The organism is Streptomyces sp. GLSS-08, from assembly GCF_056387915.1.
This window is the reverse complement of sequence record NZ_JBWJAQ010000025.1, coordinates 55,934-99,299: the sequence shown is the minus strand read 5'-3', so window position 1 is coordinate 99,299 and position 43,366 is coordinate 55,934. Positions and strand designations below refer to the sequence as shown.

Genomic DNA, 43,366 nt, shown 5'->3' with positions numbered 1-43,366 from the left:
CGGGCTTTCCTCCGGGCGCTTCCCTTCGGTCTTGCGTTTCCGACTCTATCAGACCGTTTCCGGCTCCGATTTCCTCGGTGCTTTCCAGGTTTCCGCTTTCGCGTTTCCCTTTCCGGCGGTTCCGACTTTATCAGAAGTTTTGGGCCGGACTTACCGGCGTCATTTCTGAATCATCGGGAGTGGCTTCCCGGAAATCGATTGTCTCCGGAAGCAGATAGAAACTAACCGCTGCCACCGGACGTGTCCAGTTCTAGGCAACTGTTCAAATCTACCTCCCCACAGGTCCCGTGTCAACAGGTCCCCTGGGGCGAAGAGGAGACTAGCAGCTCAGCGACGGCGAACGCACATCAGGCGGCGGTCGGGACAGTGGCGCTGCGTTCGGCGGCCTCGACGTCACCGGTCTCACCGGAGCGTGCCGCACGGCCGCCCAGGACGTAGACGTACGCGAGGAACGCCAGCTCAGCGACGACGCCGATGCTTATTCGGGCCCAGGTCGGCAGGCCGGAGGGGGTGACGAAGCCTTCGATGGCCCCGGAGACGAAGAGCACCAGGGCGAGGCCGATGGCCATGCCCAGGGCCGCCCGGCCCTCCTCGGCCAGGGCGATACGGCGGGACCGCGGGCCCGGGTCGATCAGGGTCCAGCCGAGGCGCAGACCCGTGCCGGCCGCGACGAAGACGGCGGTCAGCTCCAGCAGGCCGTGCGGAAGGATCAGGCCGAGGAACGTGTCGAAGCGCCCGGCCGACGACATCAGACCGATGCCGACCCCCAGGTTGAGCATGTTCTGGAAGAGGATCCACAGGACGGGAAGTCCCAGGAAGACGCCGAGGACCAGGCACATCGCGGCGGCCTGGGCGTTGTTCGTCCAGACCTGGGCTGCGAAGGATGCCGCCGGGTGACTGGAGTAGTAGGTCTCGTACTCTCCACCGGGACGGGTGAGTTCGCGCAGCTCGCCGGGGGCCGCGATCGAGGACTGGACCTCGGGGTGCGTACCGATCCACCACCCTAGGAGGGCTGCGACCACCGTGGAGAGCAGCGCCGTGGGGACCCACCAGTGCCGACAGCGGTAGACGGCGGCGGGAAAGCCGTGGGTCAGGAAGCGGGTGACGTCGCGCCAGGAGGCGCGGCGGGTGCCGGTCACCGCACTGCGCGCGCGTGCCACCAGCTGGCTCAGTCGTCCGGTCAGCTGAGGGTCCGGTGCGCTGGACTGGATCAGGGAGAGGTGGGTGGCGGTGCGTTGGTAGAGGGTGACCAGCTCGTCGGCCTCGGCGCCGTTCAGGCGGCGCTGACGGCCGAGCAGGGCTTCGAGGCGGTCCCACTCGGCGCGGTGGGCGGACACGAAGACGTCGAGGTCCATCGGTTCTGCTGCTCCTCGTCCTCTCGTACTGCGTGTCAGCTTGTCGTACCGCGGCGCGATGCGCCCTCAGCTTGGCAGACTGGCGGTTCTCGGGGCAGGTCAGGGAAGGGCGGCGCGTGTGAGTGAGCTGGTGACGGGCGAGGCGGTGGCGCTGGAGTTGCGCCCCGCGAAACTCCCGAGCCGAGGCCTGGCGGTGTTGCTCGACCTGATCGCGGCCATGGTCGTCTACGTCCTGGTGACCGTCGTCCTGGTGATCTCCACCGCGAGCCTGGACGAGGCGGCGCAGATGGCTGTCTCGATCGGCTCCTTCCTTCTTGTGCTGGTCGGCGGGCCCATCGCGGTGGAGACGCTCAGCCACGGGCGCTCGCTCGGGAAACTGGCGTGCGGGCTGCGGGTGGTGCGCGACGACGGGGGCCCGATCCGGTTCCGGCACGCGCTGGTGCGGGGTGCGGTAGGTGTCGTCGAGATCCTGCTGACGTTCGGGGTCGTCGCGTGCATCGCCTCGCTCGTCTCGGCGCGGGGGCGGCGGCTCGGTGACGTGTTCGCCGGGACGCTGGTCGTGCGGGAGCGGGTGCCTGCCGGGCGGGCGGCCTTCGTGCCCCCGCCGCCGCCCTGGCTGGTGGGCCGCTTCTCCGAGCTGGACCTCTCCGCCGTCCCCGACGGGTTGTGGCTCGCCGTCCGTCAGTACCTGACGCGGATGCGGCAGCTGGACCCGCAGGTCGGCTGGGTGATGGCGCAGCGGCTCGCCGGGGATCTCGCGTCGTGCACGGGTACCGCGGTGCCGCAGGGGGTTCCCCCGGCCGCCTATCTGGCGGCGGTGGTGCACGAGCGGCAGGCGCGGGAGGTCCGCCGGGTGTTCGGCGGGGGCGGCGCCATGGGCGGGAGGCCGGGTGTGAGCACCGGTGCGGCCGTGCCGGGGGCCTATCCGGCAGCGGCCGGTCCGGTGATGACGAGCGGGCCGGGCCCGGCCTTCCCCCCTGTCGAACAGCCGGGCCGGCCCGTGTGGCCCGCCGACCGGCCGGGACAGCCCGTACCGCCCGTCGAACAGCCGGGGCGGCCCGTACCGCACGCCGGCCGGCCGGGACAGCCCTGGGCCGGTGCCGAACAGCCGAACGGGCACCAAGGCCCCTCCGAGCGTCATGGCAGGGAATCCGGCCGGACCGGCACCGGATCCGAGCAACCCGCCACCGGCTTCGCTCCGCCCGCCTGACCGTCCCGTCGCAGCCCGGCGGCCTCGGGCCCTCCCCCGGGCCCGAGGCCCGTCCCGCACTCCGTCCCCGCCGCGTCAGGCGAACGACGACGGCGGTGTCTCCAGGTGTTCCAGCTCGATGCCGGGCGCGGCCAGGACCACGTCGCCGGCGAGGTGAACGGCGCTCTGCTCGCCGGTGTCCAGGGCTGTGACCTGGTAGTTGTCCACCGTCAGCGGGCCGTTGTCAGTGGCGTGTGCTTCTCTCGAAATCAAGGCCCAGGACTGGTCGAGGGTGCGGGGGGCCAGGACCGGGTCGGTGAAGGCGACGAGGCGTACGCGCGTCGCGGAGGCACCGGGGGTGAGGCGCAGCAGACGAGCGGTGGCGACGAGGAACGCCGGGGAGGTCCCGGCGAAGGCGTGGGCGGGGACATTGCCTTCGGTGGCCTCCGTGCCGGCGGGGTCGGTGCGGACCCAGGTGACGCCGTCGAGCGCGGCGCCGCGGACCTGCCAGCTCGCGGCGTGCAGTTCGAGCCGAATGGGGCGGCCGAGGTCGTCGAGGGTGAGGTCGACGGAGCCGGCGTGGTCGCCGGAGGGGGTGGTGAGCTGGGAGACGTAGCGCCAGCCGGAGGGGCCGGGCGCGCAGTGGAAGTGTTCTTCGGCGAGGGGGGTGTGATCGTGCGGGTCGTGGAGCGAATAGCGGCCGCGGGGCATGGGGGTCCTGGATCCTCCGGGATCGGTCCGGCAACGGACAGGCCCCCGGCACCGGGGTGCGGGGGCCTGCCTGGGACCTGTTGCTGGTCGGCGCGTCAGTGCGCGGGCGCGCTCACCAGGTACTGAGGCGTGGGCTCAGTAGCGGTAGTGGTCCGACTTGAACGGGCCGTCGACCTCGACACCGATGTACGCGGCCTGCTCGGGGCGGAGCTTGGTGAGCTTCACGCCGAGCGCGTCGAGGTGGAGACGGGCGACCTTCTCGTCGAGGTGCTTGGGGAGCACGTAGACGTCGGTCGGGTACTCGTCGGGCTTGGTGAACAGCTCGATCTGGGCCAGCGTCTGGTCCGCGAAGGAGTTGGACATGACGAACGACGGGTGACCGGTCGCGTTGCCCAGGTTCAGCAGGCGGCCCTCGGACAGGACGATGAGCACCTTGCCGTCGGGGAAGGTCCAGGTGTGGACCTGCGGCTTGACCTCGTCCTTGACGATGCCGGGGATGCGGGCGAGGCCGGCCATGTCGATCTCGTTGTCGAAGTGGCCGATGTTGCCCACGATCGCCTGGTGCTTCATCTTGGCCATGTCGGCGGCCATGATGATGTCCTTGTTGCCCGTCGTGGTGACGAAGATGTCGGCCTGCTCGACGACGTCGTCGAGGGTGGTGACCTGGTAGCCGTCCATCGCCGCCTGCAGGGCGCAGATCGGGTCGATCTCGGTGATGATCACGCGGGCGCCCTGGCCGCGCAGGGACTCCGCGCAGCCCTTGCCCACGTCGCCGTAGCCGCAGACGACGGCGGTCTTGCCGCCGATGAGGACGTCGGTGGCGCGGTTGATGCCGTCGATCAGGGAGTGCCGGCAGCCGTACTTGTTGTCGAACTTCGACTTGGTCACGGCGTCGTTCACGTTGATCGCCGGGAACAGCAGGGTGCCGTCGCGGTGCATCTCGTACAGGCGGTGGACGCCGGTCGTGGTCTCCTCGGTCACGCCGCGGATCTCCGAGGCGAGCTGGGTCCACTTCTGCGAGCCGTCGGTGATGGTGCGGTGCAGCAGCTCGAGGACGGCGTGGTGCTCCTCGGACTCGGCGGTGTCGAGCGAGGGGACCTTGCCGGCCTTCTCGTACTCGACGCCCTTGTGGACGAGGAGGGTGGCGTCACCGCCGTCGTCCAGGATCATGTTCGGGCCGCCGCTGGTGGTGTTCGGCCAGGTCAGGGCCTGCTCCGTGCACCACCAGTACTCCTCGAGGGTCTCGCCCTTCCAGGCGAAGACCGGGACGCCCTGCGGGTTCTCGGGCGTGCCGTTCGGGCCGACCGCGATGGCGGCGGCGGCGTGGTCCTGGGTGGAGAAGATGTTGCAGGAGGCCCAGCGGACCTCGGCGCCCAGGGCGACCAGCGTCTCGATGAGGACGGCGGTCTGCACCGTCATGTGCAGGGAGCCGGTGACACGGGCGCCCGCCAGGGGCTGCGTCTCGGCGTACTCCTTGCGGATCGACATCAGGCCGGGCATCTCGTGCTCGGCGAGGGTGATCTCCTTGCGGCCGAAAGCGGCCAGGGAGAGATCGGCGACCTTGAAGTCCTGTCGGTTGTCGACAGTGGTCATAAGGAGCTGCTCCTCGGAGGTTGGGGCGAGGTGGGTACGGCTGGTCTGCGCGGCGTCGGGCACACGCCTGCCCGAGGGGGTCACGGGCATGCCGCGGTGCGCGCAGCGCAGTCCGTCGGAGGCCCTCTCTCCCTCGGCCGGCCCTCGTGGGGCCGCCCGACCGCCATCAGCAGCGACGTCTGGCTCGGTCACCAAGCTACACCGGTGGGCCCGGCGGCCCCAGTCCGCCTCCGTCCGCGGCCGGTCCGCACCCGGCGGAGCGGCGGCGGGCAGCGCCCGTCCCGGCCGTGGTTCCGGCCGCCCGGCCACGGCGAACAGGAGCGGAGGGCGTCGGTCCCGGCGGGAAGCAAAACGGACGGCGCCCGCCCCGAATTATTCGGGGCGGGCGCCGTCCGTCGCGGTGTCAGTGCTCGGTGACCTGGGCCGGTCCGCCGGGCGTCGCCTCGCGGTCCGGGCCCTTGACGGCCTCGGCCTCGCTGTAGATGTCCGGCTCCAGGTAGATGACGCGGGCGATCGGGACCGCCTCGCGGATGCGGGCCTCGGCGGCGTTGATGGCGGAGGCCACCTCTCCGGCCGTCTCGTCGTGCTCGACGGCGATCTTCGCGGCGACCAGGAGTTCCTCGGGGCCCAGGTGGAGCGTGCGCATGTGGATGATGCCGGTGACCGTGCTGCTGTCGACGAGGGCCGTCTCGATCTTCTTGACCGTGTCCAGACCGGCGGCCTCGCCGAGCAGCAGGGACTTGGTCTCGGCCGCGAGCACGAGCGCGATCAGGATGAGCAGGATGCCGATGCAGAGGGTGCCGACGCCGTCCCAGACGCCGTTGCCGGTGGCGAGGGCGAGGCCGACACCGCCGAGCGCCAGGACCAGGCCGACCAGCGCGCCGAAGTCCTCCAGCAGGACGACCGGCAGCTCGGGCGCCTTGGCGTGGCGGATGAACTGCTTCCACGAGTCGTTTCCGCGGTGCGGGTTGGACTCCTTGATGGCGGTGCGGAAGGAGAAGCCCTCGGCGATGATCGCGAAGACCAGGACGCCCACGGGCCAGTACCAGTTCTCCAGCTCGTGCGGGTGCCTGATCTTCTCGTAGCCCTCGTAGAGCGCGAACATGCCGCCGACCGAGAAGAGGACGATGGAGACGAGGAAGGCGTAGATGTAGCGCTCGCGCCCGTAGCCGAAGGGGTGCTGGGGGGTCGCTTCGCGCTGGGCCTTCTTGCCGCCGACCAGGAGCAGGGCCTGGTTGCCGGAGTCGGCGAGCGAGTGCACGGACTCGGCGAGCATCGAGGACGACCCGCTGAAGAGGAACGCCACGAACTTCGATGCCGCGATCGCGAGGTTGGCGCCGAGTGCCGCCACGATCGCCTTGTTGCCGCCTGACGCGCTCATGTGTCCGGGGTGTCCCTTCGCCCTCTGCCAGTCACCGGGCCTTTGCCCGCCCTTTGCGATGGGCCATTGTTGCAGCCCGCTCCGACTAGTGCCCGTCAGACCGTCGCCCGAACGCGATCAGGCGACGACGGTCGCCCGGAAGACCGTGCCCGGCCCGGACACTTCGGCCGCTTCGCCGGCCGGTACGAACACGGACTCGCCCGGTGACAGCGTGAACCCGCCGGCCCGCACGGAACCGGCCGTGCACAGCAGGATCTGCGGGGTCGCGCGGGTGAGGTCGTGCGGGGCGGTGTTCTCGGGCAGCACGTACCGCGAGAGGCGGAACTCGTCGATGGGGGTCGCGTAGACCTCCTCGCCGTCCGGGGAGGCCTCCGGGCGCAGTACGCCGGGCTCGCTCGCCTCGAAGCGGACGATGCGCAGGAGTTCCGGGACGTCGACGTGCTTGGGGGTGAGGCCGCAGCGCAGCACGTTGTCCGAGTTGGCCATGATCTCGACGCCGAGTCCGTCGAGGTAGGCGTGCGGGACGCCGGCGCCGAGGAACAGGGCCTCGCCGGGCTGCAGCCGGACGTGGTTGAGAAGCATCGCGGCGATGACGCCGGGGTCGCCCGGGTAGTGGTGGGCGATGTCCGCGTACGGGGCGTGGTCGCCGCCGAGGCGGGCGCAGGCGGCCGCGGCCTCGGTGACGGTGTGGGCCATCTCCTCGCGGTCGGCGGTGAGGAGAGCCGTCAGCACCTCGCGCAGGGCGGCCTCCTCGGGGTGGGCGTGCAGGAGGTCGACGTACGGCTTGAGCGAGTCCACTTCCAGGGCGGCGAGCAGTCGGGCGGCCGCGCCGGGGGCACGGAAGCCGCACAGCCCGTCGAACTCCGTGAGGGCGCAGATCAGTTCGGGCTTGTGGTTGGCGTCCTTGTAGTTGCGGTGGCCCGCGTCGATCGGGATGCCGCGGGTCTGCTCGTCCTGGTAACCGGCCTTCGCCTGCGCGAGGTCGGGGTGCACCTGGAGGGACAGGGGGGCGCCGGCGGCGAGGATCTTCAGCAGGAACGGCAGACGGGGACCGAACTTGGCGACGGCCGCCGGGCCCAGTTCCTGCTCGGGAGCCGCCTCGACGACCTTGTCGAGGGGGCCGCGCGGAGTGCGGGAGGGAGCGCCCGGGTGGGCTCCCATCCACATCTCCGCCTGCGGTTCCCCGGTCGGCTCCGCGCCGAGCAGCCGCGGGATGGCGGTGGTCGAACCCCAGGCGTAGGGGCGGACGGTGTTGTCGAGGCGGTCCATCGCGTGTCTTCTCCGTACGTACGCTGCTCAGCGGGCGCCGGCCGTCAGGCGCGGGTCTTCATGTGCGGGCGGGTCGCCGGGGGCGGACGGCCGGACCCGTGCCGTCGGGGCACGCCCGGTCACCCGGGCACCGCGGCGTGGTCAAGATCAGGCCCTCGAAGCGAGCGCGAGGTAAACGGCGGCGAAATCCGTGATGGCGATCAGTTCGGCGAGGGTCTCCAGCTCGCTTCCCTCCTCCGGTTCGAGCTCGCTGATCGCGGTGTCGTGGCCGAGGGCCAGTTCGCGGGCGGCCGGGGCCGCGCTGAGGCCGCCGGTGGGCCGGTCGCGGAGCAGCACCACGCGGGCGTGCAGGGCCTGTTGCTCCTCGACCCGGTCACGGAAGAAGTCCTCGGGGTCGGCACCGGCGGCGAGCGCCCCGGCGAGCAGGACGCTGTGGGAGGCGAGAGCCTCGGGCAGTTCGGCGGTGAGCGCGGGGCGGCCCGCCAGTTCGGCGAGCGCGGCCGTGAACCGGCGGCCAGCGGGGCCCGCGGAGATGCCTTCCGTCCAGATCACCGGGAGCGCGTCGGACAGCTCGCTGGCGAGCGTCTTGGCGGGGTTGCTGTACGTCGCGGTGGCCGGGCCGCAGCGCTCGGCCACGCGGTCGAGCCGGTCGGCGACCTTGTGCAGCGCCTCGGGCGGGGCGGAGAGCAGGCCGGTGCGGTCCAGGAGGGCGAGAAGCGGAGTGAGCAGCGCCCACAGGACGCCGGGGGCGGAGGCCGTCAGCGGTTCGTTCGGTTCGTACGGGGCGGTCGCCATCGGTACGAACAGGCCGTGTGTGCCGTCCACCGACTCGGTCAGCGCCGATCTGGGCGGGGCGACGGCGGCGACGGTGCAGCCCCGGCGGTAGGCCTGTTCGGCCAGGAGCGACAGGCCGGGCTCCGAGCCGTCGGGCGTGGCGATCAGGAGCAGGTCGACGGAGCCTGCCCAGCCGGGGAGCTCCCAGCGCAGAGCGCCCGCGGCGGGGGCGACGCCGACGGGTGTGAGCCGGGTGACGGGGCAGCTCGCGCCGGCGAGGGTACCGAGCAGCTCGGCGACACCGGTGGCGGCCATGCCGGGGCCCGCGATCAGGACGCCCCGTGGGCGGCCCTCCGGTTTCAGGTCCGGGATCCCCGCCTCGGTGGCGTGCCGGACGGCGGTGCGGACGCGGGCACCGGCGTCGGCCGCGCCGCGGAGCAGTTCGCGCCGGTCGACGCGGGTCAGCGTTTCGGGGTCGTCGAGCAGCGATTCGTCGAACATGGGACGGCAGCTCCGATCACCGGTGTGTCACCGGTCCGTCGTTTACGCGGGGCGGCGGGCCTCGTCGACGAGGAGTACGGGGATGCCGTCCCGGACGGGGTAGGCGAGGCCGCAGTCCTGGCCGGTGCAGACCAGCTCGCTCTCCTGCTCCGTGAGCGGGGCGTGGCAGGCCGGGCAGGCGAGGATCTCCAGGAGGCCGGCTTCGAGCGGCATGGGGTGTCCTTCCGAACAGGTGGATGCGGCCTGGTCAGGGTACCGCCGCGGGCGACGGGGCGGGGGCGTGGATCCGAACCCCGTCGCGTGGCCGGAACGGTATCCGGCTGCCGACTGCCGGTGCCGGATACCGGTGCCGGATGCCGGCGCCGACTGCCAGTACCGGATGCCGGCGCCGACTGCCAGTACCGGATGCCGGTGCCGACTGCCAGTACCGGATGCCGTCAGCCGGGCGGTTGGACCCGGCGACGGAACCCGTCGGCCGCACCGGCCCCGGGGAGGACCGAGGGGCGCCGGGCCGGCGGGTCAGCCCCTGATGATCTCCAGGACCTCGTCCCGCACCTGCGCCATGGTCGGCTCGTCGCGTGCCTCCGCGTTCAGGCGCAGGAGCGGCTCCGTGTTGGACGGGCGGACGTTGAACCACCAGTCGGCGGCCGTGACCGTGAGGCCGTCGAGTTCGTCGAGGGTGACGCCCTCGCGGCCCTCGTACGCGGTCCTGATCGCGGTGAGCCGGGCCGTCTGGTCGTCGACGGTGGAGTTGATCTCGCCGGACCCGGCGTAGCGGTCGTACTGGGCGACGAGGCCGGAGAGCGGGCCGTCCTGGCCGCCGAGCGCGGCGAGGACGTGCAGCGCGGCCAGCATGCCGGTGTCCGCGTTCCAGAAGTCGCGGAAGTAGTAGTGCGCGGAGTGCTCGCCGCCGAAGATCGCGCCGGTCTTCGCCATCTGCTCCTTGATGAAGGAGTGGCCGACGCGGGTGCGGACCGGCTTGCCGCCGTTCTCCCGGACGACCTCGGGCACCGACCAGGAGGTGATCAGGTTGTGAATGACCGTGCCGCCTGGGTGCTTGGCCAGCTCGCGGGAGGCGACCAGGGCGGTGATCGCGGACGGCGGGACGGGGTCGCCGTGCTCGTCGACCACGAAGCAGCGGTCGGCGTCACCGTCGAAGGCGAGCCCGAGGTCGGCGCCCTCCTCGCGGACGCGCTTCTGGAGGTCGACGAGGTTCTTCGCGTCGAGCGGGTTGGCCTCGTGGTTCGGGAACGTGCCGTCCAGCTCGAAGTACATCGGGACGAGTTCCAGCGGGAGGCCTGCGAACACGGTGGGAACGGTGTGCCCGCCCATGCCGTTGCCCGCGTCGACGACGACCTTCAGCGGGCGGACGGTGGTCAGGTCGACGAGGCCGCGGAGGTGCGCCGCGTAGTCCTCCAGGGTGTCGCGCCGGGTGATCGTCCCCGGTGCGGCGTCCGAGGTGGGTGCGCCGGAGTCGGTCCAGGACTCGACGAGAGCGCGGATCTCGCCGAGGCCCGTGTCCTGGCCGACGGGGGCCGCGCCCGCCCGGCACATCTTGATGCCGTTGTACCGGGCGGGATTGTGCGAGGCCGTGAACATGGCGCCGGGCAGGTCGAGGGCGCCCGACGCGTAGTAGAGCTGGTCGGTCGAGCACAGGCCGATCTCGGTGACGTCGACGCCGAGCGCCGCGGCACCGCGCGCGAAGGCGCGCGAGAGACCGGGCGACGAGGGCCTCATGTCGTGACCGATCACGATCGCGTCCGCGCCGGTCACCCGGGCGAAGGCCGCCCCGAACAGCTCGGCCAGCGGCTCGTCCCACTGGTCGGGGACGACTCCGCGGATGTCGTACGCCTTCACGACCTGCGACAGATCAGCAGCCACGGGCAACCCTCCTGGAATTCGAGCAGTGCCCTCAAACTACCCGCCCGAACCGATCATCCGCTGGGAAGGGGCCGAGCGGGCGCATGCCCACTGACCTCAAGGCTCGGGGCAGTCGCCGTGCTCCGCCCCGCATGACCGGACGGATGGCCGGACGTGCCGGCGGAAGGGTCCCGGGACGGGTGCGCGGACCGTGAAGAGCGGGCGGCGCGGCCTCAGTTGTCGGGTGAGCGCAGCACCCGCAGGTGGCCGCGGCGCGCGACCTCCATCGGGTCCGCGGTGCGCGGGCCGCCGCCGGCCTCCGCCGTGCGCTGCTGCGGGCGGGCCGCCTCGCGGACCGCGTTGGCGAGCGCCTCGAGGTCGTCGCCGCTGGGGCGGGAGGGGGCCGACCCGTCGGACAGCCGGACGACCTCCCAGCCGCGGGGCGCGGTGAGGCGTGCGGAGTGCTCCGCGCACAGGTCGTAGCAGTGGGGTTCGGCGTAGGTGGCGAGCGGGCCGAGGACCGCGGTCGAGTCGGCGTAGACGTACGTCAGCGTCGCGACGGCGGGACGGCCGCAAGCGGTGCGCGAACAGCGACGTACAGGGCTCACGACGTTGGACGGTACCGCACTCTTGAGCGGGCCGCGACGACTCTCCCCCGGGTCGACCCACCGTGTCGTGCTGTGAGGCGGCTCACTTCGATCTCTGAACACCCCTGTCTGACCTGGGAGTACACCGTCCGGCGCGCGGCGGGCCCGAAGAGGATCCGGTCATCACCCGGTGCAAACCACGCCAATTGCCACGAGGCCGACGGTCACGGAACGATACGGAATCGAGCCCAAGCTTGGCTGGAATGGTCATCCCGCGACATGCCGCGCCGTCTCCGGACAGCGCGTGGAGCCCGGCGCGCGGCCCCGGCGGGGACTACGCTTCGTCAGTGATGGACAACCCCGTACCGCCCCGCGCCTCCGCGCCCGGGCCCCGCCGCCGCGACCGTCACGGCCGGGGCATGCGCGGCCCCGTCGCGCCGCCCCAGGTGCCCCTCGCCGCGAGCCGCGCCGAGGTGTTCGCGGATCTGGTGCAGGACTCCGTGGAGCGCCTGGAGCGACGCTGGCCGCAGCTCGCCGAGATCGACTTCATGGTCCTGGAGGTGCCGCGCCTCGACGCGCCGGGCGAGAGCTGGAACGAGGAAGCGGTCCCCCTCGGCGGGACGATCCCGGCGCACGAGGGCCGTCACGCGCGCGTGGTCGTCTACCGGCGGCCGGTCGAGATCCGCTCCAAGAGCCGCGACGAGCGCGCCGCCCTGGTCCACGAGATCGTCGTGGAGCAGGTGGCGGAGATCCTCGGGCTGACGCCGGAGACCGTGGATCCCCGGTACGGCGAGGACTGACCGCCCTCCGCCGCCGACCGGGACGCTCACTGCTTCTGCAACACCGACAGATCCTGCTCGGCCCGGGGCACCGCGACCGTCCCGCGGTCGTCCGGAAGGGTCTGCACGGTGAACGCCGGCACCCCCTCGACCGGGGCCTCCAGCGTCCGGGAGGCGTAGACCGAGCCGCCGGAGAGCGGCTCCACCGTCAGCGCGTACCTGCCCCTGAGGCCGCTCGGGACGGGCGCGGCCACGTTCTGCGTGGTGCCGCCCTTGACCGTGAACGTCTTCGTCACCGCCTTGCCGCCCTCGCTGCCCGCGGACGCGGTGACCCTGACCTCGGCCGTGCGGCCCGGGGCGGCCAGGGCGAGCGTGGTGCCCTTGGCCCGGTTGTCGGCGACCGTCGCGCGCGCGGCGACCGGGGCGGTGGCGGGGATGAACGCGGTCTCCCGCTTGTCGCCCCTGCCGCGCACCACCCGCAGGGCGGCGACCACCGGCACCGGGTCGCCGCCGGCCGTCAGCACCAGGGAGCCCGCTTCCCCGCGCGTGACGTCGCCGAGGTCGACGGCGGCTGTCATGCCCGCCTTGACGTGCAGCGTCTCGTGCCCGGCGGGGGTGATCGAACCGGACGGCGAGGCCAGCCGCACCTTCAGATCGGCGTCGGTGTCGCCGGGGGTGAAGGCGATGAGCCGCACGGACGTGGCGTCCTTGGGGATGCCCGGCAGGACGAGACCGGCCGCCGGGTCCGCGGCGGCCGGGAGCCAGTCCCCGCCGAGCTTGTCGTCCAGGGCCTGGACGGCCGCGGCGACGCGGCCGCTGCGGACCGTCACGTGCACGGTCAGATCGGTCTGCGGCGCGTCGGTGAGGGTGGACAGCAGGATCGCCTCGCCGGAGTGCGGCTGGACCGTGATGCCCTCCCCCACCGTGGACTTGAGGGCGCCGTCCTTGCCGTACAGCTCGATGTCGGCGACCGCTGCCGAGTCGTCCGGGTTGGTCAGGTGCACGTAGTCGGTGCGGTCGTCGCCGGTACCGGCACCCGGGAACCAGAACTCGGTGTCCGGGGCGGTGCAGTCGGCACCGAGCAGACCGCGGCCGATGCCCGCGGCGACCTCGGTGGTCTGCTGGACGGCCCACCCCGGCGCGAACGCGCCCTCCGCGGTGCCGACGAGGGCGGACCCGTCGGCACCGGAGGCGTCGGCGGTGACCGGCTTGCCGGGCTCCTTCGGCGACAGGACGGGCTCGGCCTCCCGCTTCTCCTTCTTCTCGTCGCCCTTGGCGTTTTCCCCGGACTTCCCGGCCGCCGGGCGGAGTTCGGCCCGGCCGCCGCTGCCGGTGCCCTTGGACACGGGCGTGAAGGACGTGTACGCGGTCTCGGCGAGGTCGGAGGTGCTGGGCTGCGGGCAGAGCAGGCTGGTGCGCTCGACGGGCAGCCGGGCGGCCGACTTCGCGGTGTCACCGCCCGAGGCGTCGGGCGCGGTGAGCGCGGCGAAACCGGTGACGGCGGCGAGGGCGGTGGTGCCCGCGATCAGGGACAGGGTGGTGCGCTTCACTGCTGGCTCCCGTCGGGGCGCTCACTGTCGGTGCCGTGGGGCGGCTGCTGCGGCATCGGGGGCTGTTGCGCCGGGTCGTAGCCGGGGTCGTAGCCCTGGTGGTACGCCGGGTCGTAGCCCGCCGAGCCGTCGTACGCGTACGGGTCGTACTGGCCGCTCTGGTAGGGGTCGGCCTGGTACGGCTGCTCGTACGCGTCCGCCGGGTACTGCTGCGGGGTGCCCTGGTACTGCTCACCGCCGTAACCGCCGTACTCCGCGCCCGCGTAGCCCGCGTCGTCCCACTCGCCGTACGTCTGCTGCTGCGGGACGGCGGCCGGGATCTCCTCCGGGGCCTGCGCCTGGGCCGGGACGGCGGAGTCGTCCTGGCCGGACTGCTCCGCACCGGCCTCGGCCTGGGCGCGCAGCCGGCGGGCGCGGCGGCCCTCGCCGGTGATCTCCTGGGCGGGCACGACGAGTTCCTCCTCGGGGAGGTCGTCGTCGACGTCCCGGCGCCGGCCGGGCAGGGCGAGGACCACGAGGACGACGGCGAGCGCGCCCTGCGTCCACAGCCACGCGGTGTGCCCCACGGGCGCGTCGAAGGTGACGTCCAGCCTGCCGCCGGTGGCGGGCAGTTCGAAGCCCTGGGCCCAGCCGTCGACCGTGGTGGGGGTGAGCGGCTTCCCGTCCAGGGTGGCCGTCCAGCCCGCGTCGGCCGTGTCCGCGAGGCGCAGGACGCGGCCCGCCGCACCCGCGGGGAGGGTCGCGTGCACGTCGACGGGGCCGGCGGCGACGGCCTGCGGTTCGCCGGACCTCGGCACGACGGCCACGCGGGAGACCTGACGGTCCACCCGCCACAGCGCGCTGCCGTCCCGCTGGCTGAGCCTGCTGAGGCCGGGCGTCGCGTCAAGGACGCGGCTGACCTCGCGGGGCGCGCCCTTGCGGACGAGCACGTAGCGCACGGCGAAGCCGCCGAGTTCGTCGGCCTGGTCGGCGCCGGAACCGGCCACCAGGTTGGCGACGACCTTGCCGAGCTTGCCGTTCTCACCGTCCGCGGCGGCGAGTTCACCGTCGCCCAGGCGGGCACCGGAGCCACGGACCAGGGTGTAGCCCACGCGGGCGGCGCTGTCGCTGTCGAGCACGAGGGTGCGGGCCTGGTCGCGGGTGCCGCTCTCCTCCGCGACGAACGCCGGCACCTGCACCGGGTCGCGGCGCTCCACCGGTCCGTCGGCGCCGCGGATCATCCAGCCCGCGGCGACGAGCAGCGGACCGGCCGCCGCGGTGAAGGCGATGAGTGCGGCCACCGGCTGACGCCAGCCGAAGCTCTGCTCGGCCACCCGCGCGCGTGCCCCGTCGGCGCCGATCGCGGCGGCGCCGAGGAGGGCGATGCCGTACACGAGGGTGGCGGGTCCGGCCCAGGCCGAGCCGTTCGACAGCACGGCGAAGACGAGGGCGACCAGGGCGACGGCCCAGGCCGACCGGGCCGCCCGCTGCCGCTCGGAGCGCAGCAGGGCGGCCAGCGCGGCCAGCACGATGCCGGTCAGCATGAGTCCGCTGACCGTGCCGGGGCCGCCCGGGCTCGCGCCGAGCAGATCGAGCGGGGAGGCGGCGCTCCCGCCGTACTCCAGGCCGGCCTCCCGGAAGAAGCCGGACGGGAACAGCGACAGCGACCAGGGGGCGAGCACCAGCAGGGGCGTGCCGAGCTGGGCCAGGAAACGCGGTCCGTAGGCGGCGATCTCCCCGCGGCGCACCACGAGGAGGGCGAGGCCGAGGACCAGCGCGATGGGCCACACGATCGGCGTGAAGGCGGTGGTGAGGGTCAGCAGCAGGGCGTACGCCCAGGTGGCGCGCCAGCCGCCGCGCCCGCCGGAGGGGTGGGCGAGGCCGCTCGCCGCGATGCCCGCGCGCGCGATGAGCGGCAGCAGGACCGCGAGGACGGCGGTGCCGATGCGGCCGCCGGCGAGCGCGCCGGTGGCGGCGGGCAGGAAGGCGTAGGCGACGGACGCCCAGGCGCGCAGCAGCCGCGAGGCGACCAGGGGCCGCGAGGCGAAGTACGCCGCGAAGCCGGCCAGGGGCACGGAGCCGACGAGGAGCACGGTGACCGCGAGCCCGGTGGAGCCGAGCAGCACACTGGCGAGCATGGCGACGAGGGCGAGATAGGGCGGCGCGGACTGTGTGCCGCCGGTGCCCACGGTGTGCCAGCCGTCGAGATAGCGCGACCACAGCGCGGAGGAGTCGGCGGGCGCGGGCAGCAGTGCGCCGCCCGCGAGCGCGCCACCGCCGAACAGCTCGCGGCAGGCGATGAGCGAGACGAACAGCAGGACCACGAAGAGCATCGGGCCGGGCTTGCGCGCTGCGCGCTTGAGCCGGGCGAACTGCTCGACCTCCAGGAAGTCGGCGTCGTCACCGCCCGGTCCCGACTCGACCGCGCCGCCGTGCCGTCCGGCGCCGGTGGCCGCCTCGGCGTCGGAGCGGTTGACGAGACTGCCGGCGGCCTGCTCGACGGTGGCGCGCACGGTGGCGCCGGGCGGCGGGAACAGCGCCCGCAGTTCGCCCTTGTCGGCCTGCGCGGTGCCGCGTCTGCGTCGGCCCGCGACGATCCGCTCCGGCCGCAGCAGGGTGCCCAGGAGACCGCGGATCTCGTCGACGGCCTGGCCGGGGACCTTGCCGACCAGATACGCGACGGTGCGCACCAGGGTGCCGAACACGAGCCGGAAGAGGATCCAGGGCAGCTGTGCGGTACGGGCGTTGACGAGGAGGGTGTAGGCGGCGCCCGCCTTGTCGACCTTGTGCGGGGACGCGGAGGTGCGGCCCACGCAGTCGACGGTGCGGCGCTCGCGGGAGGCGGCCTCCGCGTGCCGGACGACGGCATCGGGGGCGACGAGGACGCGGTGTCCGGCGGCCTGGGCGCGCCAGCACAAGTCGACGTCGTCGCGCATGAGGGGCAGCCGGCGGTCGAATCCGCCGAGCTCCTCGAAGACGTCACGCCGGATCAGCATGCCGGCGGTGGACACGGAAAGGACCTGCCGTACGTGGTCGTGCTGGCCCTGGTCCTGCTCGCGGCGGTCCAGGCCGGTCCAGCGGCGGCCCGAGTGGGCGATGGTGACGCCGACCTCCAGGAGCTGCCTGCGGTCGTACCAGCCGCGGAGCTTGGGGCCGACGACGGCCACGTCCCTGCCGAGCTCCAGCTCGTTCTCCACGACGCGCAGGAGCTGGGCGAGGGCGTCCGGCTCGGGGGCGCTGTCGTCGTGCAGCAGCCACAGCCACTGACGGGGTTCGCCGTGCGGGAACTCGGGCAGGTCGTACGCGTCGTCGCGCCAGGTGCGGCTGACGGGGTCCCAGCCGCTGGGGCGCTTCAGGTAGGGAAGGTCGTCCGGGGTGAGCACGCCCGCGGTCCTGGAGACCTCCTCGACGGCCTGGCCGAAGCCGGTGCGCCGGGCGAGGTGCAGCACCCGGTCGGCGCCGAGCGCGTCGGTGAGGAGCTGGGCGGAGTCGTCCCCGCTGCCGGTGTCGGCCGCGACCGCGTTCTGCACGGGGCGCTCCTGGCCGAGCAGCCCGGCGAGCGCCTCGGGCAGCCAGCGGGCGCCGTCGTGGGAGACGAGCACCGCGGTCACCACGTGACGCGGGAACTCGGGCGGGCGGGCCGGGTCGGACGGCGCGGTGGCAGCGCCGTACTGGCCTGCGGGGTGACTGTGCACGGACATCGAGGTACGGGCCCCGGTTCGCTGGACTGCGGTGGACGTCTGTGTCCGGCGGGGACAGCGGGACGTCTCGGACGAGGGCCCACACTAACGGCTGAGCAGCACAGCGGCCCGCCGCCTGTGGACAACCCACGTGCGACGGGCCGGTCGTGACGTATGCGTACGGAGGACTCGGCGGGGTTCGGTCAGACCGCGGCCTTCTTCAGCCGTCTGCGCTCCCGTTCGGACAGGCCGCCCCAGATGCCGAATCGCTCGTCGTTGGCGAGCGCGTACTCGAGGCATTCGGAGCGGACCTCGCAGGCGAGGCAGACCTTCTTGGCCTCACGGGTGGAGCCGCCCTTCTCGGGAAAGAAGGACTCGGGGTCGGTCTGGGCGCACAGCGCCCGCTCCTGCCAGCCGAGTTCCTCTTCCGCGTCGTCGACCAGCAGTTGCTCCACCAGCTCGGTCATGTGCGCCCCTCGTCCGTCTTTCGCGTCCCCGTGCTGCTGTCGTTACCGATTTCGGCTGAACGACACGAGTGAAATTACAAGTGTGCCGATCCGGGCCAGTCAAGCCGAGATCTGCTATTGGGCCCCTTATTCACTCTGCGGAACCAAGGCTATGCGGAAAGTGTTCAAATCGGCATAAACGTGACACGCGGCGCGGACCCGCACCCGACCTCGGCCCCCACGGGGGATGACGTCCAGGAGTTCGATCCCGTTCCGACACGAACGCCGAAGCGAACTTGATCACAGTTGGATCACGGGTCCGCGGCGAGGTTTGTGCTTCCGGCTGTGCGCCATGTGTCCGGGGATGCGGGTGAACAAACCTTTCACCTTTCGGATGGACCGGATGAGGTGAAACATCTCCCACATGGCGGACACGAAGTTGACAGTCCTGGTGTGAGCCGATGTCCTAGTGGGCATGCTCGCGAACTCGGCACTCACCTCGACCCGCACCGCCGGGTCCCACGGTGCTGCCCGCGCTCGCTGCAGCTGTTGCTGTCCCAGCTGTTGAGCCCTACCGCGCTCCGGCTGCCTCGCCGCACCGAGGCGACTGTCCGCCTCCACAGGGGCACCCCCTCCCGTCCGTGATCCGGACGGAAACCGTCTGCGACACCCCAGCACTCTCCCGCCGAGGAACCACCGCACCCATGAACAGTGACAGCGACCTCCAGATCGCCGGCGACATCCTCGAAGTCCCGCACCTGCTCCAGCCGCCTCGCGAGCACCCCGCCACCGTGGCCGAGTTCGCCGGCCTCGCCCGGACCATCGCCGGGGACCGCTCCCAGTGGGCGCACCTCGTCCGGTACGACACCACGACCCGCTGGTACTCCCGGCTGCGGACGGGCCCCGGTTACGAGGTGTGGCTCCTGTCCTGGGTGCCGGGCCAGGGCAGCGGGCTGCACGACCACGGCCCTTCGTCGGGCGTCCTGACGGTCCTGGAGGGCGCACTGACCGAGCGCACCGAGCGGGGCGTGCGCGCCCTGGGCGCGGGCGCGCAGCGGGTCTTCGCTCCCGGCTACGTCCACGAGGTCGTCAACGCCACGCTCGAACCCGCCGTCAGCCTGCACATCTACTACCCGGGCCTGACCGAGATGCCGATGCACGCCGTTCAGTGCGCCGGGCGGGCCGCGCACGACGCGGAGGATGCCGTAACCGCCTGACACGTTGTCGCATCCGCCTGCAAGACTGAACCTCATGCGCATTGTGGTTCTGGCAGGCGGCATCGGTGGTGCCCGGTTCCTGCGCGGTCTGAAGCAGGCCGCGCCGGACGCGGACATCACGGTCATCGGCAACACCGGGGACGACATCCACCTCTTCGGGCTGAAGGTCTGCCCGGACCTCGACACGGTGATGTACACGCTCGGGGGCGGCATCAACGAGGAGCAGGGCTGGGGGCGTGCCGACGAGACCTTCCACCTCAAGGAGGAACTCGCCGCGTACGGGGTCGGGCCCGAGTGGTTCGGGCTCGGTGACCGTGACTTCGCCACGCACATCGTGCGGACCCAGATGATGGGAGCGGGCTATTCGCTCAGCGCCGTCACCGAGGCGCTGTGCGACCGGTGGCAGCCGGGCGTCCGCCTGATCCCCATGTCCGACGACCGGGTGGAGACGCATGTCGCCGTCGAGGTCGACGGCGAGCGCAAGGCGATCCACTTCCAGGAGTACTGGGTGCGGCTGCGGGCCTCCGTCGAGGCGCTGGCCGTGGTGCCGGTCGGGGCGGAGCAGGCGAAGCCCGCGCCCGGGGTCCTCGAAGCCGTCGCCGAGGCCGACGTCGTGCTCTTCCCGCCCTCCAACCCCGTGGTGTCCGTCGGCACGATCCTCGCCGTGCCCGGTATCCGCGAGGCGATCGCCGACGCGGGCGTCCCCGTGGTCGGCCTGTCCCCCATCGTCGGGGACGCGCCCGTGCGGGGCATGGCCGACAAGGTGCTGGCCGCGGTGGGCGTCGAGTCGACGGCCGCGGCGGTCGCCGAGCACTACGGATCGGGTCTCCTGGACGGCTGGCTCGTCGACACCGTGGACGCCTCCGCCGTGGAGCGCGTCGAGGCCGCGGGCATCCGCTGCCGTGCCGTACCGCTGCTGATGTCCGACCTCGAAGCCGCGGCGCGGATGGCACGCGAGGCGCTGACGCTGGCGGAGGAGGTGCGGGGCGCTTGAGCGGGGGGCTGTCCGCCGACGGGACCGCGCCCGCCACGGCACCCGGTTACCGGGTGTGGGCCGTGGCCGGGCTGCCCGAGGTCCAGCAGGGCGACGACCTCGCCAAGCTCATCGCCGCTGCCGAGCCGTCCCTCCTCGACGGCGACGTGCTCCTCGTCACCTCGAAGATCGTCTCCAAGGCCGAGGGGCGGATGGTCGAGGCGGCCGACCGCGAGGCGGCCATCGACGCCGAGACCGTCCGCGTGGTGGCCCGGCGCGGGACCCTGCGCATCGTCGAGAACCGGCAGGGGCTCGTGATGGCCGCCGCCGGGGTCGACGCGTCGAACACGCCCGCCGGGACCGTGCTGCTGCTGCCCGAGGACGCCGACGCGTCCGCCCGCGCCCTGCGCGACGGGCTGCGGGACGCGCTCGGCGTCGACGTCGGCGTGGTCGTCACCGACACCTTCGGGCGGCCGTGGCGCACCGGGCTCACCGACGTCGCCATCGGGGCCGCGGGCGTACGGGTGCTCGACGATCTGCGCGGGGGCACGGACGCCCACGGCAATCCGCTGAGCGCGACCGTCGTCGCCACCGCCGACGAACTGGCCGCCGCGGGCGACCTGGTCAAGGGCAAGGCCGCCGGGCTGCCCGTCGCCGTCGTGCGCGGGCTGGCGCACACGGTGGCCGAGGACGACGGCGAGGGGGCCCGGGCCCTGGTGCGGGGCGCGCGCGACGACATGTTCCGGCTCGGCACCTCCGAGGCCGTACGGGAGGCGGTGACCCAGCGGCGTACCGTGCGGGCCTTCACCGACGAGCCCGTGGACCCGGGCGCGGTACGGCGTGCGGTGGCCGCGGCGGTGACCGCTCCGGCGCCGCATCACACCACTCCCTGGCGGTTCGTGCTGCTGGAGTCCGAGGGGGCCAGGACGCGGCTGCTCGACGCGATGCGGGACGCGTGGATCGCGGATCTGCGGCGGGACGGGAAGACGGCGGAGTCCATCGCCCGGCGGGTGCGGCGCGGGGACGTGCTGCGACGGGCGCCGTACCTGGTCGTGCCGTGTCTGGTCACGGACGGTTCCCACACGTACGGCGATCCGCGGCGGGACGGCGCCGAGCGGGAGATGTTCGTCGTCGCCGCGGGCGCCGGCGTGCAGAACTTCCTGGTCGCGCTGGCCGGGGAGCGGCTCGGCTCCGCATGGGTGTCCTCGACCATGTTCTGCCGCGACGTCGTGCGCGAGGTGCTGGAGCTGCCCGAGGGGTGGGACCCGATGGGCGCCGTGGCCGTCGGACACGCCGCCGAGGAGCCGAGGGCCCGCCCGGAGCGGGACGCCGCGGCGTTCATCGAGGTGCGCTGACCCCGGTACGGCTGCTGCCGGGCCGTGGCCACCGCGGACGGTGTCCCCAAGCCGTCCGGACCGCCTACTCTCGTAGGGCATCCCGAACCCCTAGGACCTCACCCGTGGCCGGACGTTTCTCTCCCGGGCCGACGCGTACCACCGTGCGCGGCGGGCATGTCGTCGTGCCCGGCGGTGTGCCGCGGCCCGCGCCCGAGCCCGGCCGCGCGCGGACCTGGACGCCGCCGGGGCCGCTCGACCTCGGTCTGGTGCTCGGCCCCCTGCGCCGGGGACCGGGTGACCCGACCTTCCGTACGACACCGGACGGGTCCGTGTGGCGTGCCACCCGTACGCCCGCCGGTCCCGGGACCCTGCGGGTCGCGTTGCGGGGCGGGGCCGCCGAGGCCGAGGCGTGGGGGCCGGGGGCGCAGTGGCTGCTGGAGCAGCTGCCCGAGCTGCTCGGCGCCGCGGACGACCCGGACGCCTTCGCACCGCGCCACCGGCTGGTGGCGGCGGCGCGGCACCGGCGGCCGGGCCTGCGGCTGACCCGCACCGGGCTGGTGCTGGAGTCCCTGATCCCCTCGATCCTGGAGCAGAAGGTCACCGCGGACGAGGCCTACCGGGCGTGGCGGCTGCTCGTGCGGCAGTTCGGGGAGCCCGCGCCGGGCCCCGCGGCCGGGCGGATGCACGTCATGCCGGACCCCCGGACCTGGGCGCTGATCCCGTCCTGGGAGTGGCACCGGGCCGGCGTCGACAACAAGCGGGCGTCGACGATCCTGCGCGCGGTACGCGTGGCCGCGCGGCTGGAGGAGGCCGTGCGGCTGGACCCGGTGCGGGCGCAGGCCCGGCTGGAGCTGGTGTCCGGGATCGGGCCGTGGACCTCCGCGGAGGTGGTGCAGCGCAGCCACGGGGCGGCGGACTCGGTGACGGTCGGGGACCTTCACCTGCCCCGGATCGTGGGGTACGCGCTGGCGGGCGACCGTGACGCGGACGACTCCGTGATGCTGTCGCTGCTGGAGCCGTACGCGGGCCAGCGGCATCGTGCGGCCCGGTTCATCCTGCTGGCGGGCCGCACGCCGCCGCGACGGGTGCCGAAGATGCCCGTGTGGGACATCGGCCGGCTGTAGGCAGGGCTACTGGTCCGACGAGAAGCGGACCGCGCCCGCCGGGATGCGGGCGTCGCACCACACGCGCACGCCGTCGCGGAGTTCGTTGTCGGCGCCGACCGTCGCGCCGTCGCCGACGACCGTGCCGGTCAGGATCGAGCGCCGGCCGATACGGGACCGCGCGCCGATCAGGGAGTCCGTGATGACGGCGCCCGGCTCCACCACGGCGCCGTCCAGGACGGTGCTGCCCGTGATGCGGGCGCCCTCGCCGACCACCGCGCCCTCGCCGACGACCGTGCCGCCGGTCAGCTTGGCGTCCGGGGCGACGGACGCGGTGGGCAGGACCAGGCGGTCGCCGCAGCGGCCGGGGACCGCCGGGGAGGGGGCGCGGCCGAGGACGAGGTCGGCGGAGCCGCGTACGAACGCCTGCGGGGTGCCGAGGTCCAGCCAGTAGGTCGAGTCCACCATGCCCTGCAGATGAACGCCGGTGGCGAGCAGGTCCGGGAACGTCTCGCGCTCCACCGAGACGGGGCGGCCCGCCGGGATGGTGTCGATGACCGAGCGGCGGAAGACGTACGCCCCCGCGTTGATCTGGTCGGTGACGATCTCCTCGGGGCTCTGCGGCTTCTCCAGGAAGGCCGTCACCCGGCCGGTCGCGTCCGTCGGCACCAGGCCGTACGCCCGTGGGTCCTCGACGCGGGTGAGATGCAGGGAGACGTCCGCACCCGAGGTCTCGTGCGTGCGGACCAGGGCCGGGATGTCCAGGCCGGTGAGGATGTCGCCGTTGAAGATCAGGACCGGGTCGTCCGGGCCCGAGTGCAGCCGCGAGGCGACGTTGCGCAGGGCGCCGCCGGTGCCGAGGGGCTCCGCCTCGGTGACGTACTCGAGGTGGAGGCCGAGCGCCGAGCCGTCTCCGAAGTAGGGCTCGAAGACCTCGGCCAGGTACGAGGTCGCCAGGACGACGTGCTCCACGCCCGCCGCCCTCGCCCGCGCCAGCTGGTGCGTGAGGAAAGGGACCCCGGCCGCCGGGACCATCGGCTTGGGGGTGTGCACCGTGAGCGGACGCAGCCGGGTGCCTCTGCCGCCGACCAGGAGGATCGCTTCTGTCACCTGTCGTCTTCGCTTCCTGCTGGGGCCGGCCGAACTGTGTTGCGGCCGGCCAGTGTATGCAGACCGTTGGACGGCCGATCCGACGGCGGCACCCCTCGCCGTACCGGGGCGCCGGCCCTCATCGGCCCTGGTAGCGGGCCGCCGTGGAGCGGGCCGTGCCGAGCTTGGTGTAGAGACGGCGTCCCGGACACTCGGTGGCGAAACCGTCCCGATGGCCCGAGATCACGTTCAGTCGTACGTTCTTTCCTTTTCGGTAGAGATTGCCACCGCCGGACTTCAGGTATGTCTTGCCGCGCGGATTGGCCCCGAACAGGCCCAGCTTCCATGCGGTGAGCCTGGCGACGGCCTTGACCGAGGCCGCGGAGGGCTTGGCGGAGCCGAAGCTGCCGAGGACGGCGATCCCCATGCTGTTGCTGTTGAACCCGAGTGTGTGGGCGCCCATGACGGGCTTCGCCACGCCCCCGGCGCGGCCCTCGTAGATGTTTCCGCACTTGTCGACGAGGAAGTTGTAGCCGATGTCCCGCCAGCCGCTGCTCCTGACGTGGTAGCGGTAGATACTGCGGATGACCGAAGGTGCCTGTGCGCAGCGGTAGTTGTTGCCCGACGCCGTGTGGTGCACGAAGGCCGCCTTGACCTTGTTGGTGTACACGAAGCCGCGCTCGCGCAGCCCCTCGTCGGCGCCCCAGCCCCGGCGCGTGACGATGCGCGGACGCGGGCCGATGTACGGCTGGACGCGCCGCTCGTTCCCGGCGGCGCGCTGTCCGCTCCGCCGGCCCGCCGGCATCGCCCGGAAGCTCTCCCGCTCCGCCCGCCCGCTCAGGAACTCCGCGACCGTCCGCTTGTGGGACAGCGCCGGGAACTCGGTGGCACCGGCGCGCGGGGCGTCCACGGGTCCACGGGTCGGGGGCTCCGCGCCGGGGTCGACGAGTTCGAGGTGCAGGCCACGGGGGAAGGGCGAGTCGTCGAAGGCGCCGGCGCGCTCGTCCGCCTCGGCCTGCACCCGCACCTCGACGCCGTTGGAGTTGCCCACCCACAGGGGTGCCGTCGCCCCGCGCACCCGGCCCGAGGCGCGCTCGGCGGTGTCCGGGTCGGCCGCGTGCTCGTGGTTGTGCGTCTCGACGTCCTGCCAGCCGGACCAGCGGCCGCTGCCGACGGCCCGGGTACGGACCTGGACCCGGCCGAACAGTTCGGTGTCCGGGTCGTCCCAGATGACGCCGACCAGCGAGAAGGGCCGTACGTCCCGGCGCTGGAACCCCTGTTGGGGCGTGGCGGCTCCGGCGGAGCGGTCGGCGGGGAGCGGGGCGAGAGGGAGGGATTGGGTGCTGCCCGGCAGGGCCGCACGGGAGGCCGCGGGGGCCTGTTCCGGAGCAGTCGAGGCCGAGGCGGGCAGGGCCCCCGGAAGGGTGAGGGCCGCCGCGCACGTGACACCGATCGAGGAAGCAAGAAATCCACTCATGCGAATGATCGTGGACATAGTCATACATATCTGTCCATCGCGGAATTGACGACCCGTCCGGCCCATTCGTCCGAACCGGCGACCCGCCGGCTCCGTCCCGCCCGCCGCCCCCGCGTACCCTGACCCGCGTGACCGCCACCGACCGCACCCCTGCCGACCTGCTGCGATCCGCGCTCGCCGCGGACCCCGCACGCCCCCTGGTGACCTTCTACGACGACGCCACGGGCGAACGCGTGGAACTGTCCGTGGCCACCTTCGCCAATTGGGTGGCCAAGACCGCCAACCTGCTCCAGGGCGAGCTCGCCGCCGAGCCGGGCGACCGGGTCGCCCTGCTGCTGCCCGCGCACTGGCAGACGGCGGCGTGGCTCCTCGCGTGCTCCTCCGCGGGCGTGCTCGCGGACGTCGGGGGCGACCCGGCCGCGGCGGACCACGTCGTCGCGGGGCCCGGCCGCTTCGAGGAGGGGCTCGCCTGCCGGGGTGAGCGCATCGCCCTCTCGCTCGCCCCGCTGGGCCGCCGCTTCCCCACCCCGCCCGCCGGGTACGCCGACTACGCCGTCGAGGTGCCGAGCCAGGGCGACCGCTTCCAGCCGTACGCCCCGGTGGACCCCGAGGAGCCGGCGCTGATCGTCGCCGGGTCCGAGTACACCGGTGCGGAGGTCGTCGAGCGGGCCCGTGCCGCAGCTCCCGGGTTCGGCCTGACGGGGCCCGGCTCCCGGCTGCTGTCGGCGCTGCCGTACGACACCTGGGAGGGGGTCTGCGCCGGGCTGTACGCGCCGCTGGCGGTCGGCGGGTCCGTGGTGCTGTGCCGCAACCTCGACCGGCTGGGCGAGGACGCCCTGGGCCGGCGGATCGAGAGCGAACAGGTGACGGCGACGGCACGGTAGCCCCCGGGAGTGTGTGACTACCGGAAGTGCGTCACTCCTATAAGCGGCACGACGGTATGACCCAGGGCTGGGCTCGTCCTGGCGACGGATGCCCGCGGCCGTCGCCGGCCCTCCCCCGTTCGGCTCACCGTCCGTGGGCCCCACGCCCCCGTTCGGGCCATGGTCGTAGGAGCACGGGACGCTCGTACGCCAGGAGGTGGGGTGGATGCCGACGTGACGGACACCGCGGGCCCGCCCTCCGGACGTCCGGGCGACGACGCGCCCGGGCGGGCGGACACGCTGGGGCCGGGCGCGGGGGCGTCGCCCACCGGTGCGGGTCTCGTACGGCGCCGCAGGCGCTGGCTGCGCCACACCGCGATCGGGGTCGCCGCGGTGACGGCCTGCGCCGCGGCGACCGGCTGGGCGGTGTACGAGAAGCTGAACTCGAACATCACCTCGGACGACGACGCCGCCGCCGAGCTCGCCCGGTACGAGAAGGAGCGGCCCACCTCACTCGTGCGCGAGGCACAGAACATCCTGCTGATCGGGTCGGACTCACGCTCCGGCGACGGCAACCGCAAGTACGGGCGGGACTCGGGCACCGAGCGCTCCGACACCACCATCCTGCTCCACCTGGCCGCCGACCGGCACAGCGCGACGGCCGTCTCGCTGCCACGGGACCTGATGGTGGACGTGCCCGGCTGCCGGCGCCCTGACGGCACCCGCACCGAAGCGGTCTTCGCGATGTTCAACTACGCCTTCCAGGCCGGTGGTTCGGCCTGCACGATCCGGACCGTCGAGAAGCTGACCGACGTCCGGGTCGACCACCACGTCGTCGTGGACTTCAGCGGCTTCAAGGAGATGGTCGACGCGATCGACGGCGTCCGGGTGTGCCTGAAGGAACCCATCGACGACAAGGCCGCCAAGCTGCGGCTGCCCGCGGGCAAGGTGACCCTCAACGGCGAGCAGGCGCTCGGCTACGTACGCGCCCGCAAGAGCATCGGCGACGGCAGCGACACCGACCGGATGGACCGCCAGCAGCGGTTCCTCGGCGCGCTCGTCAAGAAGGTGCAGAGCAACGACGTCCTGCTCAACCCCACGAAGCTGTATCCGCTGCTCGACGCGGCGACCTCGTCGCTCACCACCGATCCGGCGCTGGCGAGCCTGCGCGGGCTGTACCAACTGGTGCGCGGCATGCGCGACATCCCTACGGAACGGGTGCGGTTCCTGACGGTCCCCCGGACGTCGTACGCCTACAACGCGAACCGGGACCAGCTCGTGGAGCCCGCGGCGGACCTGCTCTTCGCGCGGCTGCGTGCGGACGCGCCGGTGGAGGTCTCGAAAGAACTTCCGGAGGACTCCGCCGAGCGGAGCCGGGGTGCGGCCCCGCGGCCCGGGGAGGACCCGTACGGGCGGGGTGACGAAGGGCCGTACGACTCCTCCCACGACCCGGACCCGAGTGCGTCGCGCGGCTCCGCGGCGGAGCCGGGCGGCGACGGGAAGTCCGGTGGCGGAAGGCCCGACAGCCCCGTGGAAACCCCCGAACCGGCGCCCACGTTCCGCGGCAACACGGCCGCCGACGACGGCTGCGGGTAAAGCGCACGCCAAGACGGGGAACACCAGTCCCAAGAAATGGGGCGGATTGCCCAGTTGTAGGGGAGTGGAATTTGTCACCGCCGTCGACCGACGCTGAACTGGGCGGATAGTGTGAGCGATCCGGTGCACCCGGCCACGAGGACTGTCCTGGGGGTCGCGCACTGCTTGACCGAGACCCGAGCGCCTTTAGAGGGGGGACAAAGGCGCCGCGTGGCCCCGACGGAGGATTCAGACAACCGTGGACGCGCAAGGCCGTGGGCGGGCGGACGACATCGACCCCGCAGACCAGTGGGTACTCAACCCGGACACCGGCGAATACGAACTGCGACTGACCCCTTCCGCAGCGCAACCGGGAGTCCCGAGACCGCGCAGGACCGGCACCGGTGGCGGGACCCGTACGCGCAGCACGCCCGCTCGGGGGAAGAGCGGCGCCAAGCGCGACACCGTCGCCCCCGACACGCTGCCCGGCCCGCGCCGGCGCCGTGGCACGCCCGCCGAGCCGCCGCAGCCCCCGGGCCGGCGCCGCTCGCGGCCGGGCAAGAAGCCGAAGCAGTCGAAGGCGAAGAAGATGCTGCTGTGGACCGGCGGCTCGATGGCCTTCGTGCTGATCGGCGTCAGTGCCGCGGGATACATGTACCTCAAGCATCTCGAGGGAAACGTCAACACGACGGATGTCGGCAGCGCCGGCAGCGAGGGCTTCAGCAAGGACGAGGCCTTCAACCTGCTGATCATCGGCACCGACAAGCGCACCGGCAAGGGCAACGGCGGCTACGGCGACAAGAACAGCGTCGGGCACGCGGACACCACCATCCTGCTGCACGTCGCCAAGGACCGCTCGAACGCGACGGCGCTGAGCATCCCGCGCGACCTGATCACCGACGTCCCGAACTGCCCGACGATTCAGGACGACGGCTCCGAGAAGGACGTCCCGGGCTCGCAGAGCGTCCGCTTCAACACCAGCCTCGGGCAGGGCGGCCGCAACGCCGGCTGCACCATGCTCACCGTCAAGGCGCTCACCGGCATCAAGCCCGACCACTTCATGATGGCCGACTTCAACGCGGTCAAGACGCTGACCTCCGCGGTCGGCGGCGTCGAGGTGTGCGTGGCCCACCCGGTCGACGACAAGGAATCGCACCTCAAGCTGCCCAAGGGCAAGTCGACGGTCGCCGGCGAGCAGGCCCTTGCCTTCGTGCGCACCCGGCACAGCTTCGGCAACCAGGGCGACCTCGACCGCATCAAGGTGCAGCAGCAGTTCCTCGGTTCGCTGATGCGCAAGATGTCCTCCAGCAACACCCTGACCAACCCCTCCAAGCTCTACAAGCTGGCAGAGGCGGCCACCGAGGCGCTGACCGTGGACACCGGCATCGGCAAGGTCAGCACGCTCAAGGACATGGCACTGGAGCTCAAGAAGGTGCCGCCGAAGAACATCACCTTCACCACGCTGCCGGTGCTCGACAACCCCGCCGAGACGGTCAAGGCGACGGTCGTCGTCGACGACACCAAGGCGAAGCCGCTGTTCGAGGCGATGAAGAACGACGTGTCGCTGACCGAGGTGAAGAAGAAGGAGAAGAAGGAGAAGGCCGCCGTGGCCGCCCGCCTCAAGGGCTCCCGCTCCGCCGCCTCCGACATCCGCGTCGACATCTACAACGGAGGCGCCAAACCCGGCTCCGCACAGCGCACTCTCAGCTGGTTGCAGAATGATGAGGGCGTGATCAAGTCCAGCCAGCTCGGAAACGCAGACGAAACGCTGAGCAAGACCACCCTGGAGTACTCTCCGGACCAGGCGGACCAGGCGCGCAAGCTGGCCGACATCATGGGGTTGTCCGCTTCCGCGCTGAAGCCCGGCAAGAGCGAGGAGAACTCCCAGGGGCTGCCCGCGATGGTGCTGACCCTCGGCAAGGACTTCAAGGGGGCGGGTGTGCCGCTGACGGGTTCGTCGGTGGACCTGGACGTCGACAAGTCCACGGCGGACAAGCAAGTGTGCGCCAGTTGATGACCTGACGGGTCCGTCACGCGTCCAACCAATAGGGGCGCTCGCGCGTCCAACCGGACGCGGGACGGGCCCGTTCGTCAGGTGCAGGGTGGGGAGGCAGGGGTATGGCGCAGAGCGGTGTGCGCGGGGAGGGGGCACGGTCACGTGTCCGGCACGCGGGTGAAGCCTGGGACGAGGGTCTGAACGACGAGAACGGCGACCCGGCCCGGGAGCCCGGCGAGCCGGCCCGGGAGGAGTCAGGACCCGCTCTGAAGGACGGCGACGGGCCGCCCCCCGAGACGCAGGGACGCGGCGGACGGCACGGCGGCCGGCGGCCCGGCGGCGAGAACCGCGGGCCGCGCCGCAGACGCCGTGTGCTGCGCTGGTCGGCGATGGTTCTTGCGCTGCTGATACTCGGCACCGCGGGTGCCGGCTATCTCTACTACCAGCACCTGAACGGCAACATCGAGAAGGACGACCTGAACATCGGCGACGCCAAGGACAGGGCCGCCGCGCCCAAGCCGAACGCGGCCGGGCAGACCCCGCTGAACATCCTGCTGATCGGCTCGGACGCGCGGGACACCAAGGAGAACCAGAAGCTCGGCGGCGCCAGGGACACGTTCGGCGGCACCCCGCTCGCCGACGTGCAGATGCTGCTGCACCTCTCGGCGGACCGCACGAACATGTCGGTGGTCAGCATGCCGCGCGACACCCTGGTCGAGATACCCACGTGCACGGACCCGGACGACCAGGACGTGTACCGGGCGACCGTCGGACGGGTGATGACCAACCAGTCGCTCGGCCGTGGCGGCCCGGGCTGCACCGTGGCCACCTGGGAGAAGCTCACCAAGATCCACATCGACCACTTCATGAAGATCGACTTCGCGGGTGTGGTGTCGATGGCGGACGCCATCGGCGGGGTACCGGTCTGCGTGAAGGCCAACATCTACTCCAAGGACAGCCAGGGCCATGGCTCCGGTCTGAAGCTGAAGAGGGGCACCACGTCGATCAAGGGCAAGCAGGCCCTGCAGTGGCTGCGCACCCGGTACGGCTTCGAGGACGGCAGTGACCTGGCACGGGCCAGGGCCCAGCACCAGTACATGAACTCGATGGTCCGCCAGCTGCGCGAGAACGCCACCGTCAGCAACCCCAACAAGCTGCGCAAGCTCGCCGAGACGGCCACCAGGGCGCTGACCGTCGACGAGGGCCTCGGCACCGTGAAGAAGCTCTACGACCTCGGCAACGAGCTGAAGAAGGTCTCCCCGGAGCGCATCACGATGACCACGATGCCCAACCGGTACGTGGGCGCGCGGGTCGAACCCACGGACGACGCCACCAAGCTGTTCCGCCTCGTCCGCGAGGACATCGCGCTCGACGGCAAGGACGCGAAGTCCGCCGGGGACAAGGCCTCCTCGGACCCGGCCGCCGCCGACGACCGGATCGGCGTCACCGTGCAGAACGGCACACGCACGTCCACGCTCGCCCCGGTCCCCGGGCGGGCCAGCACCGTGAGCCAGTTGCTCGTCGGCAAGGGCTTCGCCAGGACGACGGCGGACACGGCCACGGCGACAGCCGAGGACGAGACGGTGATCCGCTACCCCAGCGCCGACCTGGAGGGCGACGCCCAGCGGGTCGCCAAGGCCCTGAAGGTCCCCTTCAGTGCGGTGGAGAGGTCCACGGACGTCTCGGGCGTCACGCTCGTCGTCGGCGCCGACTGGCGCGAGGGCACGGCGTACAAGGCCAAGGCCGACGACAACAAGACCCCGAAGACGGCGGACGCCCTCAACGGCGCAGACGCCGGTGCCTGCATGAAGGTGAACCCGGACTTCACCTCGTCCTAGAACGGAGCCGGGCCCCTCCCCCGGCGGCGACGCCGGGAGAGGGGCCCGGTCACGGACGGACAGGGTCAGTTCGGGCTCAGCACCGCCGGACGGCGCGAGGCGATGACCTTCTTCGCCAGCGCCTTCGGGCTGGTGAGGAAGCCCCACCCCCAGGACATGTGCATCGTCGCCAGGGCGACCGGGATCTGCAGCCGGGCCTTCGGCGGCAGCCCCTTGCCCGCCGGCACCGAACCGAGCGCGATCGCCGCGAGGTAGCCGCCGGGAACCAGCAGGCCCCAGGGCGTCACCGCGAGGCCGACCACCACGCCCGCGGCGATCGCGCACACCGCTGTCGGCGGCGCGAGGTAACGCAGGTTGATGGACCCCTCGTGGTAGCGGGCGACGACATGGCGCCAGCGCCCGTAGTCCTTGTACTGCTTGGCGAGGGCCCGCACGGAGGGGCGCGGGCGGTACGACACCCTGAGCTCGGGCGAGAACCAGATGAGGCCGCCCGCCTCCCGGATCCGGAAGTTCAGCTCCCAGTCCTGGGCCCGTATGAACTCCTCGTTGTAACCGCCCTGCTGCTCCAGGGCCTCGCGCCGGAAGACACCGAGGTAGACCGTCTCGGCGGAGCCGGCCTCACCGCCGGTGTGGAACGCAGCGTTGCCGACGCCGATCTTCGACGTCATGGCCGCGGCGACCGCGTGCTCCCAGTCGTTCTCACCCTCGGCGTGCATGATCCCGCCGACGTTCTGCGCGCCCGTCTCCGCCAGCAGGCGGACGGCGGTCGCGATGTAGTTCGGCGACAGGATGCCGTGTCCGTCGACCCGCACCACGACCGGATGCCGGGACGCCTTGATCGCGGCGTTCAGCGCGGCGGGGGTGCGGCCGGTGGGGTTCGGCACCGTGTGGACGCGCGGGTCTTCGCGGACGAGCTCGGCGGCGATCTCGTCCGTGCGGTCCGAGGACGGACCGAGGGCGATCACCACCTCCATCTCGCCGTCGTACTCCTGCGCCAGGATCGCTTGGACGGCCCCGCGCAGATGCCGCTCCTCGTTGAGGACGGGCATGATCACAGAAACGGCGGGGGGCGGCACGTCAGACTTCTCGCTCATCGGACGTCACGTTACCGCGAATGGGGGACACCGGTGCGCGCCGCGGGGGCGCGGACCCGGGCCGCAGATCGTATGGGCCTACGGTGCTCACGGATTCCCACGCCCGGCCCTCGCGGAGGCCCCCCTTGCCCACGCCGCCCACGCCGCCCCGCTCGCCCGCAGCACCGAAGCCCCGCCCACCGGAGCCGCCGCGTTCCCAGCGGCCCGCCGTACCGCGCGAGAAGCCCCGCTGGGCCATGCGGACGGTGACCACGCTCTCCGTGGTCGTCCTGGCCTCGGCCGGCATCGGGCACGCGGTGGTCACCAACCTCGACGCGGACATCGCCCGGGTCGACCCCTTCAAGGACATGAAGAACCGCCCCGAAGGCGGCAACGGCATGAACGTGCTGCTCGTCGGCACCGACGGCCGGGACCGGATCACCCCCGAGGAGAAGACCGAGTACCACCTGGGCGGCGCCCCCTGCCACTGCACGGACACGGTCATGATCGTGCACATCTCGGCGGACCGGGAGCGGGCCAGCATCGTCAGCCTGCCGCGCGACTCGTACGCCGAGACGCCCGCGCACACCGACCAGAACACCGGAAGGCGGCACGAACCCCACCCGGTCAAGCTCAACGCGGCCTACGCGGAGGGCGGCCCGCAGCTGACCGTGCGCACCGTCGAGAACATGACCCACGTCAAGATCGACCACTATCTGGAGGTCGACTTCACCAGCTTCATGAAGACGGTGGACGTGCTCGGCGGCGTGGAGATCTGCACCGCGCAGCCCATGAAGGACGCGTACACCGGGCTCGACCTGCCGGCCGGCTCGCACACGCTGCGGGGCGGGCAGGCACTTCAGTACGTGCGTTCCCGGCACGTCGACAGCGCCTCCGACCTCGGCCGGATGCAGCGCCAGCAGCGCTTCCTGGCCGCGCTGATCGAGAAGACCACGTCGTCCGGGGTGCTGCTGAACCCGATGAGGTTCCGGGACGTCACGCACGCCGTGCTCGGCTCGGTGCGCGCGGACAAGGCGTTCGGCACGGACCAACTGCTGGACCTGGGGCGGGCGATGCGGAACTTCTCGCCGTCCTCCTCCGAGTTCACCACCGTGCCGATCGCCGAGATGGCGTACCCCGTCAAGGGCGTCGGCTCGACCCTGAAGTGGGACGGCGCCAAGGCGGCGAAGCTCTTCCGCGCCCTCCGCGACGACGAGCCCCTGGCCTTGCACAAGGCCGGGCACAAGGCCCTGCGGGTCGATGTGGCGCCGCAGCAGATCCGGGTCCAGGTGGAGAACGCGACGCCGAAGGAGGGGCTCGGCGGACGCGTCGACAGCGCCCTCGCCGGCACCGGGTTCCTCACCACCCGGCTGCCCTCGAACGCGGCCGACCGGACCCTGAAGCGCACCGTCGTCGCCTACGACCCGCGCTGGGACCGCTCGGCGAGGTCCCTGGCGGCCGCCCTGCCCGGCTGCGAGCTGCGGGCGGTACGGGACCAGGGTCCGACGCTGAAGGTGATCACGGGGGCGGACTACCGGGGCGTACGGCGGGTGAAGGCCGCGGATCCCTACCAGGGGGAGTTCGGCGTGGTGACCGGCGATCAGGTGGTGTGCCCGTAGCGGTCCGCGCCGGGGAGCCACGGGGCGCTGCGCCCTGACCCGTGGTGCACCCGTAGCGGTCTGCGCCGGGAGCCGCGAGGCGCTGCGCCCTGACCCGTGGTGCGCCCGTAGGGGGCGGCGGCGGGAGGCACGGGGCGCGGCGCCCCGACCCGGACCGACGGGCGGCTCAGTCGTCCAGGCCCTCGGCCGCGCGCTTCTCCCGCAGTTCCACGATCGCGCGGCGCCGGGCGAGCCGGTGCGTGCGGCGGATCTGCGCCTCCTGGCAGCGGCGCTCGTCGCGCTCGGTCTCCGGCAGCACGGGCGGCACCCGGCGCGGCTTGCCGTCGGCGTCGACGGCCGCGAAGACGAGGTAGGCCGAGCCGACCTGGGTGGCCGGGGTGGACTCGTTCCAGCGCTCGGCCAGGACGCGCACGCCGACCTCCATGGAGGTCCGGCCGGTCCAGTTCACCTGGGCCTTCACATGGACGAGGTCGCCCACCCGGACCGGCTCCAGGAAGGCCATCTCGTCCATGGAGGCGGTGACGGCGGGACCGCCGGAGTGCCGTCCGGCCACCGCGCCGGCGGCGTCGTCGACCAGTTTCATGATCACCCCGCCGTGCACCGTGCCCAACAGGTTGGTGTCGGCGTGGGTCATGATGTGGCTGAGCGTCGTCCGGGACGCCGATGTCGGCTTTCCCGGGATGCCGTCCGGAGCGTCGGATTCCGGAGCGAGGACCTGATCTGTCATGGCCTCCACCTTAAGCCGGTCCGATTTGTGTCAGCTTGGCAACAGCCCTGATCCTATTTTCCTCCGAACCTTGTAAGGCACCTGGTCCGGCACTGCACACTGGTCGGCATGAACGATTGGCCCGATGGGCGCTCCGACGACAACCGCAGCAACCGGTACGGCGGCGGCAGCGCGAGCGCCCAGCCCGAGAGCGCGCGCGTGATGCGCCAGGTCCGGCGTCCGGCGACGCCCGGTCCCGGCCGGTCCGCGCCGCCGTACGGCGGGGTGCCGCAGCAGCCCGCGTACGTCGACGGACAGGGGCACGACCAGGGGCCGGACCACGACAGCGGCTACAACACGGGGCATGTCTACGGGGCACCGGGCGGCGGTGGCCCGGGGGGCCGCGGGAGCCGGGGTCCGCGCTCCGCGCCGGACTGGCGGCGGCGGATCAAGTGGACCGCGCTGACGCTGGTCACGCTGCTGGTCGCGGTGTCCGTCGGCACGTACTTCTGGGCCGACTCCAAGCTCAACCGTGAGGTCGACCTCTCCAAGGTGATCGACCGGCCGGAGGCGGGCGAGGGCACGAACTACCTGATCGTCGGCTCCGACAGCCGCGCCGGGATGTCCAGCGAGGAGAAGAAGAAGCTGCACACCGGGTCCGCGGAGGGCAAGCGCACGGACTCGATGATGATCCTGCACACCGGTGGCGGCGGCTCCACGCTGGTCTCGCTGCCCCGCGACTCCGACGTCGAGATCCCGACCTTCACCGGATCCGAGTCCGGCAAGACGTACAAGGGCACGGGCCGGCACGTGAAGCTGAACGCGGCCTACGCCGAGGACGGGCCGGAACTGCTGGTGCGCACGGTCGAGTTCAACACCGGCCTGCACATCGACCACTACGTGGAGATCGGCTTCGCGGGCTTCGCGGGCATCGTCGACTCGGTCGGCGGCGTGGAGATCGAGATCCCCAAGGGCGGCATGAAGGACACCAAGTCCGGCGCCGACTTCGAGGCGGGCAAGCAGACGCTCGACGGCCAGCAGGCCCTGGCCTTCGTCCGCACCCGGTACGCGCTCGCCGGCAGCGACCTGGACCGTACGAAGAACCAGCAGAAGTTCCTCTCGGCGCTGGCCAACCAGGTCGCCACCCCGAGCACGATCCTGAACCCCTTCAAGCTCTACCCGACGATGAGCTCGGGCCTGGACACCCTGATCGTCGACAAGGACATGGGCCTGTTCGACCTCGGCGACATGTTCTGGGCCATGAAGAGCGTCAGCGGCGGTGACGGCACGTCCATGAACATGCCGATCTCGGGTTCCACGGGCGGCAACCTCGTCTGGGACAAGGCCAAGGTCAAGACCCTGGTGAACGAGCTGAAGAACGACGAGAAGGTGACAGTCTCGGGCAAGTGAGCCCCGCCCCACCCACCCCACGCGAAGGGCCCCGCCGATGCGACCGGCGGGGCCCTTCGTGTGCGGGACGGGGTTACGGCAGGTTCCTCGCCATCACGATCCGCTGGACCTGGTTCGTGCCTTCATAAATCTGCGTGATCTTCGCGTCGCGCATCATGCGCTCGACCGGGTAGTCGCGGGTGTAGCCGTAGCCGCCGAGGAGCTGGACGGCGTCCGTGGTGACCTCCATGGCGACGTCGGAGGCGAAGCACTTGGCGGCGGCGCCCTGGAAGGTCAGGTCCTTGTCGCCGCGCTCGGACTTGGCGGCGGCCGCGTACGTGAGCTGACGGGCGGCCTCGATCTTCATGGCCATGTCGGCGAGCATGAACTGGATGCCCTGGAAGTCGGCGATCGGCTTGCCGAACTGCTTGCGCTCCTGGACGTAGCCCTTGGCGTAGTCCAGGGCGCCCTGGGCGATGCCGAGGGCCTGCGCGGCGATGGTGATGCGGGTGTGGTCCAGGGTCTTCATCGCCGTGGCGAAGCCGGTGCCCTCCTCGCCGATCATGCGGTCCGCGGGGATGCGCACGTTGTCGAGGTAGACCTCGCGGGTCGGGGAGCCCTTGATGCCGAGCTTCCGCTCCGGGGCGCCGAAGGAGACGCCCTCGTCGGACTTCTCGACGACGAAGGCGCTGATGCCCTTCGAACGCTTGGCGGGGTCGGTCACCGCCATGACCGTGTAGTACTCGGAGACGCCCGCGTTGGTGATCCAGCGCTTCACGCCGTTGAGGACGTAGTGGTCGCCGTCGCGGACGGCCTTGGTCTTCATGCCAGCGGCGTCCGAACCGGCGTCCGGCTCGGAGAGGCAGTACGAGAACATGCCCTCGCCCTTGGCGAGCGGGGTCATGTACCGCTTCTTCAGGTCCTCGGAGCCGGAGAGGATGACCGGGAGCGAGCCCAGCTTGTTCACCGCGGGGATCAGCGAGGAGCTGGCGCACACCCGCGCCACCTCCTCGATCACGATGACCGTGGCGAGCGCGTCCGCGCCCGCGCCGCCGTACTCCTCGGGCACGTGCACCGCGTGGAGGTCGTTGGCGGTAAGCGCGTCGAGGGCCTCCTGGGGGAATCGGGCTTCCTCGTCGACCGCGGCGGCGTACGGCGCGATCTTCGCCTCGGCCAGCGCACGGATCGCGTCCCGGAGCATGTCGTGCTCCTCGGACGGGCGGTACAGGTCGAAATCAGCCGGTCCGGCCAAGGTCTCTCACGCTCCAAGGATGCTAATTACCGTTAAGTAACCCGAATTTTAGGGGTCTGCCCGCGCGAGTGATACGTGAGGTTGGCGACAGGGGGAAGTTGCCCGGTGAGGGGCCCCGTCACGCCCCGACTATGCTCGGGCCCGCACTGCCGAACGAAGTCCGCCTGGAAGCACGGGAGCACCGCATGGCCCTCAAGATCACCGTGATCGGCACCGGCTATCTCGGCGCCACGCACGCCGCGGCCATGGCCGAACTCGGCTACGAGGTCCTGGGTCTCGACGTGGTGCCCGAGAAGATCGAGATGCTCCAGCGGGGCGAGGTCCCGATGTACGAGCCCGGTCTCGAGGAACTGCTGCACCGGCACGTCGCGGGCATCGAGGGGTCGAGCGGGCGGCTGCGCTTCACGATGGACTGGGCGGAGGTCGCCGCGTTCGGCGACGTGCACTTCGTCTGCGTGAACACCCCGCAGAAGCACGGCGAGTACGCCTGCGACATGTCGTACGTCGACGCGGCCTTCGAGTCGCTGGCCCCGCATCTGCACGGCCCCGCGCTGGTCGTCGGCAAGTCGACCGTGCCGGTGGGCTCCGCGGCCCGGCTGGCGGCCCGGCTGGCGGAGCTGGCCCCGGCCGGCGAGGACGCCGAGCTGGCCTGGAACCCCGAGTTCCTGCGTGAGGGCTTCGCCGTGCAGGACACCCTGCACCCGGACCGGATCGTGGTCGGCGTCCGCAGCGAGCGCGCCGAGAAGCTGCTGCGCGAGGTCTACACGACGCCCGTGGCCGAGGGTTCGCCGTTCGTGGTGACCGACTTCCCGACCGCCGAGCTGGTGAAGACCTCGGCGAACTCCTTCCTCGCCACCAAGATCTCCTTCATCAACGCCATGGCCGAGGTCTGCGAGGCCGCCGACGGCGATGTCGCCAAGCTGGCCGAGGCCATCGGGCACGACGACCGGATCGGGAAGAAGTTCCTGCGGGCCGGGATCGGCTTCGGCGGCGGCTGTCTGCCGAAGGACATCCGCGCCTTCATGGCCCGCGCCGGTGAGCTGGGGGCCGACCAGGCCCTGACCTTCCTGCGCGAGATCGACTCCATCAACATGCGCCAGCGCGGCCAGATGGTGGAGCTGGCACGGGAGGCGCTCGGCGGGGGGTCCTTCCTCGGCAAGCGGGTCGGCGTGCTCGGCGCGACGTTCAAGCCCGACTCCGACGACGTACGGGACTCACCCGCGCTGAACGTCGCCGGGCAGATCCACCTCCAGGGCGGACAGGTCACCGTCTACGACCCGAAGGGCATGGCCAACGCCCGCCGGCTCTTCCCGACGCTCGGTTACGCCGACTCCGCGGTCGAGGCGGTGCGCGGCGCCGACGTCGTCCTGCACCTGACCGAGTGGCGGGAGTTCCGCGAGCTGGACCCGGCGGTACTGGGCGAGGCGGTCACCGCCCGCGTGGTCCTCGACGGCCGCAACGCCCTCGACCCTGAGCTGTGGCGCCGGGCGGGCTGGACGTACCGGGCGATGGGCCGCCCCACCGCGTAGACACGCACCCGGACCTCTCACGAAGGACGCCGGTCCGGCCGAGGCTCAGTCGGCCGGACCGGCGTCCTCCCGTATTCTCCACGGCCGCGCGGCCGGGCGTGGCCACAAGCCGCTACTTCGCGCGGTAGCGGCGCATCTTCGCGCGGGCGCCGCAGACCGACATCGTGCACCAGCGGCCCCGGCAGGCCGGGCTGCGGTCGTAATACGCCCAGTGGCAGGCCGGCGCCTCGCAGGCCTTCAGACGCGGCCAGGTGCCGTCGACGAGCGCCTGGGCGATCGCCGCGGCCACCCGGGAGGCGAGCGGCGCCGGTTCGGCGGCGGTGAGCGTCGCGGCGCCGTCGTGGCCGTCCACGCTCACCACCAGGGGCGCCCGGGCCAGCAGCCGGCCGAGCGGGGTCACGTCGCGGTGCGGCGGATGGCCGGCGTGGGCCAGGCACACCGCGCGCAGCGACTCGCGCAGTTCGCGGGCCGCCGGCACGTCCGGCGCCCCGAGCCCGAACGGCGTCCGCCCCTCGGCCGTGTCCAGCAGGTCGGCGCCCGACTCGATGTCCAGCGTGTTCACCAGTGCCTGGACCAGGGCCAGGGCGCCGGGTGCGGGCGCGCGGTCATTCATGGTTGCGACGTTACCTCTCGTGCGGGAGCATGCAGTGACCGTTACTGGATACTTGATTCTACTGGTAACCAGATTCCGCAGGTGACGTAGGAGGAAGCATGGCTCTCGCCGAACTCGGTGCCGTCGTCCTGGACTGTCCCGACCCGCGTGCCCTCGCCGGGTTCTACGCCGAGGTGCTCGGCGGGACGGTCGAGGGCGAGGGCGACTGGGTCGACCTGTTGGTGCCCGGCGGACCGTCGCTGGCGTTCCAGGCCGCTCCCGGGTACGTACCGCCGAGGTGGCCCGCCGCCGAGGACTCGCAGCAGTTCCACCTGGACCTGACCGTCGGCGACCTGGACGCGGCCGAGAAGGGCGTGCTGGCGCTCGGCGCGAAGCCGCTGGACACCGAGGACCGCTCGCGCGGCTTCCGCGTGTACGCCGACCCCGCGGGGCACCCGTTCTGTCTGTGCGCCTGCTGACCGAGGAGGATGTCATGGCACCCGCCGCACGCATGCGATCCGTCGTGCTCGACTGCCCCGAACCACGCGCCCTCGCCGAGTTCTACGCCGGTGTCCTGGGCGGCGAGATCAGCCAGGAGGACGAGACCTGGGCCACGCTGGAGGCGCCCGGCGGTCATCGGATCGCCTTCCAGCGGGCGCCGGGCCACACGCCGCCGGACTGGCCGCGGGCGGACGGCAACTCGCAGCAGCTGCACCTGGACCTCGACGCGGGCAGCACGCAGGAGGCGCTGGAGAGGGCCGGGGAGAGGGTCCTCGCGCTGGGCGCCCGTCCCCTCGACGTGGACGACGACGGGGGCAAGCGCGACTTCCGGGTGTACGCCGATCCGGCGGGGCATCCGTTCTGCCTCTGCCGGATCGGCCCCACGTGACCGGCCCCCCGCGGGCGGCGCTCAGCTGTCCAGGTCGGAGATCTTCACGGTGGACGGCTCGCGCCGCGCCTGTGCGGCGCGGGCCGTGAAGTCCGCGTTGCGCAGCACGCGCTGGACGTTGCCCCAGGTGAGCAGGGCCACGTCGGACTCGGGCCAGCCCCGGTCCAGCAGTTCCGCGATCAGCCGCGGGTAGCACGAGGTGTCGGCGAGGTCCCGCGGGTGCGCGGCTCCCGAGTCGTAGGTCCCGGAGAGGCCGACGCACTCGGGGCCCGCGACCGCGCGCACGTGGTCGAGGTGGTCGGCGACGTCCCCGACGGAGGGCCCCGTCTGCTCGGCCGTCAGCGGCACCAGGCACAGCCCGTGGGCGGCGCCCAGCTCGGCGAGCACGTCGTCGGGCAGGTTCGCCGGGTGGGGGCGCAGCGTCCGGGCCGCGGACCGGACGAAGACCAGCGGGGCCTTGGAGACGGCGAGGGTGCGGCGGACGGTGGCGTCGGAGGCGCCGGAGAGGTCCGGGAGCACGCCGAGCCGGTTCATCTCGCGGACCACCTCCTCGCCGAACCGGGTCAGGCCCGTCTCGCCGGCCCAGGACGTGCCGGAGAGCGTGAGGAAGCGCAGCCCCAGCGCGCGCAGCGCACGCAGAATGCCCAGGGAGTCGCCGATGGCGGGGGCTCCGGCGGGGCCGAGCAGCACGGCGATGCGGCCGCAGAGGCGGGCGTCGGTGATCTGGCCCGCGCTGTACGCGAGCCGCAGGCCCTCCGGGTGGCCCTGGACGACCGTCTTCACCAGGTCCAGCTGGTCCAGGGTCGCCCCGACGGCCCGGTCACCGGTGAGCCCCTCCGGCAGGTGCAGCGACCAGAACAGCGCGCCCACGTGTCCCGCGCGCAGCCGCGGCACGTCGGTGTCGAGGGCGCTCTCCCCCAGCTCCAGGTCGTACCAGTGCAGGTGGCGCAGCGCCCAGGGCAGGCCGGTGTAGCCGTCGGCGACGGGGTGTTCGGTGAGCAGTGCGTGGGCGCGTTCCAGCGTTTCGGAGGAGGCGGCCGCCTCCTCCGTGCGGAGCTCCGGTCCGGTTCCGGTCCCGGGGCGTGCGGCGGTCCGGTCGAGTCCGCCCACCTCGGCGGTGAAGTGCAGGTCGTCCTGGAGGTCTGCCATGGCCGGCTCCGTACGTCAGCGTGATCGCAGTACGGTCACCGTCGCACGGGGGCCGGTGGGCTTCCTGGTGGACGGGGCGTTCGGGGGTACGGCGCGGCACGGCGGGCGGGGTACCGCGGGGCACGACGGGGTACGTCCCCCCGCCGTGCCCCGTCCGTCCCGGCGCTCAGCCGTCCAGCTGCTCCAGGGTGGCGTTCGACGGCGCGCGGCTCGCCCGGAGGTCGCGGGCCACGTCCTCGGCTGCGCCCAGCACGCGTACCGCGTTCTGCCAGGTCAGCTTGGCGAGGTCGGCGCGGGACCAGCCGCGGTCCAGCAGTTCCGCGACGAGGTTCGGGTAACCGGAGACGTCGTCGAGGCCCTGCGGGGTGAACGCCGTGCCGTCGTAGTCGCCGCCGATGCCGAGGTGGTCGACGCCGGCGACCTCGCGCATGTGGTCCAGGTGGTCGGCGACGGTGGAGACGGTCGCGACGGGCCGCGGGGCCGTCTCCTCGAAGGAGCGGTGGACCTTCATCGCCTCGGGGGTGGTGTCGAGGTGGTGGAAGCCGTGCGCGCGCATGTTGTCGTCCGCCGCGGCCGTCCAGTCGACGGCCGCCTGGAGGACGAACTTGGGCACGAACGTCACCATCGCCACTCCCCCGTTGGCGGGCAGCCGCTCCAGGACGTCGTCCGGGATGTTGCGCGGGTGGTCGCACACCGCCCGCGCGGAGGAGTGGGAGAAGATCACGGGCGCGGCGCTGGTGTCGAGCGCGTCCCGCATCGTCGTGGCCGCCACGTGCGAGAGGTCCACGAGCATGCCCTCGCGGTTCATCTCCCGGACGACCTCGCGGCCGAAGGCCGACAGGCCGCCCACGGCCGGCTCGTCCGTCGCCGAGTCCGCCCACGCGATGTTGTCGTTGTGCGTGAGCGTCATGTAGCGGACGCCCAGCGCGTACAACCCCCGCAGCGCGGCGAGGGAGTTGTCGATGGAGTGCCCGCCCTCGGCGCCCATCAGCGAGGCGATACGGCCTTCCGCGCGCGCCGCCTCCATGTCCGCGGCGGTCAGCGCGGCGCGCAGGTCCCGCGGGTGACGGGCGATCAACTGCCGTACGCAGTCGATCTGTTCGAGCGTCGCCGTCAGCGCGCCCGGCAGGTCCGAGCGCACGTACACCGACCAGTACTGCGCGCCGACGCCGCCCGCGCGCAGCCGCGCCAGGTCGGTGTGCAGGTGGGCGCTCTGGTCGGCGGCCAGGTCACGGGCGCCGAGGTCGTAGCGGACCTGCTCGCGCAGCGCCCAGGGGAGGTCGTTGTGCCCGTCGACCACGGGGAAGTCGGCGAGCAGTTCGCGCGCGAGGTCCGGGGCGGACATCGGCGTCACTTCCCGAAGCCGAAGCCGCTGCCCGCGCCCTCGACCTTGGTGCGCAGCCGCTTGCCCTTCTCGGTGGCCTGGTCGTTGAGCTCCTGCTGGAACTCCCGCATCCGGACGAGGAGTTCCTCGTCGTGCGCGGCGAGCATGCGGGCGGCCAGCAGGCCGGCGTTGCGCGCGCCGCCCACGGAGACGGTGGCTACGGGCACGCCGGCCGGCATCTGCACGATGGACAGCAGTGAGTCCATGCCGTCGAGGTACTTGAGCGGCACGGGCACGCCGATGACGGGCAGCGGGGTGACCGAGGCGAGCATGCCGGGCAGGTGGGCGGCGCCGCCCGCGCCCGCGATGATCGCCTTGAGGCCGCGCTCGGCGGCGTGCTCCCCGTACGCGATCATCTCGCGCGGCATCCGGTGCGCGGAGACGACGTCCACCTCGTAGGGGATCTCGAACTCGTCGAGGGCCTGGGCGGCGGCCTCCATGACGGGCCAGTCGGAGTCGGACCCCATGACGATGCCGACGACGGGCGACTGCGCGGACGTGCTCATTCGGTGATCGTGCCTCTCAGATATCCGGCTGCGTGCCGGGCGCGATCGAGGACGTCGTCCAGGTCGTCGCCGTAGGTGTTGACGTGGCCGACCTTGCGTCCGGGCTTCACGTCCTTGCCGTACATGTGGATCTTGAGCTTGGGGTCGCGGGCCATG

The 43,366-nt window shown here is 72.4% G+C and carries 37 protein-coding genes (1 of these 37 only partly in view); 15 read left to right on the top strand and 22 right to left on the bottom strand.

All coding sequences use genetic code 11. The annotated features are described in order from the left end of the window. Window positions 1-347: 347 nt before the first annotated feature. The gene (locus tag AC0ZLC_RS30745; protein ID WP_476755208.1) at window positions 348-1,355 is read right to left on the bottom strand and encodes a stage II sporulation protein M; all 1,008 of its coding nucleotides are present in this window, start codon (window positions 1,353-1,355) and stop codon (window positions 348-350) included. Window positions 1,356-1,473: 118 nt separating this feature from the next. Between AC0ZLC_RS30745 and AC0ZLC_RS30740 the strand changes: the two genes are divergently transcribed. Continuing rightward, the gene (locus tag AC0ZLC_RS30740; RefSeq protein ID WP_476755207.1) at window positions 1,474-2,565 is read left to right on the top strand and encodes an RDD family protein; all 1,092 of its coding nucleotides are present in this window, start codon (window positions 1,474-1,476) and stop codon (window positions 2,563-2,565) included. Between the two features lie 75 nt (window positions 2,566-2,640). On the opposite strand, the gene AC0ZLC_RS30735 is transcribed toward AC0ZLC_RS30740, so the two are convergent. The 8 genes from AC0ZLC_RS30735 to AC0ZLC_RS30700 all read right to left on the bottom strand — a co-directional run bounded on the left by AC0ZLC_RS30735 (window position 2,641) and on the right by AC0ZLC_RS30700 (window position 11,241). Then, the gene (locus tag AC0ZLC_RS30735; protein ID WP_476755206.1) at window positions 2,641-3,255 is read right to left on the bottom strand and encodes a hypothetical protein; all 615 of its coding nucleotides are present in this window, start codon (window positions 3,253-3,255) and stop codon (window positions 2,641-2,643) included. A gap of 135 nt (window positions 3,256-3,390) precedes the next feature. Continuing rightward, on the bottom strand, window positions 3,391-4,848 hold the full coding sequence (gene ahcY / locus AC0ZLC_RS30730) for an adenosylhomocysteinase (protein WP_476755205.1): 1,458 nt from the start codon (window positions 4,846-4,848) through the stop codon (window positions 3,391-3,393). A 403-nt stretch (window positions 4,849-5,251) separates the two neighbouring features. Further along, complete coding sequence (locus AC0ZLC_RS30725; RefSeq protein ID WP_476755204.1) at window positions 5,252-6,229, bottom strand: cation diffusion facilitator family transporter; 978 nt, start codon at window positions 6,227-6,229, stop codon at window positions 5,252-5,254. A 117-nt stretch (window positions 6,230-6,346) separates the two neighbouring features. After that, entirely contained in the window at window positions 6,347-7,498 is a 1,152-nt protein-coding gene (gene manA / locus AC0ZLC_RS30720) for a mannose-6-phosphate isomerase, class I (RefSeq protein ID WP_476755203.1), read from the bottom strand. Window positions 7,499-7,645: 147 nt separating this feature from the next. Further along, window positions 7,646-8,773, bottom strand: coding sequence for an SIS domain-containing protein (locus tag AC0ZLC_RS30715; RefSeq protein ID WP_476755202.1), 1,128 nt, complete (start codon window positions 8,771-8,773; stop codon window positions 7,646-7,648). Window positions 8,774-8,815: 42 nt separating this feature from the next. Beyond that, window positions 8,816-8,986: a Trm112 family protein gene (locus AC0ZLC_RS30710; RefSeq protein WP_121402559.1), complete on the bottom strand. Its 171-nt coding sequence runs from the start codon at window positions 8,984-8,986 to the stop codon at window positions 8,816-8,818. Between the two features lie 306 nt (window positions 8,987-9,292). Next, window positions 9,293-10,654, bottom strand: coding sequence for a phosphomannomutase/phosphoglucomutase (locus AC0ZLC_RS30705; RefSeq protein WP_476755201.1), 1,362 nt, complete (start codon window positions 10,652-10,654; stop codon window positions 9,293-9,295). Window positions 10,655-10,866: 212 nt separating this feature from the next. Further along, window positions 10,867-11,241: a DUF3499 domain-containing protein gene (locus tag AC0ZLC_RS30700; RefSeq protein ID WP_388788255.1), complete on the bottom strand. Its 375-nt coding sequence runs from the start codon at window positions 11,239-11,241 to the stop codon at window positions 10,867-10,869. A gap of 329 nt (window positions 11,242-11,570) precedes the next feature. Between AC0ZLC_RS30700 and AC0ZLC_RS30695 the strand changes: the two genes are divergently transcribed. Further along, window positions 11,571-12,020 (top strand): metallopeptidase family protein, encoded by a 450-nt coding sequence (locus AC0ZLC_RS30695; RefSeq protein WP_476755215.1) that lies wholly within the window; start codon window positions 11,571-11,573, stop codon window positions 12,018-12,020. 26 nt (window positions 12,021-12,046) lie between these two features. On the opposite strand, the gene AC0ZLC_RS30690 is transcribed toward AC0ZLC_RS30695, so the two are convergent. The 3 genes from AC0ZLC_RS30690 to AC0ZLC_RS30680 all read right to left on the bottom strand — a co-directional run bounded on the left by AC0ZLC_RS30690 (window position 12,047) and on the right by AC0ZLC_RS30680 (window position 17,675). After that, window positions 12,047-13,549, bottom strand: coding sequence for a DUF5719 family protein (locus AC0ZLC_RS30690; RefSeq protein ID WP_476755200.1), 1,503 nt, complete (start codon window positions 13,547-13,549; stop codon window positions 12,047-12,049). Next, window positions 13,546-17,229 (bottom strand): glycosyltransferase family 2 protein, encoded by a 3,684-nt coding sequence (locus tag AC0ZLC_RS30685; protein WP_476755199.1) that lies wholly within the window; start codon window positions 17,227-17,229, stop codon window positions 13,546-13,548. The genes AC0ZLC_RS30690 and AC0ZLC_RS30685 overlap by 4 nt, the downstream gene beginning before the upstream one ends. 182 nt (window positions 17,230-17,411) lie before the next feature. Then, on the bottom strand, window positions 17,412-17,675 hold the full coding sequence (locus AC0ZLC_RS30680) for a WhiB family transcriptional regulator (protein ID WP_350903911.1): 264 nt from the start codon (window positions 17,673-17,675) through the stop codon (window positions 17,412-17,414). A 683-nt stretch (window positions 17,676-18,358) separates the two neighbouring features. Between AC0ZLC_RS30680 and AC0ZLC_RS30675 the strand changes: the two genes are divergently transcribed. The 4 genes from AC0ZLC_RS30675 (at window position 18,359) to AC0ZLC_RS30660 (ending at window position 22,305) form a co-directional block, all read left to right on the top strand. Continuing rightward, a complete protein-coding gene (locus AC0ZLC_RS30675; RefSeq protein ID WP_476755198.1) occupies window positions 18,359-18,871 on the top strand; it encodes a cysteine dioxygenase in 513 nt (170 codons plus the stop codon). 34 nt (window positions 18,872-18,905) lie between these two features. After that, window positions 18,906-19,865 (top strand): 2-phospho-L-lactate transferase, encoded by a 960-nt coding sequence (cofD, locus tag AC0ZLC_RS30670; protein ID WP_476755197.1) that lies wholly within the window; start codon window positions 18,906-18,908, stop codon window positions 19,863-19,865. Next, window positions 19,862-21,199 (top strand): coenzyme F420-0:L-glutamate ligase, encoded by a 1,338-nt coding sequence (locus AC0ZLC_RS30665; protein ID WP_476755196.1) that lies wholly within the window; start codon window positions 19,862-19,864, stop codon window positions 21,197-21,199. The genes cofD and AC0ZLC_RS30665 overlap by 4 nt, the downstream gene beginning before the upstream one ends. 104 nt (window positions 21,200-21,303) lie before the next feature. Continuing rightward, entirely contained in the window at window positions 21,304-22,305 is a 1,002-nt protein-coding gene (locus AC0ZLC_RS30660) for a DNA-3-methyladenine glycosylase family protein (protein ID WP_476755195.1), read from the top strand. Between the two features lie 6 nt (window positions 22,306-22,311). Here AC0ZLC_RS30660 and manB read toward each other — a convergent pair whose 3' ends face one another. Both manB and AC0ZLC_RS30650 read right to left on the bottom strand, forming a co-directional pair. Then, on the bottom strand, window positions 22,312-23,394 hold the full coding sequence (manB, locus tag AC0ZLC_RS30655; protein ID WP_358854403.1) for a mannose-1-phosphate guanylyltransferase: 1,083 nt from the start codon (window positions 23,392-23,394) through the stop codon (window positions 22,312-22,314). 118 nt (window positions 23,395-23,512) lie between these two features. Beyond that, entirely contained in the window at window positions 23,513-24,850 is a 1,338-nt protein-coding gene (locus AC0ZLC_RS30650) for a peptidoglycan recognition protein family protein (RefSeq protein WP_476755194.1), read from the bottom strand. 128 nt (window positions 24,851-24,978) lie between these two features. On the opposite strand from AC0ZLC_RS30650, the gene AC0ZLC_RS30645 reads away from it, so the two are divergent. The 4 genes from AC0ZLC_RS30645 to AC0ZLC_RS30630 all read left to right on the top strand — a co-directional run bounded on the left by AC0ZLC_RS30645 (window position 24,979) and on the right by AC0ZLC_RS30630 (window position 31,122). Next, window positions 24,979-25,734 (top strand): TIGR03089 family protein, encoded by a 756-nt coding sequence (locus AC0ZLC_RS30645; protein WP_476755193.1) that lies wholly within the window; start codon window positions 24,979-24,981, stop codon window positions 25,732-25,734. Between the two features lie 213 nt (window positions 25,735-25,947). After that, window positions 25,948-27,309 carry an LCP family protein gene (locus AC0ZLC_RS30640; protein ID WP_476755214.1) on the top strand — a complete coding sequence of 454 codons (1,362 nt, stop codon included), beginning with the start codon at window positions 25,948-25,950 and terminating at the stop codon, window positions 27,307-27,309. Between the two features lie 238 nt (window positions 27,310-27,547). After that, entirely contained in the window at window positions 27,548-29,302 is a 1,755-nt protein-coding gene (locus tag AC0ZLC_RS30635; protein WP_476755192.1) for an LCP family protein, read from the top strand. Window positions 29,303-29,406: 104 nt separating this feature from the next. Continuing rightward, entirely contained in the window at window positions 29,407-31,122 is a 1,716-nt protein-coding gene (locus AC0ZLC_RS30630) for an LCP family protein (RefSeq protein WP_476755191.1), read from the top strand. A 65-nt stretch (window positions 31,123-31,187) separates the two neighbouring features. Here the strand turns inward: AC0ZLC_RS30630 and AC0ZLC_RS30625 are convergent, their stop codons facing one another. Next, complete coding sequence (locus tag AC0ZLC_RS30625; RefSeq protein WP_476755190.1) at window positions 31,188-32,216, bottom strand: glycosyltransferase family 2 protein; 1,029 nt, start codon at window positions 32,214-32,216, stop codon at window positions 31,188-31,190. Between the two features lie 125 nt (window positions 32,217-32,341). Between AC0ZLC_RS30625 and AC0ZLC_RS30620 the strand changes: the two genes are divergently transcribed. Next, window positions 32,342-33,814, top strand: coding sequence for an LCP family protein (locus AC0ZLC_RS30620; RefSeq protein WP_476755189.1), 1,473 nt, complete (start codon window positions 32,342-32,344; stop codon window positions 33,812-33,814). 166 nt (window positions 33,815-33,980) lie between these two features. On the opposite strand, the gene AC0ZLC_RS30615 is transcribed toward AC0ZLC_RS30620, so the two are convergent. Further along, complete coding sequence (locus tag AC0ZLC_RS30615; RefSeq protein WP_476755188.1) at window positions 33,981-34,541, bottom strand: acyl-CoA thioesterase; 561 nt, start codon at window positions 34,539-34,541, stop codon at window positions 33,981-33,983. 108 nt (window positions 34,542-34,649) lie between these two features. Here AC0ZLC_RS30615 and AC0ZLC_RS30610 point away from each other — a divergent pair, with 108 nt between their 5' ends. Further along, complete coding sequence (locus tag AC0ZLC_RS30610; protein WP_476755187.1) at window positions 34,650-35,930, top strand: LCP family protein; 1,281 nt, start codon at window positions 34,650-34,652, stop codon at window positions 35,928-35,930. Between the two features lie 73 nt (window positions 35,931-36,003). Here AC0ZLC_RS30610 and AC0ZLC_RS30605 read toward each other — a convergent pair whose 3' ends face one another. Next, on the bottom strand, window positions 36,004-37,161 hold the full coding sequence (locus AC0ZLC_RS30605; RefSeq protein WP_476755186.1) for an acyl-CoA dehydrogenase: 1,158 nt from the start codon (window positions 37,159-37,161) through the stop codon (window positions 36,004-36,006). A gap of 185 nt (window positions 37,162-37,346) precedes the next feature. Here AC0ZLC_RS30605 and AC0ZLC_RS30600 point away from each other — a divergent pair, with 185 nt between their 5' ends. Further along, the gene (locus tag AC0ZLC_RS30600; RefSeq protein WP_476755185.1) at window positions 37,347-38,690 is read left to right on the top strand and encodes a UDP-glucose dehydrogenase family protein; all 1,344 of its coding nucleotides are present in this window, start codon (window positions 37,347-37,349) and stop codon (window positions 38,688-38,690) included. Window positions 38,691-38,802: 112 nt separating this feature from the next. Here AC0ZLC_RS30600 and AC0ZLC_RS30595 read toward each other — a convergent pair whose 3' ends face one another. Beyond that, a complete protein-coding gene (locus AC0ZLC_RS30595; protein ID WP_476755184.1) occupies window positions 38,803-39,303 on the bottom strand; it encodes a CGNR zinc finger domain-containing protein in 501 nt (166 codons plus the stop codon). A gap of 98 nt (window positions 39,304-39,401) precedes the next feature. Between AC0ZLC_RS30595 and AC0ZLC_RS30590 the strand changes: the two genes are divergently transcribed. Further along, complete coding sequence (locus AC0ZLC_RS30590) at window positions 39,402-39,761, top strand: VOC family protein (RefSeq protein ID WP_476755183.1); 360 nt, start codon at window positions 39,402-39,404, stop codon at window positions 39,759-39,761. 14 nt (window positions 39,762-39,775) lie between these two features. Then, entirely contained in the window at window positions 39,776-40,171 is a 396-nt protein-coding gene (locus AC0ZLC_RS30585) for a VOC family protein (protein WP_476755182.1), read from the top strand. 21 nt (window positions 40,172-40,192) lie between these two features. Here the strand turns inward: AC0ZLC_RS30585 and AC0ZLC_RS30580 are convergent, their stop codons facing one another. The 4 genes from AC0ZLC_RS30580 to AC0ZLC_RS30565 all read right to left on the bottom strand — a co-directional run. Next, window positions 40,193-41,320, bottom strand: coding sequence for a dipeptidase (locus tag AC0ZLC_RS30580; protein WP_476755181.1), 1,128 nt, complete (start codon window positions 41,318-41,320; stop codon window positions 40,193-40,195). A 166-nt stretch (window positions 41,321-41,486) separates the two neighbouring features. After that, on the bottom strand, window positions 41,487-42,665 hold the full coding sequence (locus AC0ZLC_RS30575; RefSeq protein ID WP_476755180.1) for a dipeptidase: 1,179 nt from the start codon (window positions 42,663-42,665) through the stop codon (window positions 41,487-41,489). Window positions 42,666-42,670: 5 nt separating this feature from the next. After that, on the bottom strand, window positions 42,671-43,210 hold the full coding sequence (gene purE, locus AC0ZLC_RS30570) for a 5-(carboxyamino)imidazole ribonucleotide mutase (RefSeq protein WP_476755179.1): 540 nt from the start codon (window positions 43,208-43,210) through the stop codon (window positions 42,671-42,673). Then, window positions 43,207-43,366, bottom strand: the final stretch of a protein-coding gene (locus tag AC0ZLC_RS30565) for a 5-(carboxyamino)imidazole ribonucleotide synthase (protein WP_476755178.1). Its footprint extends 980 nt past the window's final position; 160 of the gene's 1,140 nt are visible here — the last part of the coding sequence; its start codon lies off the right edge, out of view; it ends in the stop codon at window positions 43,207-43,209. The genes purE and AC0ZLC_RS30565 overlap by 4 nt, the downstream gene beginning before the upstream one ends.

Excerpts from the sequence above, each read along its gene's own strand:
- AC0ZLC_RS30745 (WP_476755208.1), bottom strand. The coding sequence starts at position 1,355 with ATGGACCTCGACGTCTTCGTGTCCGCCCACCGCGCCGAGTGGGACCGC.
- AC0ZLC_RS30735 (WP_476755206.1), bottom strand. The coding sequence starts at position 3,255 with ATGCCCCGCGGCCGCTATTCGCTCCACGACCCGCACGATCACACCCCC.
- ahcY (WP_476755205.1), bottom strand. The coding sequence starts at position 4,848 with ATGACCACTGTCGACAACCGACAGGACTTCAAGGTCGCCGATCTCTCC.
- AC0ZLC_RS30725 (WP_476755204.1), bottom strand. The coding sequence starts at position 6,229 with ATGAGCGCGTCAGGCGGCAACAAGGCGATCGTGGCGGCACTCGGCGCC.
- manA (WP_476755203.1), bottom strand. The coding sequence starts at position 7,498 with ATGGACCGCCTCGACAACACCGTCCGCCCCTACGCCTGGGGTTCGACC.
- AC0ZLC_RS30715 (WP_476755202.1), bottom strand. The coding sequence starts at position 8,773 with ATGTTCGACGAATCGCTGCTCGACGACCCCGAAACGCTGACCCGCGTC.
- AC0ZLC_RS30710 (WP_121402559.1), bottom strand. The coding sequence starts at position 8,986 with ATGCCGCTCGAAGCCGGCCTCCTGGAGATCCTCGCCTGCCCGGCCTGC.
- AC0ZLC_RS30695 (WP_476755215.1), top strand. The coding sequence starts at position 11,571 with ATGGACAACCCCGTACCGCCCCGCGCCTCCGCGCCCGGGCCCCGCCGC.
- AC0ZLC_RS30685 (WP_476755199.1), bottom strand. The coding sequence starts at position 17,229 with ATGTCCGTGCACAGTCACCCCGCAGGCCAGTACGGCGCTGCCACCGCG.
- AC0ZLC_RS30680 (WP_350903911.1), bottom strand. The coding sequence starts at position 17,675 with ATGACCGAGCTGGTGGAGCAACTGCTGGTCGACGACGCGGAAGAGGAA.
- AC0ZLC_RS30675 (WP_476755198.1), top strand. The coding sequence starts at position 18,359 with ATGAACAGTGACAGCGACCTCCAGATCGCCGGCGACATCCTCGAAGTC.
- cofD (WP_476755197.1), top strand. The coding sequence starts at position 18,906 with ATGCGCATTGTGGTTCTGGCAGGCGGCATCGGTGGTGCCCGGTTCCTG.
- AC0ZLC_RS30650 (WP_476755194.1), bottom strand. The coding sequence starts at position 24,850 with ATGAGTGGATTTCTTGCTTCCTCGATCGGTGTCACGTGCGCGGCGGCC.
- AC0ZLC_RS30630 (WP_476755191.1), top strand. The coding sequence starts at position 29,407 with ATGGCGCAGAGCGGTGTGCGCGGGGAGGGGGCACGGTCACGTGTCCGG.
- AC0ZLC_RS30625 (WP_476755190.1), bottom strand. The coding sequence starts at position 32,216 with ATGAGCGAGAAGTCTGACGTGCCGCCCCCCGCCGTTTCTGTGATCATG.
- AC0ZLC_RS30615 (WP_476755188.1), bottom strand. The coding sequence starts at position 34,541 with ATGACAGATCAGGTCCTCGCTCCGGAATCCGACGCTCCGGACGGCATC.
- AC0ZLC_RS30610 (WP_476755187.1), top strand. The coding sequence starts at position 34,650 with ATGAACGATTGGCCCGATGGGCGCTCCGACGACAACCGCAGCAACCGG.
- AC0ZLC_RS30600 (WP_476755185.1), top strand. The coding sequence starts at position 37,347 with ATGGCCCTCAAGATCACCGTGATCGGCACCGGCTATCTCGGCGCCACG.
- AC0ZLC_RS30595 (WP_476755184.1), bottom strand. The coding sequence starts at position 39,303 with ATGAATGACCGCGCGCCCGCACCCGGCGCCCTGGCCCTGGTCCAGGCA.
- AC0ZLC_RS30590 (WP_476755183.1), top strand. The coding sequence starts at position 39,402 with ATGGCTCTCGCCGAACTCGGTGCCGTCGTCCTGGACTGTCCCGACCCG.
- AC0ZLC_RS30585 (WP_476755182.1), top strand. The coding sequence starts at position 39,776 with ATGGCACCCGCCGCACGCATGCGATCCGTCGTGCTCGACTGCCCCGAA.
- AC0ZLC_RS30580 (WP_476755181.1), bottom strand. The coding sequence starts at position 41,320 with ATGGCAGACCTCCAGGACGACCTGCACTTCACCGCCGAGGTGGGCGGA.
- AC0ZLC_RS30575 (WP_476755180.1), bottom strand. The coding sequence starts at position 42,665 with ATGTCCGCCCCGGACCTCGCGCGCGAACTGCTCGCCGACTTCCCCGTG.
- purE (WP_476755179.1), bottom strand. The coding sequence starts at position 43,210 with ATGAGCACGTCCGCGCAGTCGCCCGTCGTCGGCATCGTCATGGGGTCC.